This window comes from Streptomyces spinoverrucosus, assembly GCF_006539505.1.
GTDB lineage: Bacteria > Actinomycetota > Actinomycetes > Streptomycetales > Streptomycetaceae > Streptomyces > Streptomyces spinoverrucosus.
On sequence record NZ_BJND01000066.1, the window covers coordinates 1 to 49,328 of the forward strand.

Sequence of the window (49,328 nt, forward strand, 5' to 3'; positions counted from 1 at the left end):
CACCGGGCTCATCCGGCACCGGCTGGTCCCGCACCGGGCTGATCCGGCACCGGGCTGGTCGGGGCCGGGCTTGGACGACCGCCTGTCCCAGCGTCGGCCTCAGCGATCGGCGGCCTGATCAGGCCTCGGCCCTCAGCCGACGGCGCAAGCCGGGGAGCCGACCCGGTCAGTCGCCGATCCCGATCAGGCACCGCGCCGGTCAGTCGCCGCGTCGGTCAGGCACCGCGTCGGTCAGGCACCGCGTGGACCGAGCGCCCAGCCTTCAGCCCTCGCCACGACCGCGCCTCGGCCCACAGTCCACGGCGCAAGCCGGACGCCGACCCGGTCAGGCGCCGGTCCTAGTCGGGCGCCGGTCCCGATCAGTCGCCGCGCCGGTCAGGCGCCATGTTGATCGAGCGCCCAGCCTTCAGCCCTCGCTACGACCGAGCCTTCAGCCCTCGCCACGATCGAGCCTCGGCCCTCAGCCGACGGCGCAAGCCGGGGAGCCGACCCGGTCAGGCGCCGGTCACGGTCAGGCGCCCATCCCGGCCAGGCACCGGCCCCGATCAGTGACCGCGTCAGTCAGGCACCGCGTCGATCGAGCCCCCAGCCCTCACCCCTCCCCCCGACCGAGCCTCGGCCCCGTCAGTCCTCCTCGCGCTCCCTCCGGCCCACCGCGTCGTGCCACCGTGGGTCGGTCTCCCACTGGAGGTTGCGTTCGCGGGCCGTTTCCATCGCGTGTTCGGCCTCCTCGCGGGTGGCGTATGGGCCGAAGCGGTCCTTGGCCGGGCACTCCGGGCCCTCCTCGACCTTCTTGTGCTCCAGGCAGTAGTACCACTCGCCCGGCTTTCCGACCGTGCGCTTCTTGAACAGGGCCATGACCGGCTCCTTTCGCCAGGGGACATGGTCTCGTATGCCCGCTGGTTAGACTCGCTGGCATGTCTGGCCAGTCGCTGCTCGTACCAGGGGAGCTGTCTCCCACCCGTTCCGTGCCCGGAAACATCCGCCGGCCCGAGTACGTCGGCAAGCCCGCGCCGACGCCCTACACCGGCCCCGAGGTGCAGACCCCGGAGATCGTCGAGGCGATGCGGATCGCGGGGCGGATCGCCGCGCAGGCGCTGGCCGAGGCGGCGAAGGCGATCGCGCCGGGCGTGACGACGGACGAGCTGGACCGGGTCGCGCACGAGTTCCTGTGCGACCACGGCGCCTACCCTTCCACGCTCGGTTACCGGAGCTTCCCGAAGTCCCTGTGCACCTCGGTCAACGAGGTCATCTGCCACGGCATCCCCGACTCGACGGTCCTGCGCGACGGCGACATCGTCAACCTGGACGTGACCGCGTACATCGGCGGGGTGCACGGCGACAACAACGCCACCTACCTGGTCGGGGACGTCGACGAGGAGAGCCGCCTGCTCGTCGAGCGCACCCGGGAGTCGCTGAACCGCGCGATCAAGGCGGTCAAGCCGGGCCGCCAGATCAATGTCATCGGGCGGGTCATCGAGTCGTACGCCAAGCGGTTCGGGTACGGCGTCGTGCGGGACTTCACCGGACACGGCATCAACTCGTCGTTCCACTCCGGGCTGATCATCCCGCACTACGACGCCCCGCACGCGACCACCGTGATGCAGCCCGGCATGACCTTCACCATCGAGCCGATGCTGACGCTGGGGACGCACGAGTACGACATGTGGGACGACGGCTGGACGGTCGTCACCAAGGACCGCAGGCGGACGGCGCAGTTCGAGCACACGCTGGTCGTGACGGACACCGGCGCGGAGATCCTCACGCTGCCGTGAACCCTGGTCGCCGAAGGCCCGCTCTCTCCGGAGGGCGGGCTTTTTTCGTGCCGCGAGGGGGTACCTCTTTACCGACAGACCGTCGGCAAACCTATTGACTTAGGTAAGCCTAACCATAGAGGATCGACTCATGGACTCCCTCTCCGCTCTCATCCGCGCGGCCTCCCACGAGCAGCACGAGGAGGTCAGGACCTCGACGTTCATGAGCGACCTGCTGGGGCGCAGGCTGGGTGTGGACGCGTACGCGCGCTACACGGAGCAGCTGTGGTTTGTGTACGAGGCACTGGAGACCGGCGACGCCGAGCGCCTGGCCCTGGACCCGGTGGCGGGGCCCTTCATGCGTCCGGAACTGTTCCGCCTGCCCGCCCTCGAACAGGACCTCGCGTATCTGCGCGGCCCCGCCTGGCGGTCGACCCTCACTGCACTGCCCGCCACACGGGAATACGCGGAGCGGATCACCCACTGCGCCCGCACCTGGCCGGCCGGTTACGTCGCCCACCACTACACCCGCTACCTCGGTGACCTCTCCGGCGGGCAGATCATCCGCGACACGGCCGAGAAGGCGTGGGGATTCCCCAAGAAGGGCGACGGGGTCCGCTTCTACGTCTTCGAGCAGATCCCCAATCCGGCGGCCTTCAAGCGGGATTACCGGGTGCTGCTGGACGAGGTACGGGCGGACGAGCTGGAGAAGCAGCGGATCGTGGCCGAGTGCAGACGGGCGTTCGCGCTGAACTCGGACATACTCCTGGCACTCGGCGAGGAGTTCCCCCTGTCGGCGTGAGCGCGCACGCTCCCCCGCGGTCAGTGCTCCAACACGACCCGGCCGCCGATCTCCACCCACCCGTGCGGCTGCGGAGCGGTCAGGATTTGCGAACCGGCGCCCTGCGCGATGTTCAGGGCCCGGTTCAGCTGGGCCGTGAGCAGCAGGGCGGCGGCGCCGGTCGCCTCGTCCTCGTCGATGCCGTCGCCCCGGCCGGGGAAGCCACGGGCCCGCACCCGCCCCGCCGCCTCGTCCTCCCACGCCCAGGCGTAGACCCACTCCCCCGGCGGCGGCACGGGCAGCTCGTCCACCTCGGCGGCGCTCGCGTACTGGCGCAGGGTGCGCGGCTCCGGCCACTCCGGCCGCGCCTCGATCCAGCTGAACTCCCCGTCCTGCCTGGCCCCCACCACCCCGGCGGGCGTGACCAGTTCGGGCACATCGAGCAGCCAGGCCGCACCGACGCAGGGATGCCCGGCGAACGGCAGACGCGCGCTCGGCGTGTAGATGTCGATGACTCCGCGCTCGGGGTCGTCCACGAACACGGTCTCGCTGAAGCCGAGTTTCGCCGCGAACTCCTGCCGTTCGCTGCGCCCGGGCATGACCGAACCGTCGCGGACGACGCCCAGTTCGTTCCCGTATCCGCCGTTCGCCGCGCAGAAGACGCGCAGCACGTCGTAGTCAGTCACCCGGGCATTGAAGCATCACGCAGCGGATGACCCGACGTCAGCTAGCCAGAAAGGCAAGGCTAACCTAAGCTGCACGCGGGATTCCGGAAGGTCCGGGGCGCGCGGAGGGGAACAGGACTGTGCGACGTATCCGCCGTGGCCCCGCCTGGCTGCTGACCATCGGTCTGGTCGCCGCCCTCCTCGTCCTCGTCCCGCTCGCCGCCGGTATCGGCGCCTACCCCATCCCCGTCGGCGACGTGCTCTCCTCCGTGCAGCACAAGGCCGGGCTGGGCGGCACGGAGCTCGACCGGGTCGCCGAGTCGGTGCTGTGGAACGTCCGTTTTCCCCGGATCGTCCTCGCCCTGCTCGTCGGTGCCTCGCTGGGCTGTGCGGGTGCGCTGATGCAGGGCGTGTTCGGCAACCCGCTCGCCGAACCGGGCACCATCGGCGTCTCGTTGGGCGCGGCCGTCGGCGCGGTCGCCGCGATCGCGCTCGGGCTGAACTTCCTCGGCAACTGGACGCTCCCGGCGATGGCGTTCGTCGCCGGTCTCTGCACCGTCCTGCTGGTGTACGCGATGTCCCGCGCGGGCGGCCGTACGGAGGTCGTGACGCTGATCCTCACCGGGATCGCGGTGAACGCGTTCTGCGGGGCGCTCGTCGGGCTGTTCATCTTCCTCGCCGACACCGCCGCCGTGAACCAGATCACCTTCTGGCAGCTCGGCTCCCTCTCGCAGGCCACCTGGCCCAAGGTGCTGGCCGTGCTGCCGTGCGCGGCGGCCGGGCTGCTGCTGGCGCCGCTGTACTCGCGCCGCCTCGACCTGCTCGCCCTCGGCGACCGGCCCGCCCGGCATCTGGGCGTGGACGTGGAGCGGCTGCGGATCGTGCTGATCCTGGTCGTCGCGCTGCTGACGGCGGCCGCGGTGAGCGTCTCCGGCGTCATCGGCTTCGTCGGTCTCGTCGTACCGCATCTGCTGCGCATGGCCGCCGGACCCGGGCACCGCTTCCTCATTCCGGGCAGCGCGCTCGGCGGTGCGGTGGTGCTGCTCGGCGCCGACCTCGCGGCGCGGACGCTCGCCGCGCCCGCCGAACTGCCGCTCGGTGTCCTGACCGCCCTGGTGGGCAGCCCGTTCTTCTTCTGGCTGCTGCGCCGCACCCGACGCAAGCAAGGAGGCTGGGCGTGATCCGCCTGCGCACCCGCGCCGTTCCCCCGCCGCCCGTCACGCCGGGCGAGGTGCTCGCCGAGACCGAGGGGCTGCGCGTCCGCCTCGGCGCGCGCGAAGTGCTCGCCGGTGTCGATGTCACCGTCCGCGCGGGCGAGGTGCTGGCGCTGGTCGGCCCCAACGGGGCAGGTAAGTCCACCCTGTTGAGCGCCCTCGCCGCCGATCTGACGGCCGCCGAGGGTGTCGTACGCATTCACGGCCGCCCGGCGGCCCAGTGGTCGGCGCCCGAACTCGCCCTGCGCCGGGCCGTGTTGCCGCAGTCGGCCGCGCTGTCGTTCCCGTTCACCGTCGAGGAGGTGGTACGGATGGGGCGGGCGCCCTGGGCCGGGACGCCGCTCGCGGACCAGGACGACATGGCGGTGGCGGCGGCCATGGCGGCGACCGAGGTGCCCGCCTTCGCCGTACGGCCGTTCTCCGCGCTCAGCGGCGGCGAACGCGCCCGCGTCGCGCTCGCCCGGGTCCTCGCCCAGCGCGCCCCGCTGCTGCTGCTCGACGAACCGACCGCCGCTCTCGACCTCAAGCACCAGGAGCTGGTGCTGCGGCTGTGCCGGGAGCGGGCGCGCGCCGGGGACGCCGTGGTGGTCGTGCTGCACGACCTGGGGCTCGCCGCCGCCTACGCGCACCGCGTCGCCGTACTGCACGCGGGCCGGATCGCGGCCGACGGTCCGCCGGCGGAGGTGTTCGACGAGCGGCTCCTGTCCGAGGTCTACGACCAGCCCGTCGAGGTGCTGCCCCATCCCCGTACCGGAGCGGTTCTGGTGGCTCCCCGGCGGGACCTGTGAAGTCCAGGTCACGGTGTGGCCGCTGTACCCGATCCGGCCGTCCGTGCCCCGGGGTGCCCCGGTAGGGTTCGCCTCCGGGAAGGGGAAGGTGAAAGGACCCGATGAGCAGGGATCGCGGCCCTCGAAGGCTTCGCAGGCTGGACCGGAGTGTGCTCATGGCCGCTTCGGTGACCGCTTTGTCGTTGACGGCGAGCGGGTGCGTGGTGGTGCACGGGGAGCGGGAGGTGCTGCCGGGGGCGACCGCGGACGAAGCGGCCAAGGCGCTTCAGGACTTCACGAGCGCGTACAACGAGGCGGACAAGTCGTACGACAGTGCACTCGACGCCGACCATGTCACCGGACCCCTGGCCGCCATCGACGAGGCGCGGCTGAAGGCGGGCAACGTCAACAACCCGGGCGGCAACCCGAACCACTCGCCGCTGGAGTTCAGCGACGTCGAGTACACCATCCCGAAGAAGGCGGGCTGGCCGCGCTGGTTCCTCGCGAACGCGAAGGCCAACCGGGGCGGTGACGCGCGCTGGCTGCTGGTGTTCACCCGGGACGGGCTGGCCGACCAGTGGGAGGCGTCGTATCTGACCCTCGTGGCGCCCGACAAGGTGCCGGAGTTCAAGAAGGACAAGGACGGCTGGGCGGAGGCCCTCCCCGTCGACTCCGCCGAATTCACCATGAACCCGGCCGAGTTGGGCAAGAACTACGTCACCTACCTGCAGAAGGGCGGGGACGGCTTCGCGGACGGCGCGCACACCAGCCTCTGGCGCCAGGAGCGGGAGAAGGACAAGGAGCGGCCGGGTCTGGTCACCCAGTACATCGACGAGCCGCTCACCGACGGCGACTACGCGCCGGTCGCGCTGCGCACCGCGGACGGCGGGGCGCTGGTGTTCTTCACCACGCACCACTACGAGAAGCAGACCGCAGCGGCGGGCACCTCGGTGCCGGCGCCGGGCGCGGACGTGGAGGCGCTGACGACCGGTGAGATCAAGCAGTCGCTGACGATGGAGTTCGTCTCCAACCAGGTGGCACTGGACCCCAAGAAGGGATCCGGTGCTCAGGAAGTAACCGTGCTGGGGCGGATTCAGGGGCTGACGTCGGCGAAGGGCGAGTAGGGTCCCCTCACGTGACGTTCAGTGGCGCAGGGGCCAGGCCGTGCTCGCGTGGTCGGGCTGGGCGCCCGCGTGCCGGGCGCAGGCGTCGGTGAGAACTTCCAGCAAAGTCAGCGGGTCGGGCAGCGGATGTTCGGGGCCGCGTACCCAGTGCACGGTCTGGTCGTCGCCGGGGAGCCGGGCCGGGGGGACCAGGACGTAGGAGCCGCGGCAGTGCCAGCGCAGGCCCGGATGCTCGTCCATCGTCTCGGGGTGGCAGTCCAGTTCGCACGGCCACCACTCGTCCTCTTCCTCGGGGGTGCCGCGGGTGAGGGTGAAGAACAGCATGCGGCCGTCGTCGCTGGCGGCGACCGGGCCGACCTCGACGCCGGAGGCGAGCAGCCGGTCCAGGGCCTCCCGGCCGGCGTCCAGCGGTACGTCGAGGACGTCGTGCACCATGCCGGTGGCGGTGATGAAGTTGGCCTGCGGCTGGTGGCGGGCCCAGCGCTCGATCTGCGCGCGGTCGGTGGTGGACTGGGTCTGCCAGGCGAACGACACCGGGTGCCGGGCGGGGGTGGGACAGCCGACGCGGTCGCAGGAACAGCGGTAGCCGGGTGCCGGGTGCGCGGCGGGCGCCAGGGGCAGTCCCGCGGCGGCGGTGGCCAGCAGCAGGTCCTCCCGGCCGCCGTCGTCGGCGGCCTCCTTCGGGCGGCGTCCGCGCAGCCACTGGGAGAGTTTGCCCTGCCGGCCGGAGCGGCCGCCGAACTCCGCGCTCATCTATCCCCTCGCCTCGCCTGTTGAACGGTCAGCATGACCTATCGTCCCACCATCCTGCGCCTCGAAGGGCCGTACTCCCCAACCGGGGCAGGGGGTACGAGACATACTCCACACGGAGATCACGGACAGCCACCGCGAGTCACATGCGGTCAGCGGGGTGCGAGGCCGTGCAGCGCGTAGTCGACGAGGGTGTCGGTGTACTCGTAGGAGATGGGTGCCGTGTGCTGCAACCAGCGCTGGGCCAGCGGGGAGACGAAGAGTTCCAGGGCGATGCGCGGGTCGATGTCGGGGCGGATCTGGCCCGCGTCCTGGGCTGAACGCAGGCGCTGGACGTAGAGCTGGAGCTGGGGTTCGAGGAGTTTGGTGACGAACTCGCGTCCGAGCTGCTCGTTGACGACACCCTCGGCGGCCAAGGCGCGGGACGGGGCCTCGAACTTGGGATCGAGGAGTTCGTCGACGGTGGCGCGCAGGACGTACTTGAGGTCGGCGGCGAGGTCGCCGGTGTCCGGGATGGCGTACTCGGCGCCGGGTGGGGCGCCTTGCTCGGCCGCCTGTTCGGCAGCTTGTTGGCCGAGGTCGAGGAAGGCCTCCAGGAGTACGTCCGCCTTCGACGACCACCATCGATAGATCGTCTGCTTGCCCACGCCGGCGCGGGCGGCGATGCCCTCGATGGTGGTCTTCGCATAGCCGACCTCTCCGACGAGTGTGAGGGCGGCGTCGTAGATCGCGCGACGGGACTTCTCGCTGCGGCGGGTGGAGTCGGGGGTGGGCTTCTTGACCATGCGACGAATTTATCAGGTTGACAAGACGGTGCGTCTCGCCGCACCCTGATGGAGGTGCTGGCGAGACGATACGTCTCGTACGACCGATGGAACTGTCGATGATCACCAAGGAGACACACCATGACCCGAGGCGGAGCCGGAAACATGCTCGGAGTGGGCGGCACGCGTCAGAACCTCGGCCGCAATGCGCTGCGCGGCGGCGGCCGTGGCGGACGCGTCGGCGGCCCGGACGCCCAGGCCCAGAAGCGGGAGCTGCTGCGCAAGTTGCAGGAGAAGAACGCGGAACGGCGGGAACAGGCGGAGGAAAGGCGGTAACGGCGGTGGCCGCGGTCAGGTGCGGCCCCTGTCCCCCTTCGACGGTGTCACGGGGGCCAGGCGTCGCCCCAGTCGGCGTCGCGTGCGGCCTTGTAGAGGTCGCCGTGGCGTTTGGTCACGGTCGTGCGGCGCAGGAGGGGTTCGGTTTCGCAGAGGTCGAGGAGGACCTGGCCCTTGCGGATCTGGGGTTTGCGTACGACGCGGGAGGGGGCCGGGGTGGGGCGGAAGCGGGTCGCGGCGACGTAGCTGAACTTCTCGTCCTCGTAGGCGAGGGAGCCGCCCTTGACCTGGCGGTGCAGGGAGGAACGGCTGACCCGCGCCGAGAAGTGGCACCAGTCCGTGCCGGGGGCGATGGGGCAGGCGGCGCTGTGCGGGCAGGGGGCGGCGATGTGGAAACCGGCGCCGATGAGGCGGTCGCGGGCCTCGATGACGCGGGCGTAGCCGTCCGGGGTGCCGGGTTCGATGATCACGACGGCCTGGGCGGCGTCGGCGGCGGCGTCGACGAGGGCGGTGCAGTCGGGGGCGGTGAGTTCGTTGAGGACGTAGGAGACGGTGACGAGATCGGTGCTCTCGATGGTGAGCGCCGCTCCGATACGGGAGCGCTGCCACCGGGTGTCCCGCAATGCCGGGTTGGCCGCGGCGATCTCCCGGCCCAGCGCGAGCGCGGGCTCGGCCCAGTCGAGCACGGTGACCGGGCGGACCCCGTCCCAGGTGGCGGAGACGGCCCAGGTGGCGGCGCCCGTGCCACCCCCGACGTCGACGTGCTCGCCGGGCACCCATCCGGGAACGGCGTCCGCGAACGCGCCCAGCGCTGCCGAGACCGCCTCGAAGGTGGCGGGCATCCGGTACGCGGCGTACGCGACCACGTCCGCCCGGTCCCGCAGAATCGGCGCGTCGGTCGGAGTGGCCCCCCGGTAACTCGCGATCAGCCGCTCCACGGCCTGCGCGGCCTGCCTGGGCGGCAGCCCGTCGAGGAGACCGGCGAGGGCGGTGCGGAGGGTTTCGGCGGGGGGCAGGGGGGCGTGCACCGTGCGATTCTCTCAGGTCGCGGACAGGGCCATCCCTCAGGTCGCGGACAGGGTCATCTCTCAGGTAGCCGACGCGGTCACACCCCCCGCACCGCCCACGCCACCCGCGACCCCGCCCGCGCCCTCGGCCTGCTGTCCGGGGTCCGGCGTCGCGGATGGACCGTGTTCGCCAGTAGCACCACGAACGTGTCCGTCGCCCGGTCCACGACCAGGGACGTTCCCGTGAAGCCCGTATGGCCCGCCGCTCCCCGACCCGCCAGCGCGCCCATGAACCAGCGCTGGTCCAACGCGAAGCCCAGCCCCGGTGGCGTCAGCATCAGGTCCACGAAGTCCGGGCCCAGGATGCGCGCCGGGCCGTACGAACCCCCAGCCAGCAGCGCGCGGCAGAACACCGCCAGGTCCCGGGCCGTCGAGAACAGGCCCGCGTGACCGGCCACCCCGCCCAGCGCCCACGCGTTCTCGTCGTGGACCACGCCCCGCAGCATTCCCCGGTCCGCCTTCGCCCACGGGCGGCGCTGGTCCTCCGTCGCCGCCGCGTCGGGGCACGGGCCGAAGCGGGTCGACGTCATGCCCAGGGGCCGGGTGATGCCGTCGTGGATCAGGACGTCCAAGGGGCGGCCCGTGATGCGTTCCAGGACGTACTGGAGGAGGAGCAGGTTGAGGTCGGAGTAGCGGTAGGTGCCCGGCGGGCCGGTCGGGGCCTCCGCGCGGAGCAGGGCCAGGCGGTCCGCGTCCGTCGCGCAGTCGTACAGCGGCAGATCGGGGCGCAGGCCCGAGGTGTGGGTGAGGAGGCCCCGGACCGTGATGCCATGGCGGGCGGCGGCCCGGAAGTCGGGGAGGTACGCGCCGACCTGCCCGTCGATGCCCAGCGTGCCGCGTTCGATCTGCTGCATGGCGGCGACGGCCGTGAAGAGTTTGGTGAGCGAGGCCAGGTCGAAGGGGGTGTCGACGGTCATCGGCACGCGTTGGGACTCCGGCAGCTCCACGCCCGCGTCCGCCTCCGCGTCGTACGCCGCGTACCGCACCGCGTACCCGGCCGCCTCGTGCACCGCGAGCACCGGCCCCCGCCCGGCGGCCACGACGGCGCCCGGTGCCCACGGGCGGTCCCCGGTCGTCAGCTGCCGTACCTCGCGGACCAGGTGGCGGAGTTCGCCGGGGTCGAGGCCGGCACGCTCCGGGGTGCCGGTGCGCAGTCTCGGTGCGCTCAGCTCTCCGCTCCCTCCGCACGGGTGTTCCAGGGACGGCACATTCCCACGAAGCAGGCGGTCGCCACCAGCGCGGCGGCCAGTTGGACGACGGCCATCGGGACGGCGGTGTGCTCACCGGCGATCCCGACGAGCGGGGAGGCGATCGCGCCGACGAGGAAGGAGGACGTACCGAGCAGGGCGGACGCGGACCCGGCCGCGTGCCGCACCCGCATGAGGGCCAGCGCCTGGGTGTTGGGCAGGGTGATGCCCATCGCGCTCATCAGCACGAACAGCGCGGCGGCCACCGGAGCGAGCCCGACCTCGCCGAACACGCCCAGCGACATCAGCAGCAGCGCGGTCGCGGCCAGCACGACGATGCCCAGGCCGACGGCCAGCACCAGGTCCAGGCGGACCCGCCCGACCAGCACCTTGCCGTTGATCTGCCCGGCGGCGACGAGGCCGATCGAGTTCAGCCCGAACAGCAGGCTGAACGTCTGCGGGGAGGCGCCGTAGATCTCCTGGACGACGAACGGCGACGCCGAGATGTACGCGAACAGCGCGGCGAAGGCGAAGCCGCCCGCGAGCATGTAGCCGGTGAAGGGCAGGTCGGCGAGCAGGCGGCGCATCGAGCCGAGTGCCTCGCCGACGCCGCCGCTGTGCCGCTCCTTCGTGGGGAGGGTCTCCGGGAGGCGGAACCACACGACCCCCGCGAGCAGCACGCCGAGCACGGTGAGCAGCACGAACACGCCCCGCCAGTCCGTCACCCGCAGGATCTGCCCGCCGATCAGCGGCGCCACGATCGGCGCGACGCCGGAGATCAGCATCAGGGTGGAGAAGAAGCGGGCCATCGCCATGCCGTCGTACAGGTCGCGGACGACCGCCCGGGCGATCACGATCCCGGCCGCGCCCGCGAGCCCCTGCACCAGCCGGAACGCGACCAGCGTCTCGACGGTGGGCGCCAGCGCGCACAGCGCGGTGGCGACGACGTACACGGCGAGCCCGGCGAGCAGCGGGCGGCGGCGGCCCCAGCGGTCGCTCATCGGGCCGACCACCAGCTGGCCGAACGCCATACCGGCCAGGCAGGCGGTGAGCGTGAGCTGCACGGTCGCCGCAGGGGCGTGCAGCGATCGGGTGACCTCCGGCAGCGCCGGGAGGTACATGTCCATGGCCAGTGGCGGGGTCGCGGTCAGTCCGCCGAGGACGAGCGTGACGAGCAGGCCGGCGCGGCGCTGCGCACGAACGGGCGGCCGCGTGTCCGCCGCGGCCGCCGGTGACAGATCCGGTATCGGTGCCCCTTCGGGCATGTGCCCCTCCCTCTGCGAGCAGTGCGGTCCCTATGCTCTCAGTTCGAACACGGTGCCTGATGACATCGAACGAGAACGCACGAGATCGAACGAGAACGAGGGCGGGGCGGCATGGGCGCGGACAGCGTGCGGTGGGGGATCCTGGCGACGGGCGGGATCGCGGCGGCGTTCACGGCGGATCTGGTGGATCTGCCGGACGCCGAGGTGGTGGCGGTGGCCTCGCGATCTGCGGACTCGGCGAAGGCGTTCGCGGAGAGGTTCGGGATTCCCCGGGCGTACGGCGACTGGGACGGGCTCGCGCGGGACGAGGACGTGGATGTGGTGTACGTCGCCACTCCGCACTCGGCGCACCGGGCGGCCGCCGGTCTGTGTCTGACGGCGGGGCGGAACGTGCTGCTGGAGAAGCCGTTCACGCTGAACGTGCGCGAGGCCGAGGAGCTGGTCGCGCTGGCGCGCGAGCGGGGGCGCTTCCTGATGGAGGCGATGTGGATGTACTGCAGCCCGCTGATGCGGCGGCTGAAGGCGCTGGTGGACGACGGGGCGGTCGGTGAAGTGCGCAGCGTCCAGGCGGACTTCGGGCTGTCGGGACCGTTCCCGCCCTCGCACCGGCTGCGGGATCCGCAGCAGGGCGGGGGTGCGCTGCTGGATCTCGGTGTGTATCCGGTGTCGTTCGCGCAGCTGCTGCTCGGGGAGCCGTCGGACATCGCGGCCAGAGCGGTGCTCTCCGACGAGGGCGTCGACCTCCAGACGGGAGCGCTGCTCTCCTGGGAGAGCGGCGCCCTCGCTTCGGTGCACTGCTCCATCGTGGGCGGTACGCCCGTGGCGGCCTCCGTCACCGGCAGCCACGGCCGGATCGACATCCCGTCCGGTTTCTTCCACCCCGACCGTTTCGTCCTGCACCGCGACGGCCGCGACCCCGAGGAGTTCGTCCACGACCCGGCCGCCGGCGCCGCGCACAACAGCCTCAAGCACGAGGCCCGCGAGGTGATGCGGGCCCTGCGCGCCGGCGAGACCGAGTCCCCGCTGGTCCCCCTCGACGGCACTCTCGCCGTGATGCGGACGCTCGACGCGATCCGGGACCGCATCGGCGTCCGCTACCCGGGCGAGGCCCCCGAGGCGGACCCCACGGCGGAACTCACACCTGCCTGAGCCCCTGCTCCCCCACCTCGGTCACGAAGGACGCGGCCGTCGTGACCGGCGCCCCGGGCGTGGTCACGTACGGCACCGTCTTGAAGTCGGCCCGGGCCTGCTCCCGGCCCAGCGCGACCGTCACATAGCCCCGCCGCCCGTTGTAGAACTTCATGTGCGGATTGGCGGTCATGTACGTGTCCCAGTTGGCGGGCCTGTCCGAGCCGTCCCGGCCGCTGGCGATCGACGTGGCGACGATCTCGGTGCCCAGCGTCCGTGACGCCGGGTCGTCGAAGTCGTCCTTGATGTCGAAGGCGTAGCCGACGTGCACATCACCGGTGAGCACCATCAGGTTCTCGATGCCGGCCGCCTTCGCGCCGTCCAGCACCCGGCGGCGCGAGGGCCGGTAGCCGTCCCAGGCGTCCATCGACACCCGTGACGGCTCGGTCAGGTCGAACTCGCGCTGCGAGAACACGACCTGCTGCGGTACGACGTTCCACAGCGCCTTGGACCGCTGCCACCCGTCGAGCAGCCAGCGCTCCTGCGTCTCGCCGGTCATGGTGCGCGTCGGGTCGTCGACCTCGGGGCCGGGCACGTCGGCGCCGTCGCCGTAGGCCTGGTTGGAGCGGTACTGCCGGGTGTCGAGCACGTCGAACTGGGCGAGCCGGCCCCAGTGCAGCCGCCGGTAGAGCTGCATGTCCGGGCCCTCGGGCCGTTGCGGGCGGCGCAGCGGCTGGTTCTCCCAGTAGGCGCGGTAGGCGGAGGCGCGGCGCAGCAGGAACTCCTCCGGCGGGACGGAGTTCTCGGGGATGTCGTCCGCGTAGTTGTTCTCGGTCTCGTGGTCGTCCCAGGTGACGACGAAGGGGTGCGCGGCGTGGGCGGCGCGCAGGTCGGGGTCGGACTTGTAGAGGGCGTACCGCAGCCGGTAGTCCTCCAGCGTCACGGTCTCGCGGTTGAACAGGTCGGGCAGGGTCCGGTCGGTGTACTTGCGCTGGCCGCCGACCGAGTTGACGGCGTACTCGTACAGGTAGTCGCCGAGGTGGAAGACCACGTCGACGTCGTCCTGGGCGAGATGGCCGTACGCCGTGAAGTAGCCGTCGTGGTACGCCTGGCAGGAGACGGCGGCGAGGGTGAGCGCGGAGGCCCGGTCGAAGGGGGCGGGCGCGGTGCGGGTGCGGCCGGCCGGGCTGACCCAGCGGCCGGCGCGGAAGCGGTAGTAGTAGACGCGGCCGGGCTCCAGGTGGCCCACCTCGACGTGCACGGTGTGGTGGAACTCGGGGTGCGCGGTGGCGGTGCCGCGTCGGACGGTACGGCGGAAGTTCTCGTCGCGGGCCAGCTCCCAGTGCACGGTGACGCGCTCAGCCGGCAGGCCGCTGTCCGGCTGGTAGGGGGCGGGGGCGAGGCGGGTCCACAGCAGGACCGAGGTGGGCTGCGGGTCGCCGGAGGCGACGCCGAGGGTGAAGGGGTCGTCGGTGATGCGCGCGGCGTCGAGTTCGGCGGCACCGGCGACGCCGGCGGTGGGCAGGTTGACCGCGAAGGCGAGGGCGGCAGCCGCGCCGGTGGCGGTGAGGAAGCGGCGGCGGCCGATGTGCCGGGCGGCGGCGCGTAGTTCGGGGGCGTGCTGGGGCTGGGGGCGTGCTGCGAGTGTCATCCGGTTCTCCCCTGGCTGATGGATGCACGAGGCATTGGAGTGGCCGGGGACGACATGCGCTTGGCGCGTACACAACACCCGAATGGCGGACTCATGAGTTCCGGATGGCGGGCCCTCCCGTACGCTGCGGCCCCATGAACGACAGGCAAACGGACACGAGGATCGCCGTGGTGACCGGCGCGGGCTCCGGCATCGGCCGCGCGGTCGCCGTGGAACTGCTGCGCGCGGGCTGGTCGGTGGCGCTGGCCGGGCGCCGCGTGGAGACCCTGGAGGAGACGGGGGCGCTGGTGCCCGAGGGCGTCTGGATCCCCGTACGCACGGACGTGTCACAACCGCAGGACGTGAGCGCGCTGTTCGCGGCGACCGTCGAGCGGTTCGGGCGGGTCGACCTGCTGTTCAACAACGCGGGGACGTTCGGGCCGGGCGGGGTGCCGGTCGAGGAGCTGGCGTACGAGGCCTGGCGGCACGTGGTGGACACCAACCTCAACGGGGCGTTCCTGTGCGCTCAGGCGGCGTACCGGCAGATGAAGGAGCAGGACCCGCAGGGCGGCCGGATCATCAACAACGGCTCGATCTCCGCACACACGCCCCGCCCGCACTCCGTCGCCTACACCGCCACCAAGCACGCGCTGACCGGCCTGACCAAGTCGCTGTCGCTGGACGGGCGGCCGTACCGGATCGCGGTCGGGCAGATCGACATCGGCAACGCGGCGACCGACATGACCGCGCGGATGCAGACGGGCGCCCTGCAGGCCGACGGCTCGGTGGCGCCGGAGCCGGTGATGGATGTCGCCGACGTGGCGCGCACGGTGCGGCACATGGCGGAGCTGCCGCTGGAGGCGAACGTGCAGTTCGCGACGGTGCTGGCGACGACGATGCCGTACATCGGGCGCGGCTGAAAGGTCAACCTGCACAAGCGGAATACGAACTTCCGCCCCATCACCGCCGGTCGGGAGCTTATGCTCGATCCTCCTTCACAGGAACTCCACACCTGGGCTTCACACTTGGAGTGTCGAGCTCCCCGCCCGCCACATCCCAGGGGGAGGGCGGCAGCCGTTCCACGGCGACCGGAGGGGGGACCTCGCGCGGGACCGCGAGGTACGAACCGGTCGGTCGTGGAACGGCTGCCGCGTTCACGTCGCCCGCACGGCCGCCGCTCACCGCCCCAGGATGTCTGCGATCTCGGCCAACTGCTCTGCGGTGAGCGGTCCCTTGGCGAGTGCTCCCGCGTTCTCCTCGGCCTGGGCGACGGTGCGGAAGCCGGGGATCGGGACCGTGTGCGGGCTGCGTGCCCAGATCCAGGCGAGGGCGCCCTGCGCGAGCGTACGGCCGTCGCTGGTCAGGATCTCCCGCAGCGCGTCGACCCGCCGCGTCCACTCCGGGTCGGCGCCCGCGCCCGGGGCGAATCCCGGCAGCCAGGCGGGCGGCGTGCTGCGGATGTCGCCCGCGTCGAGGGGCTGCCCGGCGGCCCGCTTGCCGGTCAGCAGGCCCATCGCCAGCGGGCTGCGGTTGATGCTGGCGAGCCCCGACTCCGCGCACAGCGCGAGCATCTCGGGCGCGTCCTGGAGGACGTTGAGGCGGTGCTGTACGGCGGCACAGTGCGCGCCTTCGGCGAAGACGGCGGCGCGGGCGGGGTCGTCGGTGCTCCAGGCGTACGCCCGGATCAGTCCTTCCCGCACGAACTCCTCGCAGATCTCGCGGAGTTCGGCCGCCCGGTCCGGGTCGGCGTCGGACAGGTGCAGCTGATACAGGTCGATGTGGTCGGTGTCGAGGCGGCGCAGGGAGGCGGTCAGCGCGCGCCGGGCGTACGCCGGGGAGTCGTCGCCGCCGGTGAGGGTGCGGGTGTCCTCGTCGAAGAGGTTGCCCCACTTGGTGGCGACGACGACATCGGCGCGGCGCTTGCCGAGGGCGCGGCCGAGGACGCGTTCGCTGTGGCCCGCGCCGTAGGTGTCGGCGGTGTCGAAGAAGGTGACGCCGAGGTCGAGGGCGCGCCGGATCGCCCGTACGGACTCCTCGTCGTCGACCTTGCCCCAGCCCAGCGGCTGTCCCTCGGCGTCGCTCCACTCACCGCCGATGGCCCAGCAGCCGAAGCCGAGAGCACTGATGCCGATGCCGCTGCGCCCGAGTGTTCTGGTGGTCTCCATGTCCGGTGAGGCTAGGAGTTGGAGCGCACTTCAGCACAAGCGCAAGCACAAGCCGCACGGCGCGATTCACGGGGTCCTGCTCACGCCTGCCCGGTCTCGAAACGGGTGATCCTGCCGTCGTCGCCGACGGTGAAGGTCCACCGGGTGCGCATCTCGCCCCAGGTGTCGTTGCGGTAGCGGGCGATGAGGGAGCGGCCGCCGTTGGACTCGTTGTCGACCTTCATGTGGCCGTTGGAGGAGAAGATCTCCCGGTCGATCCAGTCCGCGAGGTCACGGTCCGTGCCGTCGTCGGCCATGGTGGCGCCGGGTGCGAGGAGGGTCATGAAGCCCTCCCGGTCGTGGGAGTTGACAGCGGTGACGAAGGCGCGGACCGCCGGGTCACTCAGCTTGGCCGTCTGAATCGTCATGCCAGTCACCCTCACATCGCGCCCGGCACCCCGCCACCCGAACGGCTGCCCGGGAGGGCCGGGTGGGTGGCGGGCTGCGACGGTGGATTGGAGTCCACTTCCGCACCGTTCCACACCGTTCCGCACCTCTGCATCGTTCTGCATCGTTCTGCATCGGGAGACATCGTGACGTGTTACGACCGACGTGATCTGGGTCTGCTGCTGCTCCGGCTGGGTACCGGCGGGGTGCTGGCCGCGCACGGCGCGCAGAAGCTGTTCGGCTGGTTCGGCGGGGCCGGGATCGAGGGGACCGGGCAGTTCATGGAGTCCGTCGGGTACCGACCGGGCAAGGTGAGCGCCACGGCGTCGGGGCTGGCGGAGTGGGGCGGCGGGACCCTGCTGGCGCTCGGTCTGGCCACCCCGGCGGCGGGTGCGGCGGCGGCCGGCGGGATGGCGGGCGCGGCCACGGTGCACGCCCCGAGCGGCTTCTTCGCCCAGGAGGGCGGCTACGAGTACGCCGCCACCCTGGGCCTCGCCGCGACCGGCATCGCCGTCGCCGGGCCCGGCCGCCTCTCCCTCGACCACGTGCTCGGGCACCGCCTGGACCGCGGCTGGATGGTGCCGGTGGCCCTCGGGGTGGCGGCGGCCGGTACGGCGGTGGTCGTGGGGATGCGGAACAGGCGGATGCGGCAGGAGGCGGAGACGGGTGGGCGGGATGCGCAACTGGCCGGGCAGGAGGCGCTGTTCGAGGAGTAGCGGGTCCTCCTGGCTGTCAGCGGTCCGCGATCCCCCGCGTCAGTCCGCAATCCCCTCCCCCGTCAGTCCACGATCCCCGCGTCATGAGCCAGCAGCCCCGCCTGCGTGCGGTTGACGCAGCCCAGCTTGTCCAGCGTGCGGGAGACATAGCCCTTGATCGTGGCCTCCGACAGATAAAGGCGGGCCGCGATCTGGGCGTTGGACAGGCCCTCGCCCAGGCCCGCCAGGACCTGCCGATCCACTCCGGTCCGCTGAACGCCATCGCCGACGTGCTGCCGGTGAAGCCGTTCAACGACGCCCTGCTCGCGGCGTTCACCACGGCCGACGCGGGCCTGCCCTGGCGGGACCACCTGGTGCTGCTGCTGTGGGGGTGCGGCCGGGGCGGCGGTGGCGGTGCGGCGGTTCAGGTGGGACCCGCGGCCGGAGTGACCTGACACCGCGCCAGGCCAGCGGTGGCGGGCCCGGTAGGGGCGGGGCAGGCTGGAGGAGAGGCATGAGCGGCGCGGCGGGCCTGCTGTACGCCGGGTCCCGCGCCCGGAGGAGGCGGGTTGGACATGACGGAGACGACCGGTGCGACGACCGTACGCGCCACCGAAACCGGCGCGGCCGCGCGCAGAGGCGAGGGCGGGCCCGGAGGCCGCGGCAGGACCACCATCGCGGACGACGTCGTGGCGAAGATCGCCGGGATGGCCGCGCGTGAGGTGCCGGGCATCCATGCCCTGGGCGGTGGCCTCGCCCGCACCATGGGCGCGATGCGCGAAAGGGTTCCCGGCCGGCGGGCCGGCGTCACCACCGGCGTCAAGGTCGAGGTCGGTGAACGGCAGAGCGCCGTCGATCTCGATGTCGTCGTGGAGTACGGGGTGGCCATCCCCGACCTCGCCGCCGAGGTACGCGAGAACGTCATCGCGGCGGTGGAGCGGATGACCGGCCTTGAGGTCGTCGAGGTCAACATCGCGGTCGACGACGTCCACCTCCCCGAGGAAGAGGAGGAGGGGGAGGAGACGGTGGAGGGGCGGGTCCGGTAGCCGCCCACGCTTGGCCATATGCCCCATTTGGGGGTATATGACATACGAAGGTGTAGTGCGACAGACGGTGCTGGAGAGGAGAGTGACCATGGTGCTGATGCGTACTGACCCCTTCCGTGAACTGGACCGGCTCGCCCAGCAGATGTTCGGCACAATGGCCCGGCCTGCCGCGATGCCGATCGACGCGTACGAGAACGAGGGCGCGTTCTGGATCCACTTCGACCTGCCGGGCATCGACCCCGACAGCATCGACGTGAACGTCGAGCAGAACGTGCTGACGGTGCGGGCGGAACGCACCGCCCCGAAGGATGTGGAGATGGTGGTCGCCGAGCGGCCCAGCGGCGTCTTCAGCCGCCAGCTGTTCCTCGGCGACACGCTGGACACCGACAGGATCGAGGCCGGCTACGACGCGGGTGTGCTGACGGTGAAGGTGCCGATGGTCGAGAAGGCCCAGGCCCGCAAGATCGAGATCGCCCGTGGTGAGCAGAAGGAGATCGCTGGCTGACCGCTGTGGAGGGAGAGGCCCGGAGCTGGGCCTCTCCCTTCGGCGACGTGGGGCGACATGGCGCGGCTGAGATACGGGTCGCGTTGTCCGCGGTGGAGCGGGCCGGCGTGCCGCGGAGGCGGCGTCCGAGAGGAGGTGATCCGGATGGCAGAGCCCGCGCGCGACCACTACGCGGTTCTCGGCGTGGAGCCGACCGCCTCGGCCCGGCAGATCACCTCCGCCTTCCGCAGGCTCGTCCGCGCGCTCCACCCCGACACCAACCCGGACCGGACCACGGCGGACGACCGGCTCACCGAGGTCATGGACGCCTACGGCACCCTCCACGACCCGGCCCTCAGGGCGGCGTACGACGCACATCGCACCCGCCGCACGCCGCAGAAACCGCCAGGCCGCCCCATCCCCGTCCGGGTCACGAGAACGACGGCGCCCCGGACATCCGACGTCTGGGACCTGCTGTGGCAGTGGACGAATCGGTGGTGAGTCGTGGTGAGTCGTGGTGAGTCGTGGTGAAGGGGAAGGGAGGAAAACAATGATCACTGAACTGGCCGTCGAGCGGGTGGAGTTCACCTGTGGCCACTGCTGGTTCACCTGGAGCGTCGACTACGGCGTGCAGTACCACCGGGACGACAACGGGGCGGAGTGGGAGTACTTCACGCGCGACGGCGAAGCCGTGACCTCCCCCTACGACCCGCAGGGCGCCCCGCCGTGCCCGTACTGCGGCCGCCACTGGGTGGGCCGCCTGGCCGCGCGTCGGCCGATTCCGGTCACGGTCTCAAACAGTTGACGAACAGCCGACCCGACCGGCCGACGCCGTCATCCGGCGTCGGCCGTCCCGGCGCCCGGGCCGTCGTCCAGCACGAAGACCTTGGTCCAGGTGGCACCGCACCGGCAGTACGACTCCTCGGTCAGCGCCCCGTCCTCGGTCACACCGAGACCGCGCCGCAGCCGGACATGAACGTGCTCGCTCATCGCGGGAACCATCCCCTCTCATATGAGGTCAAGTGCCTCATGGAAGCGGGACGGGAGCAGGGGAACCACCCGCATTCGCATATCGGACGGCCCCATCACGCATGGTCCCCGATCCACCGCGCACAGCCACCGCCCGCGCGTCGACGCGGCCGATTCACGATCCGGGCCGCTGGGTACCCGGCACGTCCATGCAACCGAGGACGGTACCGCCATGACCGAGTACGAACGTTCCCGCACGATGCCCGCCCAGCCCGAGCAGGTCTTCGACGAGGTCGCGAATGTCGGCCGGCTGGAGACCTGGCTGCCGGAGGCGCTGCATGTGGAGTCCGTGGATCTTCCCGCGGTCACCGTGCATGAGGACCGTACGGACGAGGACACCGCCGCCTTGCTGCGCGCCCAGCGCGACCAGATGCGGCTCGAATGGGGCACCCGGGAACAGGGCAGCTACGCCGGCTGGCTCCAGGTCGCCGGGATCGGCGCCGGAGCCAGTGAGGTGACGGTCCACCTGTCGTTCTTCGACGACAGCCACGACCCGGGTGAGGAGGCCGTGCGCGACGCCCTGGACTCCAGCCTGCGGCGCCTGGAGGAGCAGGTGCGGCTGCGGGTCGAGCACGCGGCGGGCTGACCGGCGGCCACGAAGCGCCATGGCACGCGCCAAGTCGTACGCCGTCGCCGCGTCCGGGCAGTGGACCGACGAGGAGGGGGGCCGCCGCCGACTGCCCGCGGGCGAGGTGCACGCCTGGGAGCCGGGCCTGAACCAGACCGTCTGCGGGCTGTCCCTGAGCCGCTCCCACCTGGTCCGCTTCCCGCACATCAACTGGCCGGACACCTTCCCGGAATCCGGCGGCGCCGCCGACGAGGTACGGCGACAGTGCCCACGCTGCGCCTCGGTCGCCGGGCGGCGCGGCGGTGAGGCACGCCCGGGGTGGCGCCGTATCAACCCTCGCCCTTGAGGCGGGGTGGCGCCGTATCGGCCCGCGCAGGCGAGCTGCGAGCGCCCTGCATCAACCCCCGCCCGGTGAACCACGGTGGCGCCGTATCAGCCCCGCCCGAGGGCCACGGCGCGCGTTTCAGCCCCCCCGCCCGAGAGCCACGGCGCCGTTATCAGCCCCCGCACGTGAGCTGCGAGCATCAGCCCCCGCCCGACAGCCGCGGTGGCGCCGTATCAGCCCCCCCGAAAGCCGCAGTCGCGCCCACATCAGCCCCCTGCCCCACAGCCGCAGCGCGCCCGCATCAGCCAGCCCCCGCCCGTGAGCTCGGCCTTCACGCACCCCCCGCATACCCGTCCCGAAGCAAGCGCAGCACCGCCCGTTCGGCGGGACCCTGGGTCGCGGGGATGCCGTAGGCGCCCTCGTCGCCGAGGTGTGGCAGTGCGGCGGCGACCGTCGTGCCTTCCTCGTACAGCTCGATCACCCGCGGGTTGAGGTAGGACGCCCGGCAGACCGCGGCGGTGTTGCCGAGATACCCGGCGACCTCGCGCACCGCCCGGGCCACAGCCCGGCGCCGGGCGGTCCGGCTGCGTGCGACGGGCTGGGAGACGGCCAGTGCAACGGCGGCCATGACCGTGGCGTGCCAGGTACGGAAGTCCTTTGCGGTGATGTCCAGACCGGCCAGTTCCCTCAGGTACGCGTTGACGTCGTCGCCGTTCACGTCGTGCCAGGCGCGCCGCTCCCAGTAGGCCAGGAGCCGCTCCCCGCCACCCCGGCGCCGCAGCAGTGCGGTCAGGCTGCGGCAGGCGGCCGGGTCGGCGACGGTCTGGACGATCTCCCTGCCGTGCTTACCGGTGTAGGTGAACAGGACCGCACCGGCCCGGCAGCGGGAATGGTCGCGTTGCAGCGTCGTGAGCCCGAAACTGTTGTTCAGCTCGGTGTAGCGATCACTGCCGATACGGAAGAAGCCCAGGTCGAGCAGGCGTACGGCGGTGGCGAGCACCCGCTGCCGGGTCAGCCCGCGGTCCCGCAGATGCTCCTCGACGGCCTCCCGTACCGCGGGCAGGGCCTCGGCGGCGTCGAGCACATGCTCGTGCTTGGCCTGCTCCTGCTCGGCCCGGAACTGCGGGTGGTACAGGTACTGGCGGCGTCCGGCGTCGTCGGTGCCGACGGCCTGCAGATGGCCGTTGGCCCGGGTGCAGATCCACACGTCCCGCCAGGCCGGCGGGATGACCAGCCCCCGGATCCGCTCCCGCTCCGCCGGATCGCGCAGCGGCTCGCCCCGGGCGTCGAGGTAACGGAAGCCGCGTCCATGGCGCAGGCGGCGGTACCCGGAGTCGGTGGGACTGCTGTGGTGGAGACGCACCACGACCTCCTTCGTCGGCCGTAGCGCCCGATGTCGCGGTGTTGCCCGGTGTTGCCCGGTCTTGCTGTCCGCCGCGTACCCGGCGGACAGCCGTCCACACCGGGAGACGGCCGTGGCGACGGGGGTAGTCGGACCTCATGACGAGTGACCCTGGCGTTCCGGACCGTCTGCGCCGCACCGCCGCCGACGTGTTCGGCTGGCAGCAGCTGCGGCCGGGACAGCTGACCGCGATGGAAGCGGTCATGGCGGGCCGCGACACGCTGGTGGTCATGCCGACCGGCGCGGGAAAGTCGGCGGTGTACCAGGTGGCGGGGCTGTCGCTGCCCGGACCGACCGTCGTGGTCTCCCCGCTCATCGCCCTGCAACGGGACCAGATCGCCGGCCTGCTGAGCCGCCACGCCCCCGACGCCGTCGCGGTCAACTCCGCACAGTCTGCCGGGAAGATGGCGGCTGCCTGGGACGCGGTGCGGCACGGCGACGCCGCGTATCTGTTCCTCTCCCCCGAGCAGCTGACGAAGGACGAGGTGGTCGAGCGCCTCGCCCGCGCCGGGCCCTCGCTGTTCGTCGTGGACGAGGCGCAGTGCGTGGCCGCCTGGGGCCACGACTTCCGCCCCGACTACCTGCGCCTGGCCCAGGCGGTCCAGCGAGTGGGCAGGCCCACGGTCCTGGCGCTGACGGCCACAGCCGCTCCCCCGGTGCGCGAGGAGATCGTACGGCGGCTGGACATGGCGGACCCCGCACTGGTCGTGGCCGGTTTCGACCGCCCGAACATCGCGTTGGAGGTACGCCGCTTCCAGGACGACACGGACAAGCGCCGGGCGGTGGTGGAGCGAGCGGCGACGGAGCCCAAGCCGGGCATCGTCTACGCCGCCACCCGCAGGGACGCCGAGGAGTACGCGGCCGAGCTGGCCGGGCTGGGCCTGTCGGCGGCGGCCTATCACGCGGGACTGGCCGCGGGTGAGCGCTCCCGGGTGCACGACGCCTTCCTGTCCGGCGCGGCCGACGTGGTGGTCGCCACCTCGGCCTTCGGCATGGGCATCGACAAGGAGGACGTACGGTTCGTGCTGCACGCGTCCGTGCCCGGCTCCCTCGACGCCTACTACCAGGAGATCGGCCGTGCGGGCCGCGACGGCGCCCCCGCGGTGGCGGTCCTCCACTACCGGCCGGAGGACAGCGGCCTGCAGCGTCTCTTCGCCATGCGCGCACCCGACGGGGAGACCCTCGGCGAGGTCGCGCAACAGATCCACGACCACACCGGCCCCATGGCCCTGGACGACGTCCGTGAGCACACGAACCTCTCCCATCGGCGTGTGACGGCCGCGGCCAACCTCCTGGAGCAGGCGGGAGCGGTGCGCACCGACGCCGCCGGGGACGTGCGCGCCGTCCCCGGCGTGACGGCCGAGGAGGCCACCGCGCAGGCGACGGAGGCGGCGGACGTCCGCAGGAGGCTGGAGCGATCGAGGCTGGAGATGGTGCTGGCGTACGCCGAGACGACGGGCTGCCGCCGCCGCTTCCTGCTCGGCTACTTCGGTGAGCCGTACGAGGCCCCCTGCGGCAACTGCGACGTCTGCTCCCCCACTTCGGCGGACGGCACGGTCGTCGAGGGAGCGGGCGACACGGGCGACACCCCGCCGCCCCATCCGTCCGCCGCCTCCTACCCCGCGGGCACGCCGGTACGGCACAGCGAGTGGGGCGACGGCACGGTGATGAGCGAGGAGGGCGACCGGATCACCGTCCTGTTCGACGCGATGGGGTACCGGACTCTGTCCCTGGCGGCGATCGCCGACAACGGGGTGCTGACCGTGCGCGCGGGGAGCGCCGACCGGTCGGCTGATCCTCATCACCTGTGACGCCCGAAATCATCGATGAATCGGCCCGGTGCCCTGGGACAGAGGCAGACCGGTGGCCTGGTTGGTGTGGGCGATGATCTCCGCGGTGATGGAGACGGCGGTCTCCTCGGGAGTGCGGGCGCCCAGGTCTAGTCCGATCGGTGAGTGCAGCCGGGCCAGCTGGTCTTCGGACACGCCCGCCTCGTCGAGCAGGCGCAGGCGTTCGTCGTGGGTGCGGCGGGAGCCCATCGCGCCGACGTAGCCGACCGGGAGGTCGAGCGCCAGGCGCAGGAGCGGGATGTCGAACTTGGCGTCGTGGGTGAGGACGCAGACGGCTGTACGGGCGTCCACCGCCGTGCGTTCCAGGTAGCGGTGGGGCCAGTCGACCAGCACCTCGTCCGCGTGCGGGAAGCGGGCCTCGGTGGCGAAGACGGGACGGGCGTCGCACACGGTGACCCGGTAGCCCAGGAAGCTTCCTGCCCGGCTGAGGGCAGCGGCGAAGTCGACGGCGCCGAAGACCAGCATGCGGGGGCGGGACGCGTGGACGTGGACCAGGAGGGTGAGCGGTTCGGGGCAGCCGTCCCCGTTGCCGCCGACCGTGACGCGGGCGGTGCGGCCTGCCCGCAGCAGGGCCCGGGCTTCGTCCGCCACGAGCCGGTCCGTCGGCCCGTCGTCCAGGGTGCCGTAAGTCATGCTGCCATCGGCGAGGACGCTCAGGGTGGCGCCGAGGAGGTGGTCGGGGCCGTCGACGACCTGTGCCACGGCGGCGGGCCTGCCTTCCACGACCTCGCCCAGGGCCGCCGCGAGGTGTGGCCCGTCGGACCAGTCGACGCGCCGGACGAGGACGTCGAGTTCGCCGCCGCAGGTCAGCCCGACGGCGAAGGCGTCGTCGTCGGAGTACCCGAACCAGGCACGCTGCGGGGCGCCCCCGTCATGGAGCACCTGGCGGCACAGTTCGTAGACCGCTCCCTCGACACAGCCGCCCGAGATGCTGCCGACCGCGTTGCCGTCCGCGTCGACAGCGACCGAGGTACCCGTCGGCAGAGGTGCGCTGCCGCGGACGTCGACGACGGTGGCCAGGGCGAAGGGGCGTGCTTCGCGGCACCAGCGGTGCAGTGTGTCCGCGATGTTCAACATGGGCCTGTCTCCGTGGGGATGTGGAAGGGCCACCGCCGCGCCCGACGGGGGCGGGAAACGCGGCGGCGGCCCCGGAGAGGTCCGGCAGCCGGACGGGGGGACCGCCTGCCGGACGAGCCTGGAGCGCCGCGGGCGACTGGGCCGCTCTTCAGTGGCCCGGGGCACCCCGGTTCAGAGCAACGCCTCGGCGGTGATGGGCAGTTCGCGGATCCGGCGGCCGGTGGCGTTGAAGACCGCGTTGGCGATGGCGGACGCCACCCCGACCTGCACGATCTCCCCGACCCCCTTGACCCCGAGCGGGTCGGCCTGCATGTCCTCGCCTTCCAGGTAGATCGCCTTGAGGTCGGGGATGTCGGCGTTGACCGGGACCAGGTAGCCCGCGAGGTCGGCGTTGACGATCCGGCCGTCGCGGTGGTCGGTGACCGTGTGCTCCAGCAGCGCCTGCCCGATGCCGCCGACCATGCCGCCCAGCGCCTGACTGTCGGCGAGCTTGGGGCTGACGATGCGGCCAACGTCGTACACACCGAGCATCCGCCGCACCCGCACCAGACCCAGCGTCGCGTCGACCCCGACCTCGGTGAAGACCGCGCCGTAGGAGTAGTACGAGTGCCGCTCGGGATCCGGCGGCCCGGCGTACGAGCCGTTCGCTTGGAGGTGGGTGAGGTTGTTGCGGGCCAGCAGCCGCTGATAGGTCTCGCCCCGGGTCGGGTCGCCCTGCACATGCAGCCGCCCGCTGCGCACCACGATGTCCTCGACCCTAACGCCGTACAGCGGCGATTCCTCGTCCTCGACGGCCAGTTCGATCGCCTGCCCACGGACCTTGTTGCAGGCGTCGAGGGTGGCGGAGCCGACGCTCGCCATGGTCATCGAGCCGCCGTGCGGCGGGGTCCGCGGGTAGCGGGAGTCGCCCAGCCGGAAGGTCACCGTGCGCATGGTCAGCCCGAGCGCGTCGGCGGCGACCTGGGTCTGGGAGGTGTAGGTTCCCGGACCCATGTCGCTGGAGGCGGCCTCGACCACCGCCGTACCGTCCGCGTCCAGGCGGACCCGGGCCTGCGCCGGCATGCGCCCGGGGTCGTACACGGCCGCGGCCATGCCCAGACCGATCAGCCAGTCGCCGTCACGCGTCGAGCGGGGCTTCGGGTTGCGCCGGTGCCAGCCGAACTCCCGGGCGCCCACGGTGTAGCACTCGCGCAGCCGACGGGTGGACCAGGGCAGCCCGTTCGACTCGTCCTCGGCCGGCTCGTTGCGCAGCCGCAGCTCGATCGGGTCGATACGGAGCCGGTGCGCGAGTTCGTCCATGGCCGACTCGATGGCGAAGGACGCGTTCGCGAAGCCCGGGCCGCGCATCCAGATCGGGGTGTTCACATCCAGGGGCACCTTCCGGTACGCCTGGCTGACATTGGGCGTGCTGTAGAACATCTGGCCGGCGAGCATGATGGCCTCGTCGAACGTCTCGTACGACGAGGTCTCCGCGTCCATCTCGTGCACCACGGCCCTCAGGCGGCCGCGCCGGTCACTGCCAAGGCGCAGCCGGTACTCGTACGAGGGCCGGAAGCCGGTGCCGAAGTACTGCTGCTTGCGGCTGAGGACCACCTTGACCGGACGTTTCGTCTCACGGGCGGCCAGCGCGGCGACGACCACGTGCGGCCAGCAGCGCAGTCCGCTGCCGAAGCCGCCTCCGACGAACGGCGAGATGACCCGCACGGATTCCATCGGCAGATCGAACACCGTGGCGAGTTCGGTCTGGGTGCCCACCACCCACTGCGTCTTGTCCCACACGGTCAGCCTGTTGCCGTCCCAGCGGGCGATGGTGGCGTGCGGCTCCATCGGATTGTGGTGATTGCGCGCCATGCGGTACGTCAGATCCATCCGCACCGCCGCGTCGCGCAGCCCGGCCTCTGCGTCACCGCGCGCGTACCTGGTCGGCTCATCCGCCTCGGCATCGGCCATGTCGGTCGAGGGCCGCTGTGCGTCGTAGCGGACCTTCACCAGGCTCGCGCCGTGCTGCGCGGCCTCCAGCGTGGTGGCGATGACGACGGCGACCGGCTGGCCGTGGAAGAGCACCCGGTCGTCCTGGAAGACGCGCAGCCTGCGACCCGCCGGGTTGTTCGACCCGTTGGAGTTGTCGCGGTACGGCAGCCTCGGCGCGTTGCCGTGGTGGATCACCCGCAGCACGCCGGGGACGGCTTCGGCGTCACGGGTGTCGACGCCGGTGATACGGCCACGGCCGATGCTCGCATCGACGATCACGGCGTGCACCACCCCGTCGACGTCGAACTCGGCGGCGTACTGTGCCTCGCCCGTGACCTTCAGCCGCCCCTCCACCCGGGACAGCGGCGCACCCACGGCTGCCTGCGGCTGAGGGCTCACTTGGTACCTCCTACGATGCGCAGCTGACGTTCGACGGTCCGCTTGAGCAGTTCGACCTTGAAGCGGTTGCCCGACAGCGGGCGGGCCCCCTGCGCCGCCTGCTCGGCGGCGGCAGTCCACAGGGCGTCCGAGGGCCTTTCACCGACGAGGGCTCGCTCGACGGCGGGCAGCTTCCACGGCACGGTGCCCACTCCCCCGGCGGCGACCTTGGCCTCGCGGATCACCCCGCCGCGCACGTGCAGCGCGACGGCCGCCGAGGTCAGGGCGAACTCGTACGACTGCCGGTCACGCACCTTCAGGTAGCCGGACTTCAGCGGACGCGGCAGGGCGGGAATCTCCACCGCTGTGATCAACTCGCCCTGCCGGATGGTCTGTTCACGGTTGGGGGTGTTGCCGGGCCGCAGCAGGAAGTCGGCGAAGGGGATACGGCGCTCCCCGTCCGGGCCGAGCAGGTGCACGGACGCGTCCAGCGCCGCGAACGCCACGGCCACGTCGGAGGCGTGGGTGGCCACGCAGGAGTCGGAGGTGCCGAGGATGGCGTGCATGCGGTTGAAGCCGTGCAGCGCGGCACAACCCGAGCCCGGCTCGCGCTTGTTGCAGTCGGCGGTCACGTCACGGAAGTACGTGCACCGGGTGCGCTGCATGATGTTGCCGCCGATGGTCGCCATGTTCCGCAGCTGCGCCGACGCGCTCAGCTCCAGCGCCTCGGAGACGACCGGGAACAGGGAGCGCACCTTGGGGTGGGCGGCGGTCTGGGACATGCTCACCAGCGCACCGATGCGCAGCCCGCCACGCTCGGTGACCCTGACCTCGCGCAGTGGCAGGTCGCTGATGTCGACCAGCGCCTCGGGGCGCTCGACGGTCTCGCGCATCAAGTCGACGAGGGTGGTGCCCCCGGCGATGTAACGGCCGCCTCGGCGACCGGCGTCGAGGGCCTCACGGGTGGTGGCGGCCTTGGTGAAGGAGAAGGGATGCATGACGTCCGCGCCTCACTTCCGGCCCGCGGTCTGCTCGACCGCGCGCACGATCTTGACGTAGCAGCCGCAGCGGCAGATGTTGCCGCTCATCCACTCCCGGATCTCCTCCGGCGACCCGGTGTGGCCCTCCTGGATGCAGCCGACGCCGGACATGATCTGGCCGGGGGTGCAGTAGCCGCACTGGAACGCGTCCTCGTCGATGAACGCCTGCTGCAACGGGTGCAGTTCGTCACCGTCGGCCAGGCCTTCGATGGTGGTGACCTCGGCGCCCTCCAGGCGCACGGCCAGCGTCAGGCAGGAGTTCACCCGACGCCCGTCGACCAGCACCGTGCACGCCCCGCAAGCACCGGCGTTGCAGCCCTTCTTGGAACCGGTCAGGCCGAAGTGCTCGCGGAGCAGATCCAGCAGCGAGGTGCGGTTGTCGACCGTCACCGTGCGACGGGTGCCGTTGACCGTCAGGGAGACGCGGCTCTCAGGCGGGGCCTCGGCGGCGGCCACCTCGTCGTCGAAGAGCAGGGTGCCTCCGATCGCACCGCTCGCGACGACGACACCACCGACCGCGGTGGTGGTCGCGATGAAGGTGCGCCGCGTGGGCGCCGAGGAGGGCTCGTCGACTGCGGTGGGGGGAGGAACGGAGGACTCAGGGAGTTCAGTGGACATACGTACGCCTTCACATCACGGACGGATCAGCCGCGTACAGGGAAGTCCCGCAGTACGGGACGCGATCGAGCTGCTGACCTCACGAAACCGGCTCGGTCGCACGTGAGGAAGGTCGTGTCTATGGGGGGTATAAGCTCAACCCCCCTTCCTCGACCCGGTCACCTGCGCCCCCACGCAATTCGTGGCCGAGCAGGATCGGGCGCGCCGGTTCCTGCTGGACCCCGGCGCCACCGCGTGGCACTCGGTGGAGCATCAGTGGGGCTCGGGACACCTGGTCACGGACCGGGGCGGGGCCCGCTGGCACGCGCCCGTCGAGCTGCGCGTGGTGGACGGAGTGATCGAGGCCGATCACACGCCTCTCCCGGGAGTCCGCGTGGAGGTGCGGCGCTTCGTGCACGGGGGCCTGCTGCACGAGCGGTACTCGGTGGTCAACAGCGCGTCGACGCCCCTCACGATCACCGGTCTGGGGATCCAGACGCCCTTCGGCGACCTGTACGACGGTGCCGAGCGCTCCCTCGACCGGGCCGTGCAGAACTCGCTGTCCGACGCCCGCGGTCACCTGGTGCTGCTGGTCACCGACCAAGCCCGCAACCCGGAGGCGTTCGGCGGCCGGCCTGTGCTCCGGCTGGCGCCCGGGGAGGCGGCGACCGTGGCGTGGGAGCTGGGCTGGTACGCCTCGGTCGACGATTTCACCGCCGCGACCACGCCGCCGGCCGCCTTCTCCGCCTACGCCGCCCAAGTCGGGCAGCCGATCGTCGTCGAGGCGCCCTCGGTGAGCAGCCCGGATTCCGGGGTGACGGTGGAGCGCGCTGCGGAGGGCCACTATCGGGTCAGGGCTTCCCGGCACGGCACGTACCCGCTCGACCTCGGTGACGGTGCCCGTACCGAGGCGTTGTTCCACCTGCCGCTGGAGGAGGTCGTACGGCGCCGGGTCGCCTACATAACCCGGAACCAGCGGGCCCGGGAGCGGCCCGGCCTGCTGGCCCACGCCTTCGTGCCGGTGGACACCCGGACCGGTCTCACCCAGTCGACCAACGGCTGGTCGGACTGGACGGACGGCTCCGAGCGGATCGCCATGCCGTTGCTGCTTCAGGCCGCCGCCGCCCGCGGCGTGGCGGACCCGGAGCAGATCGACCCCTTGCTGGACGGCTGGTCCCGTTTCGCCCGCCACCATCTGCTGGACGAGACCGCCGCCCCGCGCCGCGGCTCCCAGAACTGGCACACCGGACCCCGGCTCTACGACGCTCCGTGGCCGGCCCGCTTCTTCCACGACCGACACCGCGTCCAGGCCGGGAGGAGGACCTCGATCTCGCCGCCCGCATCATCGAACGCGGCTTCGAACTCGGCGGCGCCGGCCACCTGTCCATCGGTCTCTCGCCCACGACACTGGGCGTCTGCGCCCGCCTGGAGGCCGCCGGTCAGCCCGACCGTGCGGACCGCCACTGGGACGGCTACTGGTTCGGCGCCAACCGCCTGTGGGGAGACGTCTTCCCGCACTACTGGAGCGCCCTGACCGCCACCACCCTCCTGCGCATCCCGGCCGCCCTGCGCACGGAACGCACCGACCGGCTCGCGAGGCGATCCTGCGCGCCAACATGGCCAATTACCACGAGGACGGCTCCGCCACCTGCGCCTTCGTCATGCCCTCAACCGTCGACGGCCGCCGCGCGCAGGCGGCCGACCCCCTCGCCAACGACCAGGACTGGCACCTGGTGCTGTGGATGCAGGCACAGGAGCAGTCCGAACAGGCAACCGCATCGGCGATGTGCCTCGACGAGAGGTGAGACCCGTGGCTCGGCGGATCAGAGGGTGAGGAGCACCTTGGTGGCGCGGCGCTCGTCCATCGCCTTGTAACCCTCCGCGGCCTGGTCCAGGGGCAGGGTGAGGTCGAAGACCTTGCCGGGGTCGATCCTGCGGTCCCAGATGAGCTGGATCAGGTCGGGCAGGAAGCGGCGTACCGGAGCGGGGCCGCCCTCGGTGTGGATACCGGCCAAGAACAGCTCCATGCCGGGGATGGCGACGTCGTAATTGACGCCGACGAAGCCCATGTGCCCGCCCGGCCGGGTGGCGCCGATCGCCTGCATCGTGGACTCCTGGGTCCCGACGGCCTCGACCACCGAGTGCGCGCCGAGCCCGCCCGTAATTTCCTTGATCTTCGCCACGCCGTCGTCACCACGCTCCTCGACGATGTCGGTCGCACCGTAGAACCGGGCCAGCTCCTGCCGCTCGGGGTGCCGGGACATGGCGATGATCCGCTCCGCGCCCAGCTGCTTGGCGGCCAGGACGGCCATCAGGCCGACCGCGCCGTCACCGACGACCGCGACGGTCTTGCCTGGGCCCGCACCGGCAGCGACGGCGCCGTACCAGCCGGTGCCGAGCACGTCGGAGGCGGCCAGCAGTGAGGGGATCAGCTCCGGGTCGGGGTGTCCCGGCGTAGCGACCAGGGTGCCGTCCGCGTGGGGGATGCGGGCCTTCTCGGCCTGGGTGCCGACCGTCTGTGCCACGAACTCCCGGTGCACGCAGCCGGACTGATAGCCGGAGCGGCAGATCTCGCAGGTGTTGTCGGAGATGACGAACGACCCGACGACGAAGTCGCCGACCTTGACGTTCTTCACGTCCGAGCCGACTTCCTCGACCACCCCCACGTACTCGTGCCCCATGGCCGTGTGATCGACGGGCTCGATCCCGCGGTAGGGCCACAGGTCCGACCCGCAGATACAGGTTGCGGTCAACCGGACGACCGCGTCGGTGGACTCGATGATCTTCGGATCGTCGCGCTTCTCCACCCGGACGTCCCCGGCCTTGTACATCACACGCCACGCATGCGTGGACCTCCTTGTTCCTCGTTGGTTGCTTGTTGGCGGTTCTTTGTCGGCGGTTCTTTGTCGGCGCCTACGGCGCTGACCGGCGGCGCCGGGTGAGTGCGATGGCGGTCGTCGGGATCAGGGTCAACGCGGCGATCACGGTGCCGACCGCGGCGGGCCCCATGGCTCCGAGGGTGGAGTCGAGGGCGAGGCCGGCGATCCAGGAGCCGACCGCGGTGCCGAGGTTGAACGCCGAGACCGTGAGCGCGGACCCCAGCGTGGGCGCCGTGCCCGCGAAACGGACGGCCAGGGCGATCAGCACCGGGTTGGCGCCGAGCCCGAACAGCCCCAGCAGGGCCACCAGCGCGGCTGTGGGCACGGCGTAGGCGGACAGCAGGCAGATCGCCAGGAGCATGACCGTGGTGGCCGCGGCCGCCATGATGGTCGTCGCATACGGGCGGACGTCGCCGAGACGCCCTCCGACGAGGAAGCCCACCAGGGCACCGGCGCCGAACCCGACGAGCACCAGCGGCACGAGCCCGGCGGCGAGACCGGCCCGGTCGGTCAGCAACGGCGCGATGAAGGTGTACGTCGACAGTACGCCGCCGGTCGTGGTCGCGCAGGCCGCGAGCGCCAGCCACAGGCGACCGGAGCGCAGCGCGGACAGCTCGGACCGGACCGACACACCCCGATGGCCATCACCGTCGTGCCGGACGTGGCGGGCGATCAGCCCCACGGCGGCAGCTCCCAGCGCCGCGAGCGCCCAGAACGGCCCCCGCCACCCCATGAGCTGCCCGGCGAAGGCGCCGAGCGGCACGCCCACGACATTGGCGAGCATGGCCCCGGAGCCCACGACGCCCAGGGCACGGGAGCTCGCGGCGGGACCGGCGACGCGGGTGGCGACCACGTTGGCCACGGCCCAGAACGCCCCGGTCGCCAGCGCGGTCAGAAACCGCGCCGCGAGCAGCAGCGGGAAGCTGGACCCCAGCGCGACGATCACATGTCCGACCGCGAAGACACCCAGAGCGAGCACCAACGTCGACCGCGCGGGCAGCCGCAGCGTCAGCATCGCCATCAGCGGCGCTCCGACGATCATCCCGACCGCGAACACGGTGATCAACAGGCCTGCCTGCGCCACGCTCACCCGCAGATCACCGGCGATCTCCGGCAGCAGGCCCGCCACCACGAACTCGGTCGTGCCCATCAGGAACGTGCCCAGCGCCAACACGTAGATGACGACAGGCAGCCGGGCAGGCGGACGCGCGAGCTCTTCGACACGCACGCTGTTGGGGGCCTGGAGGATTCCTCCTCGCATGCTGAGTGCACCATCTCCCTGGGAGTCGTGACGGCGGCTGTGCATCCCAGGCAACCGTCTTCACCTCGGGCGAAGAAGGTCGTGTTTATGGGGGGTACAAGCTCAACCTCCCTTTCCGGCGGCCCGTGCCTACCGTGGAGGGCATGGACCAGCGACCCGACAACCGCTCCGAGATCCGGGACTTCCTCGCCACCCGGCGCGCCAAGATCACCCCGGAGCAGGCCGGGCTGCCCACCAGCGGCCGACGCCGGGTCCCGGGGCTGCGGCGCGAGGAGGTCGCCGTTCTCGCCGGCGTGAGCACCGAGTGGTACACGCGGCTGGAGAAGGGTCACATCAGCGGCGTGTCCGAGGACGTCCTCGACGCCGTCGCCCGCGCGCTGCAACTGGACGAGGACGAACGCACCTACCTCTTCGACCTGGCCATGGCCGCACAGCCGTCCAGCCGCACGCCTCGCCGCCGCAAGGCCGTCGACATCCCGCCCCGCGTCCAGTGGCTGCTCGACTCCATCACGCTGTCCGCGGCGTTCGTCACCAACGGCCGCCTGGACATCGTGGCCACCAATGCCCTCGCCCGCGCCCTTTTCTCACCGCTGTTCGACAGCGAGACCACGGACGAACGCGGCCGTCCGAACTTCGCCCGTTACTGGTTCCTCGACCCTGGCTCACACCACTTCATCGCCGACTGGGACGGCGCCACGAACGCCACCGCCGCCCTGCTGCGCGCCGAAGCCGGGCGCTACCCGCAGGACAAGGCGCTGCGCGAGCTGATCGGTGAGCTGTCCACGGTGAGCGCCGAGTTCCGCACCCGTTGGGCCGCCCACAATGTGCGCATCCACCACGGCGGCGTCAAACGCTTCCACCACCCTGACGCCGGGCCTCTGGAACTCACCTACCAGCCGCTGGACATGCCCCTCTCCACCCACGAGGCGCACGCCCTGACCATCTACACCGCCGAGCCCGGCACCCCCGACGAAGACCGCCTCAAACTCCTCGCCAGCTGGGCAGCCACCCCGGCCGCACCCCAGACCCCACCCACAAGACGCGCCGACACCGGCGGCCCGTCCCGGTGAGGCCGGTGGCGCAGGCTGTCGGTCACCTGCAGAGCGGCAGACGAGTCGGGCTGTACGCCGGGTTCTGTACTCCAGGGCCTCGCGGCCCGTGGAGTGACGGCCATCCATCTAGGACCGACGTTGCCGTCGGCCTCGTGCGGTCTACCCGCGGACTCGGGCGGGCAGCCCTCGAACGTCCGCGCAGAGACGCCCCTTCCTTCAAAGAGGCGGCTCCTCTTGACCTTGCTCCGGGTGGGGTTTACCTAGCTGCCCAGGTCACCCTGGGCACTGGTGGTCTCTTACACCACCGTTTCACCCTTACCGAGGGCCAAGACCCCCGGCGGTTTGCTTTCTGTGGCACTGTCCCGCGGGTCACCCCGGGTGGCCGTTAGCCACCACCCTGCCCTGTGGAGCCCGGACGTTCCTCGGGGAGATCCACAAGAACCTCCACGCGGCCGTCCGCCCGGCTCGTCTGCCGTGTCGACCATGGTACCGGGCGCTCAGAGGAATTCCGCCGTGTCCAGTTCGAAGGCGAACGGTTCCGGGAGGGTGAGCGGTTTGCCGAGGGGGCGGGTGAAGTGCTCGCGATAGTCGTCCTTCTCCGGGTCGCTGAACAGCGTGATCGAGGACTCCTCGCGGTCGACGAGCAGGTAGAGGGGGATGCCGCCACGGGCGTAGCACCGACGCTTGGCCTCACGGTCGGCCTTGGGCTTGGTGGACGTCACTTCCAGGACCATGGCGACGCCGTCGCAGGGCATCCAGGAGTCGGCGCCACGGAAGAGGCGGAGTTCTCGGGGGGCGAAGGTGCCATCAGGAATCACACGGTCCTTGGGGGATCCATCCCCGCTCAGAATCAGACCCTTGGTCCCAGCGACCTGCATCCTCGTCCGGGATTGAAAGAGCACCTGCTCCACGATCAGCCCGATGTAATCCTCGTGATCCCCGTCCGGCGGCGGCGTCACAACGATCTCCCCCTCGATCAGCTCGGCCCGGAAACCCTCCGGGGTGTCCAGGGCGAGAAAGCCCTCCAGCAGGACCTCTTCCTGCGTGAGCGGCTCATGGGCCATGGCAGTCATGTCACGCCCCTCCTTCTGTCGCCCGCCAGACTGGGACATCGGCTGATCACCTGGCCGTGAGATCGGGAACCGTTCCCTCGATCGTGGCACACGAGCACCCGCGCCGTCAGCGCACGGCTCGCTTGACCCTGTCGCAACGTCAACGTCTCTACTGGACGCATGCGGATCGGAGAACTCGCCGCCGCCGTCGGCGTCACCACGCGGACCGTGCGGCATTACCACCACCTGGGGCTGCTGCCCGAGCCGGAGCGGCTGTCGAACGGTTACCGGGACTACACCCTGCGGCACGCCGTCGTGCTGGCGCGGATTCGGCGGCTGACGGAGTTGGGGCTGGGGCTGGCCGAGGTGCGGGACGTGCTCGCGGACGACGCGGGGCGGGACCTGGCCGAGGTGCTGGAGGAGCTGGACGCGGATCTGGCGCGGCAGGAGGCGGCGATCCGGGAGCGCCGGGCGCAGCTGCGGGCGCTGCTGGACACGGCGGAGCTGCCCGCCGAAGGGCCGGTCTCGCCGGAGCTGGCCGAGCTGTTCGCGGGGCTTGCGCCCGCCTCCGACTCCCCCATGGCCGCCAAGGACCGCGAGATCTTCGCGCTGCTGGAGACCGCGGCGAGCCCGGAGGAGCGGGAGCGGCTGCTGGCCGCCGTCGGCGGAGCCCTCAGCGGTCCCGACGCCGTCGCGCGGGCGCATGAGGCGTACGCCCTGCTCGACGCGCTCGCCGACGCGGAAACGGACGATCCGCGCGTGGAGGAGGCGGCACGCGCCCTCGCCGCTGTGCTGCCCCGCGAGATGCTCCCGGCGGAGCCTGTCGATCAGGGCCACGGCTTCCTGCGCGCGTTGTACGCGGACATGGCCCCGGCCCAGGCGGAGGCGATCCGCCGGGCGCTGCGGCTCGCCGGGGAGGGCGAGTGATGAGGGTGGCGTACCGGCTGGTCCGGCACGAGCTGCGGCTGTTCGCGAGTCTGGTGCTGTGGGTGGCCCGACGGACCCACGGCACACGGCATGGCGAAGCTTTCGGGTATGCGCGCGGGCAGAGCGCGATCATGTTCGGGTTCATGTTCGTGTGCGTGGTCGAGACGGTCGTGATGTCCGTGCTGCTGTACCGGTGGCCGACCGTGCACCATGTGGTGCTGTTCATCGACGTCTACAGCGGCGTGTTCTTCATCCTCGGGATGCACGCCGCGTCCGTGGTACGGCCGCACGTGCTGGAGCCGGGGGTGCTGCGGATCCGCTACGCCGCCCATGTCGACGTGCGCATACCGCTGGGGCGGATCGCGTCCGTACGGCGGGAGCTGCGCACGACCCACGACAAGGCCGACGGCGAACTCAATGTCGCGGTCGGCGGGCAGACGACGGTCACGCTGGAGCTCGCCGAGCCCGTCACCCACGTCACCTTCTTCGGCCGGCGGCGGGAGGTGAGCCTGGTGCGCGTGTACGCGGAGCAGGCCGACGCCCTCGTACAGGCGGTCAAGCAGGCGCGAAGCGCACTTTCGCCGCTCCCGGATCTGCCTGCGTGAGGCGGACGCGGAGGCGTTCGCCGAGCGGGAGGGCGTGGTCGGCCTCGATGCGGCCGACCACGGCCGGGGACTCCAGGTGGACGGTGCCGATGGTGGGGCGGCGTTCCATCACGTCCACCACACAGCCCTCGAAGACCTCCCCGATCCGGTCCTTCAGCAGCGCGGCCTCCACAATGTCCACGCACTCCCGCTCCACCGTCCCCGCCCGCCGCGCGCCCTCCGCCATCTCTTCGGGCAGCGCGTCGAGCGCGGCGAGCACCCACTCCGGGGGCTGCTGTCCGGCTGCGGCGGCGAGGCACAGTTCGGAGGTGTAGCGGTCGGTGAGGCGGCGCAGGGGGGCCGTGCAGTGGGTGTAGGGGGCGGCTACGGCGGAGTGGGTGGTGATCGGCGGGAGGGCGCCGTCGCGGAAGATCGTGTAACCCGCGCCGCGCAGCAGGGTCGTGCACTCCTGGAGGAAGGCCGCGTGCCGGGGGCTGTGCGGGTCGAGGGAGCGGACCAGGTCGGCGTACGAGACGTGGTGCGGCCAGTCGATGCGCAGGGCGGTCGCGGTACGGCGCAGGCGGCCGACGGCGCCGTCGGGCGCGGCGGGCAGGGTGCGCAGTACGCCGGTGCCGGCGGCCAGCATCAGATCGGCGGCCGCCATGCCGGTGAGCAGGGAGATCTGGGCGTTCCAGCCGTCGGCGGGGAGCGGGGCGCGGTAGTGGAGTGCGTAGGTGTCGTCCCGCTCGACGATCTCCTGCTCGGGCACGTTGAGCGAGATGCCGCCGCGCTCGACCTCCAGCCGCTCCCGCAGCAGCCCGACCGTTCTGAGCAGCGCGAGCGGCTCCTCGGCGGTCCCGGCGTCGATCTCCTTCTGTACGCCGGCGTAGTCGAGCTTGGCGCGGCTGCGGACGAGGGCGCGGCCGACGTCGACGGCGAGGGTACGGCCGTCCGCGTCGAGGTCGATGGTCCACAGGACGGCCGGGCGGGGCCCGCCGGGCAGCAGGCTGGCCGCGCTCTCGCCGAGCAGCGCCGGGTGCAGGGGGACCTTCCCGTCCGGGAAGTACAGCGTCAGCACACGGCGGTGGGTCTCCGCGTCCAGCGGGCCGCCGGGTACGACGAAGGCGGCGACGTCCGCGATGGCGTACCGGACACGGTAGCCGGTGCCCTGCCGGGACAGGTGGAGGGCCTGGTCGAGGTCGGTCGAGGTGGGCGGGTCGATGGTGAAGAAGGGGATGTCCGTGGCGTCGTAGGACGGCAGGGCGGGGGACCCGGCGGCCCGTTCGGCCTCGGCGAGGGCCTCGGGCGGGAACCCGTCGGACACACCGAGTTCGGCACGCAGCGCGGTGAGGGCGGCCCGCAGGGGGGCTTCGGGGGCGCCGGTCACACGGATCGGGCGGCGGGGCATGACAAGAGCCTAGGCAGAACGGGCCGCGCGGCAACACGCCGTACGCTGTCGCGAGGTCTACCGAAGGAGAATCCGTGCTGGTCCTGCTGCCGCCCTCGGAGGGGAAGGCGTCCTCCGGCCGGGGCGCACCGCTGAAGCTGGAGTCGCTCGCGCTGCCGGAGCTGAACGGCGCCCGGGAAGCCGTCCTCGGCGAACTGGTCGACCTGTGCACCGGCGACGAGGACAAGGCACGCGAGGTGCTGGGGCTGAGCGAGGGACTGCGCGGCGAGGTCGCCAAGAACAGCGGACTGCACACCGCCGGGGCACGGCCCGCCGGGGAGATCTACACGGGTGTGCTGTACGACGCCCTGGGCCTGGCCTCGCTGGACGCGGCCGCCAAGCGGCGCGCCGCGCGCTCCTTGCTGGTGTTCTCGGGGTTGTGGGGTGCGGTCCGGGTGACGGACCGGATCCCGTCGTACCGCTGTTCGATGGGGGTGCGGCTGCCCGGGCTGGGTGCGCTGGGCGCGCACTGGCGTACGGCGATGGCCTCCGCGTTGCCCGAGGCGGCCGGGGGCGGGCTGGTGCTGGACCTGCGGTCGTCGGCGTACGCGGCGGCGTGGAAGCCGAAGGGCGAGGTCGCGGCGCGGACGGCGACGGTACGGGTGCTGCACGCGCCGACGCGGAAGGTGGTCAGCCACTTCAACAAGGCGACGAAGGGGCGGATCGTGCGCAGCCTGCTCACGGCGGGTGCGGCGCCGAAGGGGCCCGCGGAGCTGGTGGAGGTGCTGCGGGAGCTCGGGTACGTGGTGGAGGCCGAGGCGCCTGCGGGGGCGGGGCGGGCCTGGTCGTTGGATGTGCTGGTGGACGAGGTTCACTGACGTCGTTGCACTATGCGCAATGCCCTTTGCACATAGTGCATGACCCGGGCACGATGAGGCGCATGACCGACTCCGTGCTTGATCTCGCTCCCGTCGTCCCCGTGGTCGTCCTCCCGGATGCCGCCGACGCCGTACCGCTCGCGCGGGCGCTGGTCGCCGGGGGGCTGCCCGCGATCGAGGTGACGTTGCGGACGCCGGGCGCGCTCGACGCGATCCGGGCGATCAGCGGGGCGGTGCCGGACGCGGTGGTCGGGGCCGGGACGGTGATCACGCCGGGGCAGGTCGAGGACGCGGTGTCGGCGGAGGCGCGTTTTCTGGTGAGCCCGGGCTGGACGGACGTACTGCTGGAGGCGATGCGGCGGTCCGGGGTGCCGTATCTGCCGGGGGTGTCGACGACGTCCGAGGTGGTGGCGTTGCTGGAGCGCGGGGTGCGGGAGATGAAGTTCTTCCCGGCGGCCGCCGCGGGGGGTACGGCGTATCTGAAGTCGCTCGCCGGGCCGTTGCCGCAGGCGCGGTTCTGTCCGACGGGTGGGATCGGGCTCGCGTCGGCGCCGGAGTATCTGGCGTTGCCCAACGTGGGATGTGTGGGCGGCAGTTGGATGCTTCCGGCGGACGCGGTGGCGGCGCGGGACTGGGGGCGGATCGAGCAGCTGGCCCGGGAGGCGGCCTCGCTCGGCGCAGGTGATCTCAGCGCAGGTGAGAGGTGTCGTTGAGGAGGCGGACGCTGGCGTTGCCGTCGGCGTAGTACGCCACGACCGACAGGGAGGCCGCCGCGAGTTCCATGCGGAACAGGGACTCGGGCGGGGCGCCGAGGGCGAGGCGCACCAGGGTCTTGATCGGGGTGACGTGCGTGACGAGCAGGACCGTGCGGCCGGCGTACGCCGCGATCAGCTTGTCGCGGGTGGCGGCGATCCGGGTGGCGGTCGCCGCGAAGCTCTCGCCGCCGCCGGTGGGTTCGGCGTCCGGCGAGGCGAGCCAGGCGCTGAGGTCGTCGGGGTAGCGCTGGTGCACCTCGGCGAAGGTGAGGCCTTCCCAGGCGCCGAAGTCCGTCTCGCGCAGTCCGTCGTCGATGCCGACCTCCAGCCCGAGGCGCGCGGCGACGATACCGGCGGTCTCGCGGGTCCGGGCGAGCGGTGACGCCACGACGGCCTGAATCGTCCCGCGCCTCGCCAGCGCCACGGCCACCCGTTCGGCCTGCTCCCGGCCGATGTCGGAGAGGGCGGGGTCGCTGCCGCCGCTGCCCGAGAAACGCTTCTCCGGGGTGAGGGGTGTTTCGCCGTGCCTCAGCAGCACGAAGGTGGCGGGCGCACCCAGGTCGGGGGCACCCCAGCCGACGCGGGGGGTGGCGACGTTGCGGGCGGCGTTCACATCGGCGTCGGGAGAGGCGGCGTTCACGTCGGCGGAGGACGAGGTGGCGTTCACGTCGACGCCCGAAGCGACAGGCGCGGAAGCAGGGGGCTCGGGAGCGGGCGACGTACCCGCCGGTGCGGAAGCAGGCTGCGACGGCGAACCCGCCGAGGACCGCCCCGCCGACGCCGCGCGGGCCTGCGCCGCGCCTGCCGGAGCGGAGACGGCCTCCTCCGAGGCGGGAGGCGAGCCCGCCGGGGAGGCCACGCGTTCCGAAGCGGAAGGCGAACCCGCCGGGGCGGACACAGGCTGCGAAGGCGAACCCGCCGATGACCGCCCCGCCAACGCCGCACGCGCCCTCGCCGCACCCGCCGCCGCATCTCCCGGCGGCCCCTCGGGCGACGTAACCACCGATGTCCCGGCCACCGGGGACGGCGTCCACGCCTCCCCCCGCGCCCCCGCGTCCATCGCCTCGTTGGCCAGGCGGTCCGCGTGGCGGTTCTGGTCGCGCGGGATCCACTCGTACGTCACCCGGCCCACCGGGAACACCCGCCCCGCCTCCATGGCCAGCGGCTTCATGTCGGGGTGCTTGATCTTCCAGCGGCCGGACATCTGTTCCACGACCAGCTTGGAATCCATCCGGACGCGCACGGACGCGGTGGGGTCGAGGGCCTGCGCCGCGCGCAGGCCGGCCAGGAGCCCCCGGTACTCGGCGACGTTGTTCGTGACGACGCCCAGGTACTCCGCCGTCTGAGCCAGCGTCTCCCCCGTCGCCGCGTCGATGACCACCGCACCGTAGCCCGCGGGCCCCGGGTTGCCCCGGGAACCGCCGTCCGCCTCGACGATGAACTCCCGCACCGCAGCGGCTCCTACAGACCCGACTCGGACGTGCGCACCAGGATGCGGCGGCAGTTCTCGCACCGCACCACCGTGTCCGGCGCCGCCGCGCGGATCTCGCTCAGCTCCGTGATGGCCAGCTCCTGGCGGCAGCCCTGGCAGGTCCGCTGGTAGAGCTTGGCCGCGCCGATGCCGCCCTGCTGCTCGCGCAGCTTGTCGTAGAGCTTCAGCAGATCCGCGGGGACCGAGCCCGCGATGACCTCACGCTCCTTGGTGACCGAGGCCGCCTCGCCGTCCAGCGACTCGAACGCGGCGTCCCGGCGCGCGGTCGCGTCGTCGATCTTCGCCTGCACGGAGCCGACCCGCTCGGTCAGCTCGGCGACCCGCTCCTGCGCGGACTCCCGGCGCTCCATGACCTCCAGCACGACGTCCTCCAGATCGCCCTGCCGCTTGGCGAGGGAGGCGATCTCGCGCTGGAGGTTCTCCAGGTCCTTCGGGGAGGTGATGGCGCCGGAGTCTAGGCGCTGCTGGTCGCGGGCGGCGCGCTGGCGCACCTGGTCGACGTCCTGCTCGGCCTTGGTCTGCTCGCGGGCGCAGTCGCTCTCCTCGGTCTGCGCGGCCACGAGCAGGTCGCGCAGCTGCGTGAGGTCCTTGGTCAGCGACTCGATCTCGGCGTGCTCGGGCAGCGACCTCCGCCGGTGTGCGAGCTGCTGGAGGCGGACATCGAGGTCCTGGACGTCGAGGAGTCGGATCTGGTCGGCGGGCGCGGCGTTCAGTTGGGGGCTCCAGGAGTATGTGTCGGGTTGGACGCCGCGTGGGCGGTCCAGGGGTCGGTGACCGTCTTCGAGACATGGACGCGCAGGTCCCAGCCGTGGCGGTCGGAGATCTCGTCGAGCTGGGCGGCGGCCAGCTCGCACCAGGGCCACTCGGTGGCCCAGTGCGCCGCGTCGAGCAGCGCGAGGGGGCTGTGGGCGACGGCCTCGGAGGCCGGGTGGTGGCGCAGGTCCGAGGTGAGGAACGCGTCGACCCCGGCGGCCCGTACGGCGTCGAAGAGGCTGTCGCCGGAGCCACCGCTCACCGCCACCGTGCGGACCGTTGCCTCCGGGTCGCCGGCCACGCGGATGCCCTGCGCGGTGGCGGGCAGCCGTTCGGCGGCGAGGGCGGCGAACTCGCGGACGGTCAGCGGGTGGTCCAGTTCGCAGATACGGCCGAGGCCGCGGCGTCCGTCCGGGTCGCTCGCGTCGGGCACCAGGGGTCGTACGACCCGCAGGTCCAGCGCACCGGCGAGCGCGTCGCTGACTCCTGGGTCGGCAGTGTCGGCGTTGGTGTGGGCGACGTGCAGCGCGATGTCGTTCTTGATGAGGGTGTGGACGACGCGGCCCTTGAAGTGGGTCGCCGCCACCGTCGTCGTACCGCGCAGGTAGAGCGGGTGGTGGGTGACCAGCAGGTCGGCGCCCAGTTTCACCGCCTCGTCGACGATGTCCTGCACCGGGTCGACCGCGAACAGTACCCGGGTGACGTCCTGGTCGGGGTCGCCCACGACCGTGCCGACCGCGTCCCAGGACTCGGCCCGCTCGGCGGGCCACAGGTTCTCCAGCGCGGCGATGACTTCAGACAGACGGGGCACGGGACAAAGGCTACCTGGCTGTTCTGTGCCGTTGAACCTGTGTCGCCGCCCCGTCACCTCCAGCACACCGGCCCCGGTTTCCTCAGAAGAACCGCCGGACCGCCACCCTTACGTGTGAAGCAGCCGTCGGCCGGTTCCCCGCCTGTGCGTACGAAAACTAGTTTCGTCGCTGGAGGTGACCGGACGATGACTGCCTGTGTTGTCGAGCCCACCGCGGGGAACGAGGACGCCCCCTCCCCGCCGCCGGGCTGCGTGATCACGGTGGACGGCGCGTACGCCGCACGCCTCGCCCGCAGCGGCGACTCCTGGTTCCCGGAGCGCTGGACGCTGGACGGCCCCGAGCCCTACGCCGTGCCGCTGCCCGGCAACCAGCCGGAGGAACCCGGCACCGAGGTCCAGCCGATGAGCGACGGCCGGGTGCTCATCCGCCGCCTCGCCGCCGGGCGCCACACCTTCTCGCTGCTCTACCCGACCGGCCCCGGCACCGGCGAACTGCCGCTCGGCGCGGTCGAGTGCCCCGACCCGGGCACCCGGCTGCGGCTGCTGCCGCCCGCGCCGGGCGGCGACGACGCCTACGCCCTCGCCGTCGGCCGGTACTCCAGCACCGTGTGGCGGGTCGCTGGCGGCGCCTTCGGTCCGGAGCACGTCGCCCAGATCCCGGGGCACTGCTCGGGCGGGGTGTGGCTGGACCGGGCAGGAGGGCTGCTTGCCCTGGACCGGGAGTCCGGCGGCCGGACCAAGACGGTCGTGGTGGACCTCGGGCGCGGCGGCGAGGTGTCGCCGCTACTGCAGATCGCCGCCGACAGCGACGACCGGCTGCTGCTCGCCGACCCCGACAGCGGGCTGCTCCTGATCCGCTCCGACGCGCCGCGCCCCGGCGATACCGGCCGGCTGGGCTGGGGGGTGCTGGGCAGCACGCTGCCGGTGCGGTTCCCGGAGTGTCTGCGGGCGGCCGGGGACTGCGCGGTGACGCCGTTCGCGATCCAGCCGGGGCAGGTGCTGACGCCGGAGAGCTGTGGCGTGGCGCTGCGCATCGACGGGCCGGTGGGCAGCTGGGTGGGCGTGTGGCGGCCGACAGAGCGACAGGTGCAGCATCTCCCGGCGCCGCAGGGGTGGTTGTCGGGTGCCGGGGTGTGGACGAGGGACGGCGTGCTGCGGCTGCCGTATGCCACGGAGGGGGTGCCGTGCGGGGTGGCGGAGTGGGCGGTGCCTGGGGAGGTGCCGTGCGCGAGCACGGGGAGTGCACCAGCGGGGGGCAGGGGGGACACGAGCCCGGGGGATCCGGTTCCGGACGGCGCGGCTTCGACGGCTGAAGCAGCCGCGGAGCCGTCGGAACCGGGTCCTCCGGAGCCTGCCGCACCGCGTCCGGTGCCGTTGCAGCAGGCGCCGTTGGCCGGTCGTATGGCAAGTAGGTAACGAAGTAGTGCCGGTTGGCGTGTGCGCCTGGATTCGGCCCGAGGTGTCCCGGTTAAACTCGCCCGGCTGTTGAGCAAAAGATCATGTTGACGGGGTGAATTTCTTCCGATGAGCGACGCCAGCACGTCCCAGCCGCTGCCCGACGCCCAGGACTCCACCGGCCACGGTCGGCACCGGGGTCCAGTCTCGACACACGACACCGAGTCGGCTCCTCGCGGCCGGCACCGCAAGCCGGTGGAGCAGCCGACCGAGTCGGCGGCCTGACGGTACGTCAGTCGACTGGGTGTGAGGCCCCGTTCACCGGCCGGTGAGCGGGGCCTCACCGCTTGACGGCTACTCGCGCCGGAGCCCCAGCACCTCCACCGCCGCGAACGTCTCCCCCGGCCCCCGCTCGGCGAAGTGCGCGGTGAGCAGCGCCTCCAGCTCGTCGTACGTGAACGTGTCCTGCTTGCTGTCGAACTTGGCCCGCACCCGCGGCCGTTCGAGGACCGCCACCATGCCGCCGTGCACGACGAACAACTGCCCGTTGATCCGTCCGGCGGCCGGTGCGGCCAAGTAGCCGACGAGCGGGGCGACATGCTCGGGGGCGAGCGGGTCGAGGCCGGTGGCCGGTACGTCGGTGAACACGTCCTCGGTCATCCGGGTCCGGGCGCGCGGGCAGATGGCGTTGGCCGTGACGCCGTACTTGGCGAGGGCGTGCGCGGTGGACGTGGTCAGGCCGACGATGCCGCCCTTGGCCGCCGCGTAGTTGGGCTGTCCGGCGGAACCCGCGAGGAACGCCTCCGAGGAGGTGTTCACGATCCGCCCATACACCGGCCGCCCCGCTGCCTTGCTCCGCTCCCGCCAGTGGGCGGCGGCGAAACGGGTGGTGTTGAAGTGGCCCTTGAGGTGGACCCGTATCACCGAGTCCCACTCGCCCTCCGTCATGGAGAAGACCATGCGGTCGCGCAGGATGCCGGCGTTGTTGACCAGGATGTCGAGCTTGCCGAAGTGGCTGATGGCCAACGCGACCAGCTCTTGCGCTTCTTGGAAGTCGCCCACGTCTCCGCTGTGAGCCACGGCCGTGCCGCCCGCCGCGTGGATCTCGGCGACCGTCTCCTCGGCAGGACCGGTCGAGGCCTCGCCCGTGCCGTCCCGGCCGGGCTGCCCGTAGTCGTTGACGACGACGGCCGCGCCGAGCCGGGCCAGCTCAAGCGCCTCGGCCCGGCCGAGACCGCGCCCGGCGCCGGTGACGATCGCGGACAGCCCCTCAAGTGGCAGTGACATACGACCCCCTCGCGCCTTCCTATTGGCTCAGATCTCGATACAGGTACGCAGCGAGGTGCCGGTGCGCATCTGGTCGAGGGCCTCGTTGATCTCGGCGAGCGGAACGCGGTGGGTGATCAGGCCCGCGAGGTCGATCCGGCCCGCGCGCCAGAGCGCGATCGTCCGCTCGTACGCACGCAGCACGTCGCCGCCGCCGTACATCGACGGCAGGATCCGCTTCTCGTCGAAGAACAGCTCGAACATGCTGAGCTGGAGGAAGTCGTCCATGGCGCCCGCGCCGACCACGACCAGGGTGCCGCCGCGCCGGGTGGTCTCGTAGGCCGTGCGGGCGGTGGCCGACTTGCCGACGACCTCGAAGACGTAGTCGAAGCCCTCGCCGCCGGTGATCTGCTGCTTGGCGTCGGCCAGTTCGTCCGGCGCTACGGCCCTGGTGGCGCCGAACCTCAGCGCGGCCTCCCGGCGTCCGGCGACCGGGTCGACGGCGACGATCTCGGCGGCGCCCTTCAGCCGCGCGCCCTGGATCGCGGAGATGCCGACGCCCCCGCAGCCGATGACGGCGACCGACGCACCAGCCTCCACATCCGCGGTGTTGAGCGCGGCGCCGAGCCCGGTGGTGACCCCGCAGCCGATGAGGGCGGCGATGTCGAAGGGCACGTCGTCCGGGATGGGCACCGCGCAGCCGGCGTCGACGACGACCTCCTCGGCGAAGGTGCCGGTGCCGGCGAAGCCGAAGAGGTCTCCGGCGGGGCGCCGGTAGTTGGGGGTGCCCGCGTTCATGAAACCGGCCAGGCACAGCTGGGTCTGGCCGCGCTTGCAGGCGGGGCAGGCGCCGCAGGCGGGCAGCCAGCAGACGACGACCCGGTCGCCCGGGCTCAGGCCGCTCACGCCCTCCCCGACCTCGATGATCTCGCCCGCGCCCTCGTGGCCCGGCACGAACGGTGCCGGTTGCGGCAGTACGCCGCCCATCGCGGACAGGTCCGAGTGGCACAGCCCGGTGGCGCGCACCCGGATCCTCACCTTGCCGGGGCCAAAGCCCGTCGCCTCGACGTCGTCGAGGATCTCCAGCTTCTCCTGGCCGATCTCGTGCAGTACGGCTGCGCGCATGGTGCGGCTCCCCTCAAGAGTGCTTTACGAGTGCTGGACGATGGTGTCGGCCAGGACCGGGGCGTCGTCCCGGTCGACCGCGCTCACGGCGACCCGCACCGCCGTCTCCTGCTCCTGCCGCCACATCCGGATGCGCAGGGTCTCGCCCGGATACACCACTCCCGCGAACCGCGTGGCATACGAGCGCACCCGGGTCACATCCCCGCCGAGCAGCGTGTCCACGACCGCCTTCAGCGTCATGCCGTAGGTGCACAGCCCGTGCAGGATGGGCCGCTCGAACCCGGCGACCTTGGCGAACTCCGGATCGGCGTGCAGCGGGTTCCAGTCCCCGGAGAGGCGGTAGAGCAGGGCCTGGTCCGCACGGACGGCCCGCTCCACGGTCCGGTCGGGCTGCCCGGCGGGCGGTTCGAGGCGCGTGGACGGCCCGCGCTCGCCGCCCCATCCGCCTTCTCCCCGTACGAAGATCTGCGCGTCGTTGGTCCACAACGGGCCCTCGGCGTCGGCGACCTCGGTACGCAGCACCAGGACAGCGGCCTTGCCCTTGTCGTACACGGCGGCGATGCGTGAGGTGGCGGTCGCGGTGCCCGTCGCCGGGATCGGCCGGTGCACCTGGAGTGCCTGGCCGCCGTGCAGGACGCGGGCGAGGTCGACCTCGACGCCCGGCATGGACAGTCCGCTGATCACGCCGGGCGAGCCCGCGCCGGCGACGGTGGCGAAGCTCGGCAGGACGTGCAGCCGGGACTCCAGGGTGTAGCGCAGCTCGTCGGGGTCGGTGGCCGGGAGGCCGGCGCCGATGCCGAGGTGGTAGAGCAGGACGTCCTTGGGGGTCCAGGCGATCTCTCCGGTCCGGGGTTCGGCGGCGAGCGCCTTGGCTGCGTCGATGGGCATGGGGCTCCTGAATGCTCGCGGGGCTGAGAACCTCGGTGCGACCGTCCGCACCGTCGGCCGCACCGAGGTCGTCACGAGGCCGTGAAACCCGCCCGTTCTAGAACGCGTTCCAGTACGGCGAACCTCTGTATAGCCGAGCTCATCGGACTTGGGAAGACTGCTGACGGTATGTCAGGTGAGCGTTGTTCACCTCCTGACGCGGCCGCGCCCGCACCCTGGGCCTACGCTGAGGACGTGAACGAGATGCCCCGTGACCACCGGCCCGCCAAGTCCATCAGGGTGCTGCTCGCCGAGGACGGGTCGATGAGCCGCGGGGGACTCGCCGTGCTCCTCGGCCTGGTGGACGACATCCAGGTCGTCGCCCAGGTACCGACCGGGGACGCCCTGGTGGACGCGGCCCTCGTGCACCGCCCCGACGTGGCCCTCCTCGACGTCGAACTCCCCGGCATCAGCGGCCCGGACGCCGCCGCACGCCTGCGCGAGCAGGTACCGGACTGCCGGGTGCTGATCCTCACCACCTTCGCCCGTCCCGGCCTGCTGCACCACGCCCTGGCGGCCGGAGCCGCGGGCCTCCTGATCAAGGACGGGCCCGTGGAGGAGCTGACCGCCGCGATCCGCCGAGTCCTGACGGGCGAGACGGTGATCGACCCGACGCTGACCGACGCTTCGGAGTGGGCAGGCCCGAGGCCGCCGGTCGCCTGAGCCTCCCGAGGTCACCGGCCGCCGGGACCTCATCGAGACCACAGGCCGCCGGAGCCACCACAAGATCTCCGGCCACCTGAGCCACCCAGACACCACAGCTGCCCGAGCCACCCCAAGATCCAACCGCGCGAGCCACCCCGCACCACGGGGGGGGGCCGCTCGAGCCACCTCCACACCACTGGCCGCGCGAGCCTCACCGACACCACGGGGTGCAGTCCGAGCCATCCGATACCACCGGCCGCCCGAGCCTCACCGACACCACCGGGGGGCAGCCCCGAGCCACCCGAGACCACCGGCCGCCCGAGCCTCACCGACACCACGTGGGCAGCCCCAAGCCACCCCGACACCACCGGCCGCCCGAGCCACCCCGGCGCCACCGGCCGCCCGAGCCTCACCGAGACCACCGGCCGCCTGAGCCTCCCGAGGCCAGCGACCGCTTGAGCTACCCAGAGGCCACCGGTCGCCTGAGCCACCCGAGGGCCATCCGTCGCCTGAGCCCTCCAGACCACCGGCCGCATGAGCCACCTCCAGACCACCGGCCGCATGAGCCACCTCCAGACCACCGGCCACCCAAGCCACCTCCAGACCACCGGCCACCCAAGCCACCTCCAGACCACCGGCCACCCAAGCCACCTC

General features: G+C 72.0%; 52 protein-coding genes, 1 other RNA gene and 3 pseudogenes. 28 read left to right on the top strand and 28 right to left on the bottom strand.

What is annotated here, in order from left to right; all coding sequences use genetic code 11:
* Positions 1-624: 624 nt before the first annotated feature.
* The gene (locus SSP24_RS34030) at positions 625-858 is read right to left on the bottom strand and encodes a hypothetical protein (RefSeq protein ID WP_141313835.1); all 234 of its coding nucleotides are present in this window, start codon (positions 856-858) and stop codon (positions 625-627) included.
* Between the two features lie 59 nt (positions 859-917).
* On the opposite strand from SSP24_RS34030, the gene map reads away from it, so the two are divergent.
* A complete protein-coding gene (gene map, locus SSP24_RS34035) occupies positions 918-1,775 on the top strand; it encodes a type I methionyl aminopeptidase (RefSeq protein ID WP_141313836.1) in 858 nt (285 codons plus the stop codon).
* Between the two features lie 130 nt (positions 1,776-1,905).
* Complete coding sequence (locus SSP24_RS34040) at positions 1,906-2,556, top strand: biliverdin-producing heme oxygenase (RefSeq protein ID WP_141313837.1); 651 nt, start codon at positions 1,906-1,908, stop codon at positions 2,554-2,556.
* A 20-nt stretch (positions 2,557-2,576) separates the two neighbouring features.
* On the opposite strand, the gene SSP24_RS34045 is transcribed toward SSP24_RS34040, so the two are convergent.
* Entirely contained in the window at positions 2,577-3,221 is a 645-nt protein-coding gene (locus SSP24_RS34045) for a PhzF family phenazine biosynthesis protein (protein ID WP_141313838.1), read from the bottom strand.
* 119 nt (positions 3,222-3,340) lie between these two features.
* On the opposite strand from SSP24_RS34045, the gene SSP24_RS34050 reads away from it, so the two are divergent.
* From SSP24_RS34050 to SSP24_RS34060, 4 genes and pseudogenes are all read left to right on the top strand, one after another.
* Positions 3,341-4,381 (top strand): FecCD family ABC transporter permease, encoded by a 1,041-nt coding sequence (locus SSP24_RS34050; RefSeq protein WP_229865164.1) that lies wholly within the window; start codon positions 3,341-3,343, stop codon positions 4,379-4,381.
* The gene (locus tag SSP24_RS34055) at positions 4,378-5,202 is read left to right on the top strand and encodes a heme ABC transporter ATP-binding protein (protein WP_167529784.1); all 825 of its coding nucleotides are present in this window, start codon (positions 4,378-4,380) and stop codon (positions 5,200-5,202) included. The genes SSP24_RS34050 and SSP24_RS34055 overlap by 4 nt, the downstream gene beginning before the upstream one ends.
* Position 5,203: 1 nt before the next feature.
* A pseudogene (locus SSP24_RS44490) lies at positions 5,204-5,341 on the top strand (iron transporter); the annotation flags it as partial.
* A complete protein-coding gene (locus SSP24_RS34060) occupies positions 5,304-6,305 on the top strand; it encodes an SCO2278 family lipoprotein (RefSeq protein WP_141313840.1) in 1,002 nt (333 codons plus the stop codon). The pseudogene SSP24_RS44490 and the gene SSP24_RS34060, both read left to right, overlap by 38 nt.
* An 18-nt stretch (positions 6,306-6,323) precedes the next feature.
* Here SSP24_RS34060 and SSP24_RS34065 read toward each other — a convergent pair whose 3' ends face one another.
* Positions 6,324-7,058, bottom strand: a complete 735-nt coding sequence (locus tag SSP24_RS34065) for a bifunctional DNA primase/polymerase (protein ID WP_141313841.1) — start codon at positions 7,056-7,058, stop codon at positions 6,324-6,326.
* Positions 7,059-7,207: 149 nt separating this feature from the next.
* Positions 7,208-7,840: a TetR/AcrR family transcriptional regulator gene (locus SSP24_RS34070; RefSeq protein WP_141313842.1), complete on the bottom strand. Its 633-nt coding sequence runs from the start codon at positions 7,838-7,840 to the stop codon at positions 7,208-7,210.
* A 120-nt stretch (positions 7,841-7,960) separates the two neighbouring features.
* Here SSP24_RS34070 and SSP24_RS34075 point away from each other — a divergent pair, with 120 nt between their 5' ends.
* Positions 7,961-8,155: a DUF6243 family protein gene (locus SSP24_RS34075; protein WP_141313843.1), complete on the top strand. Its 195-nt coding sequence runs from the start codon at positions 7,961-7,963 to the stop codon at positions 8,153-8,155.
* A 47-nt stretch (positions 8,156-8,202) separates the two neighbouring features.
* Here SSP24_RS34075 and SSP24_RS34080 read toward each other — a convergent pair whose 3' ends face one another.
* From SSP24_RS34080 to SSP24_RS34090, 3 genes are all read right to left on the bottom strand, one after another.
* Positions 8,203-9,183 carry a small ribosomal subunit Rsm22 family protein gene (locus SSP24_RS34080; RefSeq protein ID WP_141313844.1) on the bottom strand — a complete coding sequence of 327 codons (981 nt, stop codon included), beginning with the start codon at positions 9,181-9,183 and terminating at the stop codon, positions 8,203-8,205.
* A gap of 77 nt (positions 9,184-9,260) precedes the next feature.
* Positions 9,261-10,430 carry a serine hydrolase domain-containing protein gene (locus SSP24_RS34085; RefSeq protein WP_141313845.1) on the bottom strand — a complete coding sequence of 390 codons (1,170 nt, stop codon included), beginning with the start codon at positions 10,428-10,430 and terminating at the stop codon, positions 9,261-9,263.
* Positions 10,388-11,674 carry a multidrug effflux MFS transporter gene (locus tag SSP24_RS34090; protein ID WP_141313846.1) on the bottom strand — a complete coding sequence of 429 codons (1,287 nt, stop codon included), beginning with the start codon at positions 11,672-11,674 and terminating at the stop codon, positions 10,388-10,390. Before SSP24_RS34090 ends, SSP24_RS34085 begins: the two co-directional genes overlap by 43 nt.
* A gap of 111 nt (positions 11,675-11,785) precedes the next feature.
* On the opposite strand from SSP24_RS34090, the gene SSP24_RS34095 reads away from it, so the two are divergent.
* Entirely contained in the window at positions 11,786-12,823 is a 1,038-nt protein-coding gene (locus SSP24_RS34095) for a Gfo/Idh/MocA family protein (RefSeq protein ID WP_141313847.1), read from the top strand.
* On the opposite strand, the gene SSP24_RS34100 is transcribed toward SSP24_RS34095, so the two are convergent.
* A complete protein-coding gene (locus SSP24_RS34100) occupies positions 12,810-14,453 on the bottom strand; it encodes an alkaline phosphatase D family protein (protein WP_141313848.1) in 1,644 nt (547 codons plus the stop codon). The genes SSP24_RS34095 and SSP24_RS34100 overlap by 14 nt on opposite strands.
* A 134-nt stretch (positions 14,454-14,587) precedes the next feature.
* Between SSP24_RS34100 and SSP24_RS34105 the strand changes: the two genes are divergently transcribed.
* On the top strand, positions 14,588-15,352 hold the full coding sequence (locus tag SSP24_RS34105; RefSeq protein ID WP_141313849.1) for an SDR family oxidoreductase: 765 nt from the start codon (positions 14,588-14,590) through the stop codon (positions 15,350-15,352).
* Between the two features lie 258 nt (positions 15,353-15,610).
* On the opposite strand, the gene SSP24_RS34110 is transcribed toward SSP24_RS34105, so the two are convergent.
* On the bottom strand, positions 15,611-16,597 hold the full coding sequence (locus SSP24_RS34110) for an aldo/keto reductase (RefSeq protein ID WP_141313850.1): 987 nt from the start codon (positions 16,595-16,597) through the stop codon (positions 15,611-15,613).
* Positions 16,598-16,677: 80 nt separating this feature from the next.
* Positions 16,678-17,004, bottom strand: coding sequence for a nuclear transport factor 2 family protein (locus tag SSP24_RS34115; RefSeq protein ID WP_141313851.1), 327 nt, complete (start codon positions 17,002-17,004; stop codon positions 16,678-16,680).
* A 165-nt stretch (positions 17,005-17,169) separates the two neighbouring features.
* Here SSP24_RS34115 and SSP24_RS34120 point away from each other — a divergent pair, with 165 nt between their 5' ends.
* Positions 17,170-17,739, top strand: coding sequence for a DoxX family protein (locus tag SSP24_RS34120; protein ID WP_141313852.1), 570 nt, complete (start codon positions 17,170-17,172; stop codon positions 17,737-17,739).
* 62 nt (positions 17,740-17,801) lie between these two features.
* Here SSP24_RS34120 and SSP24_RS34125 read toward each other — a convergent pair.
* Positions 17,802-17,975: pseudogene (locus SSP24_RS34125) on the bottom strand (response regulator transcription factor); the annotation flags it as partial.
* A 33-nt stretch (positions 17,976-18,008) separates the two neighbouring features.
* Between SSP24_RS34125 and SSP24_RS34130 the strand changes: the two are divergent.
* From SSP24_RS34130 to SSP24_RS34150, 5 genes are all read left to right on the top strand, one after another.
* On the top strand, positions 18,009-18,173 hold the full coding sequence (locus SSP24_RS34130) for a hypothetical protein (RefSeq protein ID WP_308439633.1): 165 nt from the start codon (positions 18,009-18,011) through the stop codon (positions 18,171-18,173).
* A gap of 120 nt (positions 18,174-18,293) precedes the next feature.
* Positions 18,294-18,764: an Asp23/Gls24 family envelope stress response protein gene (locus SSP24_RS34135; protein ID WP_141313853.1), complete on the top strand. Its 471-nt coding sequence runs from the start codon at positions 18,294-18,296 to the stop codon at positions 18,762-18,764.
* 88 nt (positions 18,765-18,852) lie between these two features.
* On the top strand, positions 18,853-19,269 hold the full coding sequence (locus tag SSP24_RS34140) for an Hsp20/alpha crystallin family protein (RefSeq protein WP_174864771.1): 417 nt from the start codon (positions 18,853-18,855) through the stop codon (positions 19,267-19,269).
* Between the two features lie 144 nt (positions 19,270-19,413).
* Positions 19,414-19,749: a J domain-containing protein gene (locus SSP24_RS34145; RefSeq protein WP_141313854.1), complete on the top strand. Its 336-nt coding sequence runs from the start codon at positions 19,414-19,416 to the stop codon at positions 19,747-19,749.
* Positions 19,750-19,798: 49 nt separating this feature from the next.
* On the top strand, positions 19,799-20,053 hold the full coding sequence (locus SSP24_RS34150) for a hypothetical protein (protein WP_174864772.1): 255 nt from the start codon (positions 19,799-19,801) through the stop codon (positions 20,051-20,053).
* 29 nt (positions 20,054-20,082) lie between these two features.
* Here the strand turns inward: SSP24_RS34150 and SSP24_RS43145 are convergent, their stop codons facing one another.
* Positions 20,083-20,238 (bottom strand): hypothetical protein, encoded by a 156-nt coding sequence (locus tag SSP24_RS43145; RefSeq protein WP_167529785.1) that lies wholly within the window; start codon positions 20,236-20,238, stop codon positions 20,083-20,085.
* A gap of 211 nt (positions 20,239-20,449) precedes the next feature.
* Here SSP24_RS43145 and SSP24_RS34155 point away from each other — a divergent pair, with 211 nt between their 5' ends.
* Together SSP24_RS34155 and SSP24_RS34160 are read left to right on the top strand one after the other, a co-directional pair.
* Entirely contained in the window at positions 20,450-20,863 is a 414-nt protein-coding gene (locus SSP24_RS34155; protein ID WP_141313855.1) for an SRPBCC family protein, read from the top strand.
* Between the two features lie 19 nt (positions 20,864-20,882).
* Positions 20,883-21,191, top strand: coding sequence for a hypothetical protein (locus SSP24_RS34160; RefSeq protein WP_141313856.1), 309 nt, complete (start codon positions 20,883-20,885; stop codon positions 21,189-21,191).
* A gap of 310 nt (positions 21,192-21,501) precedes the next feature.
* Here the strand turns inward: SSP24_RS34160 and SSP24_RS34165 are convergent, their stop codons facing one another.
* Positions 21,502-22,533 carry a DNA topoisomerase IB gene (locus tag SSP24_RS34165; RefSeq protein WP_141313857.1) on the bottom strand — a complete coding sequence of 344 codons (1,032 nt, stop codon included), beginning with the start codon at positions 22,531-22,533 and terminating at the stop codon, positions 21,502-21,504.
* Positions 22,534-22,670: 137 nt separating this feature from the next.
* Between SSP24_RS34165 and SSP24_RS34170 the strand changes: the two genes are divergently transcribed.
* Positions 22,671-24,383 carry a RecQ family ATP-dependent DNA helicase gene (locus SSP24_RS34170; RefSeq protein ID WP_141313858.1) on the top strand — a complete coding sequence of 571 codons (1,713 nt, stop codon included), beginning with the start codon at positions 22,671-22,673 and terminating at the stop codon, positions 24,381-24,383.
* A 9-nt stretch (positions 24,384-24,392) separates the two neighbouring features.
* Here the strand turns inward: SSP24_RS34170 and SSP24_RS34175 are convergent, their stop codons facing one another.
* The 4 genes from SSP24_RS34175 to SSP24_RS34190 form a co-directional block, all read right to left on the bottom strand.
* Positions 24,393-25,499: an XdhC family protein gene (locus tag SSP24_RS34175; protein ID WP_141313859.1), complete on the bottom strand. Its 1,107-nt coding sequence runs from the start codon at positions 25,497-25,499 to the stop codon at positions 24,393-24,395.
* Between the two features lie 171 nt (positions 25,500-25,670).
* Positions 25,671-27,869: a xanthine dehydrogenase family protein molybdopterin-binding subunit gene (locus tag SSP24_RS34180; protein ID WP_141313860.1), complete on the bottom strand. Its 2,199-nt coding sequence runs from the start codon at positions 27,867-27,869 to the stop codon at positions 25,671-25,673.
* Positions 27,866-28,846, bottom strand: a complete 981-nt coding sequence (locus SSP24_RS34185; RefSeq protein WP_141313861.1) for an FAD binding domain-containing protein — start codon at positions 28,844-28,846, stop codon at positions 27,866-27,868. The genes SSP24_RS34180 and SSP24_RS34185 overlap by 4 nt, the downstream gene beginning before the upstream one ends.
* Positions 28,847-28,858: 12 nt before the next feature.
* Complete coding sequence (locus SSP24_RS34190; protein WP_141313862.1) at positions 28,859-29,506, bottom strand: (2Fe-2S)-binding protein; 648 nt, start codon at positions 29,504-29,506, stop codon at positions 28,859-28,861.
* 181 nt (positions 29,507-29,687) lie between these two features.
* On the opposite strand from SSP24_RS34190, the gene SSP24_RS34195 reads away from it, so the two are divergent.
* The gene (locus tag SSP24_RS34195) at positions 29,688-31,019 is read left to right on the top strand and encodes a hypothetical protein (RefSeq protein WP_141313863.1); all 1,332 of its coding nucleotides are present in this window, start codon (positions 29,688-29,690) and stop codon (positions 31,017-31,019) included.
* Positions 31,020-31,101: 82 nt separating this feature from the next.
* The gene (locus SSP24_RS34200) at positions 31,102-31,290 is read left to right on the top strand and encodes a hypothetical protein (protein WP_141313864.1); all 189 of its coding nucleotides are present in this window, start codon (positions 31,102-31,104) and stop codon (positions 31,288-31,290) included.
* Positions 31,291-31,308: 18 nt separating this feature from the next.
* Here the strand turns inward: SSP24_RS34200 and SSP24_RS34205 are convergent, their stop codons facing one another.
* Positions 31,309-32,316, bottom strand: a complete 1,008-nt coding sequence (locus SSP24_RS34205) for a zinc-dependent alcohol dehydrogenase family protein (protein WP_141313882.1) — start codon at positions 32,314-32,316, stop codon at positions 31,309-31,311.
* 82 nt (positions 32,317-32,398) lie between these two features.
* Positions 32,399-33,625, bottom strand: coding sequence for an MFS transporter (locus SSP24_RS34210; RefSeq protein ID WP_141313865.1), 1,227 nt, complete (start codon positions 33,623-33,625; stop codon positions 32,399-32,401).
* A 143-nt stretch (positions 33,626-33,768) separates the two neighbouring features.
* Between SSP24_RS34210 and SSP24_RS34215 the strand changes: the two genes are divergently transcribed.
* On the top strand, positions 33,769-34,695 hold the full coding sequence (locus SSP24_RS34215) for a helix-turn-helix transcriptional regulator (protein ID WP_141313866.1): 927 nt from the start codon (positions 33,769-33,771) through the stop codon (positions 34,693-34,695).
* A gap of 37 nt (positions 34,696-34,732) precedes the next feature.
* Here the strand turns inward: SSP24_RS34215 and rnpB are convergent.
* Together rnpB and SSP24_RS34225 are read right to left on the bottom strand one after the other, a co-directional pair.
* An RNA gene (rnpB, locus tag SSP24_RS34220) (RNase P RNA component class A) lies at positions 34,733-35,145 on the bottom strand.
* Between the two features lie 29 nt (positions 35,146-35,174).
* On the bottom strand, positions 35,175-35,750 hold the full coding sequence (locus SSP24_RS34225; RefSeq protein WP_141313867.1) for a Uma2 family endonuclease: 576 nt from the start codon (positions 35,748-35,750) through the stop codon (positions 35,175-35,177).
* Positions 35,751-35,909: 159 nt separating this feature from the next.
* Between SSP24_RS34225 and SSP24_RS34230 the strand changes: the two genes are divergently transcribed.
* A complete protein-coding gene (locus tag SSP24_RS34230; protein ID WP_141313868.1) occupies positions 35,910-36,656 on the top strand; it encodes a MerR family transcriptional regulator in 747 nt (248 codons plus the stop codon).
* Positions 36,656-37,261 carry a hypothetical protein gene (locus SSP24_RS34235; RefSeq protein WP_141313869.1) on the top strand — a complete coding sequence of 202 codons (606 nt, stop codon included), beginning with the start codon at positions 36,656-36,658 and terminating at the stop codon, positions 37,259-37,261. The genes SSP24_RS34230 and SSP24_RS34235 overlap by 1 nt, the downstream gene beginning before the upstream one ends.
* Here the strand turns inward: SSP24_RS34235 and SSP24_RS34240 are convergent.
* Positions 37,212-38,648: an RNB domain-containing ribonuclease gene (locus SSP24_RS34240; RefSeq protein WP_141313870.1), complete on the bottom strand. Its 1,437-nt coding sequence runs from the start codon at positions 38,646-38,648 to the stop codon at positions 37,212-37,214. The two genes, SSP24_RS34235 and SSP24_RS34240, sit on opposite strands and share 50 nt — an antisense overlap.
* A gap of 74 nt (positions 38,649-38,722) precedes the next feature.
* Between SSP24_RS34240 and yaaA the strand changes: the two genes are divergently transcribed.
* Together yaaA and eda are read left to right on the top strand one after the other, a co-directional pair.
* Entirely contained in the window at positions 38,723-39,505 is a 783-nt protein-coding gene (yaaA, locus tag SSP24_RS34245; protein WP_141313871.1) for a peroxide stress protein YaaA, read from the top strand.
* 62 nt (positions 39,506-39,567) lie between these two features.
* Positions 39,568-40,218, top strand: coding sequence for a bifunctional 4-hydroxy-2-oxoglutarate aldolase/2-dehydro-3-deoxy-phosphogluconate aldolase (eda, locus tag SSP24_RS34250; RefSeq protein WP_141313872.1), 651 nt, complete (start codon positions 39,568-39,570; stop codon positions 40,216-40,218).
* On the opposite strand, the gene SSP24_RS34255 is transcribed toward eda, so the two are convergent.
* From SSP24_RS34255 to SSP24_RS34265, 3 genes are read right to left on the bottom strand one after another with little or no spacing between them, the layout of a single operon-like run.
* The gene (locus SSP24_RS34255) at positions 40,193-41,710 is read right to left on the bottom strand and encodes a bifunctional RNase H/acid phosphatase (RefSeq protein ID WP_141313873.1); all 1,518 of its coding nucleotides are present in this window, start codon (positions 41,708-41,710) and stop codon (positions 40,193-40,195) included. The two genes, eda and SSP24_RS34255, sit on opposite strands and share 26 nt — an antisense overlap.
* Before the next feature lie 11 nt (positions 41,711-41,721).
* A complete protein-coding gene (locus tag SSP24_RS34260) occupies positions 41,722-42,465 on the bottom strand; it encodes a zinc ribbon domain-containing protein (protein ID WP_141313883.1) in 744 nt (247 codons plus the stop codon).
* Positions 42,462-43,316, bottom strand: coding sequence for a Nif3-like dinuclear metal center hexameric protein (locus SSP24_RS34265; RefSeq protein ID WP_141313874.1), 855 nt, complete (start codon positions 43,314-43,316; stop codon positions 42,462-42,464). The genes SSP24_RS34260 and SSP24_RS34265 overlap by 4 nt, the downstream gene beginning before the upstream one ends.
* Before the next feature lie 186 nt (positions 43,317-43,502).
* On the opposite strand from SSP24_RS34265, the gene SSP24_RS34270 reads away from it, so the two are divergent.
* Together SSP24_RS34270 and SSP24_RS43150 are read left to right on the top strand one after the other, a co-directional pair.
* Positions 43,503-44,732: a hypothetical protein gene (locus SSP24_RS34270; protein ID WP_141313875.1), complete on the top strand. Its 1,230-nt coding sequence runs from the start codon at positions 43,503-43,505 to the stop codon at positions 44,730-44,732.
* Between the two features lie 108 nt (positions 44,733-44,840).
* Positions 44,841-44,996 (top strand): hypothetical protein, encoded by a 156-nt coding sequence (locus tag SSP24_RS43150; protein WP_167529786.1) that lies wholly within the window; start codon positions 44,841-44,843, stop codon positions 44,994-44,996.
* 69 nt (positions 44,997-45,065) lie between these two features.
* On the opposite strand, the gene SSP24_RS34275 is transcribed toward SSP24_RS43150, so the two are convergent.
* Genes SSP24_RS34275 through chsH3 form a run of 3 tightly spaced genes read right to left on the bottom strand, consistent with a single transcriptional unit; the run spans position 45,066 to position 47,990 of the window.
* On the bottom strand, positions 45,066-45,998 hold the full coding sequence (locus SSP24_RS34275; protein WP_141313876.1) for a 3-oxoacyl-ACP reductase: 933 nt from the start codon (positions 45,996-45,998) through the stop codon (positions 45,066-45,068).
* 27 nt (positions 45,999-46,025) lie between these two features.
* Positions 46,026-47,102 carry a Zn-dependent alcohol dehydrogenase gene (locus SSP24_RS34280; RefSeq protein ID WP_141313877.1) on the bottom strand — a complete coding sequence of 359 codons (1,077 nt, stop codon included), beginning with the start codon at positions 47,100-47,102 and terminating at the stop codon, positions 46,026-46,028.
* 24 nt (positions 47,103-47,126) lie between these two features.
* Positions 47,127-47,990 (bottom strand): enoyl-CoA hydratase ChsH3, encoded by an 864-nt coding sequence (gene chsH3 / locus SSP24_RS34285; RefSeq protein ID WP_141313878.1) that lies wholly within the window; start codon positions 47,988-47,990, stop codon positions 47,127-47,129.
* Between the two features lie 243 nt (positions 47,991-48,233).
* Between chsH3 and SSP24_RS34290 the strand changes: the two are divergent.
* Positions 48,234-48,680: pseudogene (locus SSP24_RS34290) on the top strand (response regulator); the annotation flags it as partial.
* Positions 48,681-49,328 lie beyond the last annotated feature (648 nt).

Excerpts from the sequence above, each read along its gene's own strand:
- SSP24_RS34115 (WP_141313851.1), bottom strand. The coding sequence starts at position 17,004 with ATGACGATTCAGACGGCCAAGCTGAGTGACCCGGCGGTCCGCGCCTTC.
- SSP24_RS34230 (WP_141313868.1), top strand. The coding sequence starts at position 35,910 with ATGCGGATCGGAGAACTCGCCGCCGCCGTCGGCGTCACCACGCGGACC.
- SSP24_RS34110 (WP_141313850.1), bottom strand. The coding sequence starts at position 16,597 with ATGGAGACCACCAGAACACTCGGGCGCAGCGGCATCGGCATCAGTGCT.
- SSP24_RS34040 (WP_141313837.1), top strand. The coding sequence starts at position 1,906 with ATGGACTCCCTCTCCGCTCTCATCCGCGCGGCCTCCCACGAGCAGCAC.
- SSP24_RS34135 (WP_141313853.1), top strand. The coding sequence starts at position 18,294 with ATGACGGAGACGACCGGTGCGACGACCGTACGCGCCACCGAAACCGGC.
- SSP24_RS34280 (WP_141313877.1), bottom strand. The coding sequence starts at position 47,102 with ATGCGCGCAGCCGTACTGCACGAGATCGGCCAGGAGAAGCTGGAGATC.
- SSP24_RS34215 (WP_141313866.1), top strand. The coding sequence starts at position 33,769 with ATGGACCAGCGACCCGACAACCGCTCCGAGATCCGGGACTTCCTCGCC.
- SSP24_RS34210 (WP_141313865.1), bottom strand. The coding sequence starts at position 33,625 with ATGCGAGGAGGAATCCTCCAGGCCCCCAACAGCGTGCGTGTCGAAGAG.
- SSP24_RS34200 (WP_141313864.1), top strand. The coding sequence starts at position 31,102 with ATGGCCAATTACCACGAGGACGGCTCCGCCACCTGCGCCTTCGTCATG.
- SSP24_RS34175 (WP_141313859.1), bottom strand. The coding sequence starts at position 25,499 with ATGTTGAACATCGCGGACACACTGCACCGCTGGTGCCGCGAAGCACGC.
- SSP24_RS34075 (WP_141313843.1), top strand. The coding sequence starts at position 7,961 with ATGACCCGAGGCGGAGCCGGAAACATGCTCGGAGTGGGCGGCACGCGT.
- eda (WP_141313872.1), top strand. The coding sequence starts at position 39,568 with ATGACCGACTCCGTGCTTGATCTCGCTCCCGTCGTCCCCGTGGTCGTC.
- SSP24_RS34225 (WP_141313867.1), bottom strand. The coding sequence starts at position 35,750 with ATGACTGCCATGGCCCATGAGCCGCTCACGCAGGAAGAGGTCCTGCTG.
- SSP24_RS34205 (WP_141313882.1), bottom strand. The coding sequence starts at position 32,316 with ATGTACAAGGCCGGGGACGTCCGGGTGGAGAAGCGCGACGATCCGAAG.
- SSP24_RS34150 (WP_174864772.1), top strand. The coding sequence starts at position 19,799 with ATGATCACTGAACTGGCCGTCGAGCGGGTGGAGTTCACCTGTGGCCAC.
- SSP24_RS34140 (WP_174864771.1), top strand. The coding sequence starts at position 18,853 with ATGGTGCTGATGCGTACTGACCCCTTCCGTGAACTGGACCGGCTCGCC.
- SSP24_RS34185 (WP_141313861.1), bottom strand. The coding sequence starts at position 28,846 with ATGCATCCCTTCTCCTTCACCAAGGCCGCCACCACCCGTGAGGCCCTC.
- SSP24_RS34030 (WP_141313835.1), bottom strand. The coding sequence starts at position 858 with ATGGCCCTGTTCAAGAAGCGCACGGTCGGAAAGCCGGGCGAGTGGTAC.
- SSP24_RS34065 (WP_141313841.1), bottom strand. The coding sequence starts at position 7,058 with ATGAGCGCGGAGTTCGGCGGCCGCTCCGGCCGGCAGGGCAAACTCTCC.
- SSP24_RS34095 (WP_141313847.1), top strand. The coding sequence starts at position 11,786 with ATGGGCGCGGACAGCGTGCGGTGGGGGATCCTGGCGACGGGCGGGATC.
- SSP24_RS34235 (WP_141313869.1), top strand. The coding sequence starts at position 36,656 with ATGAGGGTGGCGTACCGGCTGGTCCGGCACGAGCTGCGGCTGTTCGCG.
- SSP24_RS34090 (WP_141313846.1), bottom strand. The coding sequence starts at position 11,674 with ATGCCCGAAGGGGCACCGATACCGGATCTGTCACCGGCGGCCGCGGCG.
- SSP24_RS43145 (WP_167529785.1), bottom strand. The coding sequence starts at position 20,238 with ATGAGCGAGCACGTTCATGTCCGGCTGCGGCGCGGTCTCGGTGTGACC.
- SSP24_RS34275 (WP_141313876.1), bottom strand. The coding sequence starts at position 45,998 with ATGTCACTGCCACTTGAGGGGCTGTCCGCGATCGTCACCGGCGCCGGG.
- SSP24_RS34060 (WP_141313840.1), top strand. The coding sequence starts at position 5,304 with ATGAGCAGGGATCGCGGCCCTCGAAGGCTTCGCAGGCTGGACCGGAGT.
- SSP24_RS34155 (WP_141313855.1), top strand. The coding sequence starts at position 20,450 with ATGACCGAGTACGAACGTTCCCGCACGATGCCCGCCCAGCCCGAGCAG.
- SSP24_RS34240 (WP_141313870.1), bottom strand. The coding sequence starts at position 38,648 with ATGCCCCGCCGCCCGATCCGTGTGACCGGCGCCCCCGAAGCCCCCCTG.
- SSP24_RS43150 (WP_167529786.1), top strand. The coding sequence starts at position 44,841 with ATGAGCGACGCCAGCACGTCCCAGCCGCTGCCCGACGCCCAGGACTCC.
- SSP24_RS34190 (WP_141313862.1), bottom strand. The coding sequence starts at position 29,506 with ATGTCCACTGAACTCCCTGAGTCCTCCGTTCCTCCCCCCACCGCAGTC.
- SSP24_RS34160 (WP_141313856.1), top strand. The coding sequence starts at position 20,883 with ATGGCACGCGCCAAGTCGTACGCCGTCGCCGCGTCCGGGCAGTGGACC.
- SSP24_RS34070 (WP_141313842.1), bottom strand. The coding sequence starts at position 7,840 with ATGGTCAAGAAGCCCACCCCCGACTCCACCCGCCGCAGCGAGAAGTCC.
- SSP24_RS34270 (WP_141313875.1), top strand. The coding sequence starts at position 43,503 with ATGACTGCCTGTGTTGTCGAGCCCACCGCGGGGAACGAGGACGCCCCC.
- SSP24_RS34145 (WP_141313854.1), top strand. The coding sequence starts at position 19,414 with ATGGCAGAGCCCGCGCGCGACCACTACGCGGTTCTCGGCGTGGAGCCG.
- map (WP_141313836.1), top strand. The coding sequence starts at position 918 with ATGTCTGGCCAGTCGCTGCTCGTACCAGGGGAGCTGTCTCCCACCCGT.
- SSP24_RS34105 (WP_141313849.1), top strand. The coding sequence starts at position 14,588 with ATGAACGACAGGCAAACGGACACGAGGATCGCCGTGGTGACCGGCGCG.
- SSP24_RS34100 (WP_141313848.1), bottom strand. The coding sequence starts at position 14,453 with ATGACACTCGCAGCACGCCCCCAGCCCCAGCACGCCCCCGAACTACGC.
- SSP24_RS34170 (WP_141313858.1), top strand. The coding sequence starts at position 22,671 with ATGACGAGTGACCCTGGCGTTCCGGACCGTCTGCGCCGCACCGCCGCC.
- chsH3 (WP_141313878.1), bottom strand. The coding sequence starts at position 47,990 with ATGCCCATCGACGCAGCCAAGGCGCTCGCCGCCGAACCCCGGACCGGA.